The sequence below is a fragment of the Dielma fastidiosa genome, from assembly GCF_003475485.1.
Classification (GTDB): Bacteria; Bacillota_I; Bacilli_A; order Erysipelotrichales; family Erysipelotrichaceae; genus Dielma; species Dielma fastidiosa.
The window spans coordinates 288,357-329,933 of record NZ_QRQL01000004.1 but is presented as its reverse complement, the minus strand read 5'-3'; the positions used below and the strand labels follow the sequence as shown (position 1 = coordinate 329,933).

Genomic DNA, 41,577 nt, shown 5'->3' with positions numbered 1-41,577 from the left:
AAAAAAAAGACCCAATGAAGGGTCGATCACCTGGCAGCTAGTTATCTTCACGGGAGCAAGTCCAGCTATTGTCACCGTTAAAGTGCTTAACTTCTGTGTTCGGGATGGGTACAGGTGTGTCCACTTTGCCATCGCCACCAGATCTCTGAGGTCATTCCCTCAAAACCAAATAACAGTTGACTTCCATTCTCTTTCTTCCTAGTTGTGTGATTAAGTCCTCGTACCATTAGTATCAGTCAACTCCATGTATTTCTACACTTCCATCTCTGACCTATCTACCTTGTCGTCTTCAAGGGGTCTTACTACTTGCGTATGGGAAATCTCATCTTGGAGTCGGTTTCGTGCTTAGATGCCTTCAGCGCTTATCCGTTCCCTACTTAGCTACCCAGCTATGCATCTGGCGATACAACTGGTGCACCAGCGGTAGGTCCATCCCGGTCCTCTCGTACTAAGGACAGATCTCCTCAAATTTCCTACGCCCACAACAGATAGGGACCGAACTGTCTCACGACGTTCTGAACCCAGCTCGCGTACCGCTTTAATGGGCGGACAGCCCAACCCTTGGAACCGAATTCAGCTCCAGGATGCGATGAGCCGACATCGAGGTGCCAAACCTCGCCGTCGATGTGAACTCTTGGGCGAGATCAGCCTGTTATCCCCAGGGTAGCTTTTATCCGTTGAGCGACGGCCCTTCCATTCGGCACCGCCGGATCACTAATCCCGACTTTCGTCCCTGCTCGACTTGTTGGTCTCGCAGTCAAGCACCCTTCTGCATTTGCACTCGTCGATTGATTTCCAACCAATCTGAGGGTACCTTTGGGCGCCTCCGTTACTCTTTAGGAGGCGACCGCCCCAGTCAAACTGCCCACCTGACACTCTCCCTCTTCCGGATCACGGAAGCAGGTTAGAACTTCAATCAAACAAGGGTGGTATCCCAACGTCGACTCCTCCTACACTGGCGTGCAGGTCTCTTTGTCTCCCACCTATCCTGTACATGTTTGATCAAAATTCAATATCAGGCTACAGTAAAGCTCCATGGGGTCTTTCCGTCTAGTTGCGGGTACCCGGCATCTTCACCGGGACTAAGATTTCACCGAGTCTGCTGCCGAGACAGCGCCCAAATCGTTACTCCTTTCGTGCGGGTCAGAACTTACCTGACAAGGAATTTCGCTACCTTAGGACCGTTATAGTTACGGCCGCCGTTCACTGGGGCTTCAATTCAATGCTTCTCCCTTTCGGAATGACACATCCTCTTAACCTTCCAGCACCGGGCAGGAGTCACCCCCTATACTTCGTCTTGCGACTTTGCAGAGAGCTGTGTTTTAGTTAAACAGTCGCTTGGGCCTCTTCACTGCGGCTCTTTCGAGCACCCCTTCTTGCGAACGTACGGGGTCATTTTGCCGAGTTCCTTGGCAACAGTTCTCTCGCTCACCTCAGGCTTCTCGCCTTGCCCACCTGTGTCGGTTTTGGTACGGGCCGCGATGAGATTAGCACTAGAAGCTTTTCTTGGAAGCTGGTATCATGAACTTCGCTACTCGCCGAAGCTTTCACTCCCCTTCACGCCTTTGCATTGATACGCGGATTTGCCTGCGTATCTGCTCCTGCGCTTGGACCACAATCCATTAAGTGGATCCACTAACCTTCTCCGTCACTCCTTCATTCTCACGCGGGTACAGGAATATCTGCCTGTTTTCCATCGACTACGCCTTTCGGCCTCGCCTTAGGTCCCGACTTACCCAGGGCGGACGAACCTTCCCCTGGAATCCTTGGGCTATCGGTGTGCAGGATTCTCACCTGCATCTCGCTACTCACACCGGCATTCTCACTTCCATGCTCTCCACCGCTTCTTCCGATACGGCTTCTACGTTCATGGAACGCTCCCCTACCACTTACGTTTAATCGTAAATCCGCAGCTTCGGTAGTATGCTTAGCCCCGGTACATTTTCGGCGCAGAGTCACTCGACTAGTGAGCTGTTACGCACTCTTTGAAGGATGGCTGCTTCTGAGCCAACCTCCTAGTTGTCTGTGCATCTCCACATCCTTTTCCACTTAGCATACATTTTGGGACCTTAACTGGCGGTCTGGGCTGTTTCCCTTTTGACCATGGACCTTATCACCCACAGTCTGACTGCCGGATAGTACCACATGGCATTCGGAGTTTGATTGCATTCAGTACCCCTGGATGGGGCCATCATGCATTCAGTGCTCTACCTCCACATGGCTTCCTCCGACGCTAGCCCTAAAGCTATTTCGGGGAGAACCAGCTATATCCAGGTTCGATTGGAATTTCTCCCCTAGCCACAATTCATCCGCCAACTTTTCAACGGGGGTCGGTTCGGTCCTCCATCAAGTATCACCTTGACTTCAACCTGATCATGGCTAGATCACCTGGTTTCGGGTCTACCGCATCGTACTCTCGCCCTTTTCAGACTCGCTTTCGCTTCGGCTCCGTATCTTCTACTTAACCTCGCACGATATGGTAACTCGCCGGTTCATTCTACAAAAGGCACGCCATCACCCTTTAACGGGCTCTGACTTCTTGTAGGCATACGGTTTCAGGTTCTATTTCACTCCCCTCCCGGGGTTCTTTTCACCTTTCCCTCACGGTACTGGTTCACTATCGCTCACATACTCGTATTTAGGCTTGCCGGATGGTCCCGGCGGATTCCGACAGGGTTTCACGTGCCCCGCCGTACTCAGGATCCCTCTAGAGCTTCTTCGATTTTCGTTTACAGGGCTTGCACCTTCTTCGGCCGGCCTTTCAATGCCGTTCTCCTAATCGTCAAAGTCTCATCTCGAGGTCCTACAACCCCAGAACAAGTTCTGGTTTGGCCTCTTCCGCGTTCGCTCGCCGCTACTGACGGAATCACTTTTGTTTTCTTTTCCTCCAGGTACTAAGATGTTTCAATTCCCTGGGTTTCTCTCTCATGAGCTATTGATTCACTCATGGATGATAACGCATTACCGTTATCGGATTTCTCCATTCGGATACCCACGGATCGTTGCGTTCTTACCGCTCCCCGTGGCGTTTCGCCGTTTGATGCGTCCTTCTTCAGCTGTATGTGGCTAGGCATTCACCGTACGCCCTTCTCTACTTAATCACTTTAAGTATTGCGTTTTTTTTAGATGTTCTCTCATCGTTGTGTTTTTCGCGTCCAATTGCTTGGATCTATCTTTTTCTGAGTTACTGTTTGTTTAACATTTTTTCTCGATTTATCTTTTGCTTTTCTATTCAGAAAGATCATGTTTTTATCTCTTATGTCTTCTGTTATTTGGTTTTCAAAGAACGAACTGCTTCTGGACTGTGCTTCTCGCACCTTCCAAAACTGAACAGGAAATATCTTTTCTACTTCTTTCTCCTTAGAAAGGAGGTGATCCATCCCCACGTTCCCGTAGGGATACCTTGTTACGACTTAACCCCAGTCATCGATCCTACCTTCGACGGCTCCCTCCATTACTGGTTAGGCCACCGGCTTCGGGTATTATCAACTCCCATGGTTTGACGGGCGGTGTGTACAAGGCCCGAGAACGTATTCACCGCGGCATGCTGATCCGCGATTACTAGCGATTCCGACTTCATGAAGTCGAGTTGCAGACTTCAATCCGAACTGAGACGTCCTTTATGAGATTCGCTTACAGTCACCTGCTCGCTGCTCTTTGTAGACGCCATTGTAGTACGTGTGTAGCCCAGGCCATAAGGGGCATGATGATTTGACGTCATCCCCACCTTCCTCCGGTTTGTCACCGGCAGTCTCTCTAGAGTCCCCATCTTACTGTTGGTAACTAGAAACAAGGGTTGCGCTCGTTGCGGGACTTAACCCAACATCTCACGACACGAGCTGACGACAACCATGCACCACCTGTGTGTACCATTACTATCTCCCTATCTCTAGGGCCTTTGATACCATGTCAAGGCCTGGTAAGGTTCTTCGCGTTGCGTCGAATTAAACCACATACTCCACCGCTTGTGCGGGCCCCCGTCAATTCCTTTGAGTTTCACACTTGCGTGCATACTCCCCAGGCGGAGAACTTATTGCGTTAACTGCAGCACTGAGTTTCCCCAACACTTAGTTCTCATCGTTTACGGCGTGGACTACTAGGGTATCTAATCCTATTTGCTCCCCACGCTTTCGTGCTTCAGCGTCAGTTACAGGCCAGACAACCGCCTTCGCCACTGGTGTTCCTCCATATATCTACGCATTTTACCGCTACACATGGAATTCCATTGTCCTCTCCTGCACTCCAGCCAGACAGTTTCCAAGGCTTACCGTGGTTGAGCCACGGGCTTTTACCTCAGACTTATCTCGCCGCCTACGCACCCTTTACGCCCAATAATTCCGGATAACGCTTGCCACCTACGTATTACCGCGGCTGCTGGCACGTAGTTAGCCGTGGCTTTCTGGTAAGGTACCGTCACTCATAGAGCATTCCCTCTCTATGCCGTTCTTCCCTTACAACAGAGCTTTACAACCCGAAGGCCGTCTTCACTCACGCGGCATTGCTCGGTCAGGGTTTCCCCCATTGCCGAAAATTCCCTACTGCTGCCTCCCGTAGGAGTTTGGGCCGTGTCTCAGTCCCAATGTGGCCGTTCGCCCTCTCAGGCCGGCTATGCATCATCGCCTTGGTGGGCCGTTACCTCACCAACTAGCTAATGCACCGCAGATCCATCTGTTTGCGTTGTGTCCCAACTTTAACAGAGAAGAGATGCCTCCTCTCTGCCTATCCGGTATTAGCAGTCGTTTCCAACTGTTATCCCAGTCATACAGGCAGGTTATCTACGTGTTACTCACCCGTTCGCCACTAAGTTCCAATAGCAAGCTATCTTCACTTCGTTCGACTTGCATGTATTAGGCATGCCGCCAGCGTTCATCCTGAGCCAGGATCAAACTCTCCATTTGATTGACTCTTTATGTTTGAACCGCTTGCGCGTGTTCTGTATTTCTTCCGTGAATTACTTCAAATTTCTTTGACGTTTCCTGTTCAGTTTTCAAAGATCGAGCTGCTTTGCACTCGTGAGTGCTTATCTATCTTACCACCCAGCAACTTTTCTGTCAACACTTTTTTTAAGAACTTTTTTCTTGTGTGACCCGCTTCCTGAGTGCCTGTATATAATACCAAAACCATCCCCCCATGTCAACATTATTTTTTACTTTTTTTAAAACTTTTTTGCTTATTATTCATGCCTTTTTCATGTGAATATTTAATCATAAAATTGTAAGCGGTTCATGTCCTGATTTCATCATCTTATGCTTAAATGCTCCTTTGATTTTACATGATCTGTGCCCTTTCAAGGATCGCTTACACAATCATTTGCTTGACAAAAGCAGCTGATAAGAAAAGGCAGCCCTCAATATTGAAGCACTGCCCTTAATTATTACATATCAGGATTCATAGTTGCCTGATTCAATTCATTATTGGTTAATTGCGCTAATGTCTTCACTTTCTCAAAATCCAAATTTGCGGCCTCACTAAACCTCATGCCGTATTCTTGATCCGCTAAGTAGCAATGCGCCGCATGACGATACTTAATATTCTTAGTAACCGGTTCAATATTACGGGCCGTATTATCAATCAGTATCCGGCGCTTTTCTTCACTCATTAACCGATATAATTAAAAAAGATGAAACAGCATGATTTCATCTTTTTAGTAATAAATACAATTGTAATGCAGCGGCAGATGCAGTTCCGTATAAATTCTTGGTGCTTCATAAACTAATTCAGAATCAATTAGGATTGCCGGCACATCAGCTTTAACTCCCTGACCATGCATATCATACCCATATATATGATAGATTGGTATCGCATCATACTGATAATCCTGATAAGCATAGGTTAATTCAACGGCTCTGATATCCATTGGCAAATTTAATTCAGGATCTATAACCTGAAGCTGCACAACAGCTTCATATGGATCAAGCAGCAAACCATTGCCGACATATTCACCATTCAGACAACTGATCGTAAAGCCTGTCAATCCTTTCTCATCAAATTCAACATCGATACGCTGGAAAGCCTGCGCAAGTAACTGATCAGTCATAGAAGACATTCTTTCATTATATATATAGCCATGATATACATTTTGAAGCTTGCCATCAAAAAGTCGGGTTTTCGTATCAACCTGGATGATTGGTTTTTCAAAATTCACAAGAACGTTTAGATATTGATTATAGAAAAACTCAGCTGCCGCCTTGATCCCCTGCTCACTATACTCATACACAAAGCCTTCATCATAAGGTACATTTAATTCCACTGCAATGCTGCCGTTTTGTTTAATCAAAAGATTTCCCTCTTTGAAAACAGCCAGCAATTCACTTTGGGTACTCATTAATTCAGTTTCATGAGCAATTATAAAATCTTCTGCATGGTAATCAAGCGGTTCATAATAGTCATAACTGATTATTTCCACATTTAAAGCGGCTGCCATTAAATCGGCTTTTATCCGCATCTGATCTTCATTCAGCGCAGTCTTATGATATACTGGCAAACTTGTCAGTGAATTGAAGTTATTAAGATTAAATTTGCTGTTTAAGGCTCTTTCAATATCAGCTTGACTCAGCAGGCGATCATCACTCATGCCAGGCTCATCATACAACGTATACCCTGCAGAAAAATAACTGTATTCTAAATTATCTTCAACACCCGGAATCGGGTTTACCAATGCATTCTTAGGTGCTTCCACTTCTAATTTCCATTCCGGCTCAGCCGCAGTACAAGCACTAAGCAGAAATGCCAGCAATACTACACAAATTCCTCTCATAAGAACTCCTTCTTTAATCATTATCTTATATTTTACCACAGATTTAAGAAGTTGAAACGGAAAGTTAGCATCATCATTTCATGTGTCACTCTGATTCATGTTTCAGTTGTATATAGAAAGCCTAGATTACTGATATTGATAAAATATATAAGGATACATATGCGGATAACCAAATCCGACATTTTCAAAAATCTTCTCGCTATAAAAACAAAGATTCTTATTTTCATCAATATAATAGACTAAATCAGCCGCTGACAGATCCTCTGCATAACAGTTTTCCTGCTTATCATCGCAGACACCTAACCCTTTAGCTTGCAGCTGATTAAACAGGCTCGTCTCGATACTCTTTTCATCAAGCATATATAAATCCAGCACTTCTTGATCATCAAGCAGCTTACCGCTGTACAGATCAATATTAAAGGTATTGAACTTTTTTTCAATTTCCCCATTCTCTTTATAATATGCGGAAAGCACAATTACAGAAAGGAAATCGCTGTTTTCCCGATATAGTGAGCGCGAAACAAATATTGCCGGTTCACGATCACCAGCAAGATCATTGAGTGTACTTAATTGAATTTCAATACTCAATTCCGCTTCCATCCTCTGGTTTAAGTCACTTATTTCCTGAGTATCTATATTAATATAAGGTATGTCCACAAGCGCGCAACCATTTTGACATAATTGCTTAAATGTTTCGTTTTCCAACTCTGTTCCGCACATTTCCGATTGTAACGTAGTAACAGTGAAGACATACGGCCGGCTTTCATAAACCTTAGCGATTTTCTCAGCCGGTTCATTTTCCTTTGGCGTATCATTTTCCTTAATATCCGGTTTTGCTTCCTTAGGCTGACTCGAACAGCCAGCAAAAAGCAGCAGTGCCGATAAACATAATAATAATTTTTGCATATTTTCTCCCCCTCTTACTTATGCTTAATTAGCTCGCACATTGCGTAATATTTTTGCACAATATAAGCAGCGGCACATGCGAAACCAAAGACTGCCATCTGAAAAATGACAAGATCTAAAATTGATGTCCATTGATTCAAAGCCATGCCAACCATCACACACAAAAGCAATTCTCCCAAAATAATTTTCATGTGTTTAACGATAAAGTCACGCCATGTTATCTGCTTCGTATATAGTTTCTTGCACCAGATTGATTCATATAACAGATAGGCAATGGAAAAGCCATTGATATAAACCTGAAGCTGGCTTATTCCCGCCTGCGCCTTAGCAACAGCGTCATAGCTTTGAGCAGTCATAAAATCATTGACCGCAGCACTCCTGAAGAATGTTAAAACAGCACCAATTAAAATGATTACAAAAACATCGGCTTCCTTTCTTAAGATCGTTTTCATTCCCTATCTCCCCCTGCAATTCACTTACTTTATGATCCAGAAACAATCAGCGGTATTAACCAGTATTTCATCATCATTCACTTTGATAATCCTGCTTCTAGTTTCAGGTAATTCATCAAATTCTATCTTTGCGCTCATAAGCAGCCCATCATTGACAGCCAGCATTGCATATGAAGCAGGAGTGCTTTTCGTAACATCGGACTGATCTGAATGGGCAAGCATTTTACCCTCAGTCCATGAATCAACAGTATTATATCCATAAAAATAATCATCGTTTTTTATTTGTTTAAATTCACCGGTTTCGGTATCAAGCAGCATATTATCAACTATTTTGATGCTTGTATCGATGGCATAAAGCGTATTTTCATCAACAAAACAGCTGAATTCCACTTCCTTATCACTTTGAAATTGTTTTAACTCAGACGTAGTAACGTCATAAATATAAATAGCCTGACGATCGTCAGAGTATATATATTTTTCAGATTTCTTGTTGTCATCCTCATAAGTAACCAGCTGCATATCCGGGGTCTGCTTGATGATTACCGCCAGCTTACTGCCATAGCTAAAGATTTTTTCATAAGCATTATATACGCCCATGAAATCCTCTGTATCTGCATTTTCAGAGATTAAATCTACTCTTTTATCGCCGTCAAGCATAACGAAACGGGCATTATATGCACTATCATTTTCATAATCTTTCGTATAATCCTCAGTAGCATAGAATACTTTCTCACCTGCTTTAATCAGCTGCGGAGAATGCATCTTTGCATTATATGAAATATAATCAGTCGTCAAGCCATGATCAATTTCACGGCTGCCTTCTTCTGTTTCCATCATAACAGTGAAACGATTGTAATTATCAATTTCCGAAACTGGCTCAATTTTACTGTAAATAAGCGCATCCTCTGTATAAACAAATGAATTGATAACATAATTTCCTTCCAATTGCTTTAATACTTCAACTGTATGATCAGTCAAATCATATCTGCATAAGAAATTAACCGCATTCTCATTGTCTAAATGAACAGCACTGTAATACAATTCATTATTTTCAACATACTATGCCATCAAATAATCATGCTCGCCCATATTCAGCATTTCGGTATCCAACAGTTTTTTAGCTGTATACACAGGCAGTTCAGTTTTAACTGATATTGGCTCCACCTTAGCTGGCGGCAAATTTTCAAGCTTTTCTTTTGCACATGAGGTAAGCATTAGAAAACACAGGAAACATAATAATGATTTACCTATTTTCATCTTGATGCCCCCTTTCAATTTTATTAACCTTGGTATCTTTTTAAATTTATACCGAGCAGTGTTATTCCCATGTTTGTCATTTCAATGCAAATAAACAACGCGATACTATTTCCAGTCTGAATAAATTGAAACTTATAAATAAGGAAGGCAGTAACAATCAGCATAACCACGGCTATTAAACTGATAATGTATATCACAGCCTTGGGCAGCAGCAAACTCATTTCACTATATTTCTTCATCGGTTTAAACATAACCAGATAGAAGATACAGCAAAGCACATATATTATAATGATTGAATATCTGGAGATAAGTTCCCTATATTCAGGAAATAACGAGCTTAAAAAACTTAGTTCCATGTCAAAAACTGGATAGCCATAGATACCCAATTGACCTAAAACTATATTTATTAAAGTAAGAACACCAAAAAGTATAAACGCATCATTCAATGCACCGACTAGTTTTATTTTCATGATTCTCCTCTTTAAAAATGAGTCTGATCAGACTTCTATTTTGACTTTTTTCTCAAAAATCGAATGATTTCATAAGCTGCTCTAAGCGCAACTACGCAGATAAGTAATAGTATTAATTCTCCCATGCCAATACGTCCGTTAAACATAATTATTCCTCCCTTTGAGTTAGTACCCACATTTCTTTAGATAATTTTATTATACAGTAATAAAGTAAAATATTCTACTAAAAGGGCTGTAAGGATGTTATGTAAAAAAACTGTAAGAAAAAGCATAATCACCAATTGTTATTAATCTAAATAAAACTTTTAATATTCCATATCTATTGATCAATGCTAATTTTAATCTGCATTTATACTTTTCTAGTCAAAACAAAAGCAGCTCTGAACTGTTGCCCTGCAAAATATTTCCGTCATTCATGTTTTAAGTGGTGAAGACTTCAATAGAAACGAAGATGAATTCTTTGCTTAAAAAAATTCCTATATAACTGCCTTAGAAGGCTAGTTCTAAAGTATAAGGCATCTCCCAAACAAAACAGCTTATGAAAGCCACTCACATGTTTGCTATCATAAGCTGTAATTTAACTTAATATATCCTTAATCTAACTATGGCAGCATTCTTCCAATAGCTTTAGTATAAATGTGATACCAATCTTCTCGGCTTAATTCGATTGAACAGCCAGCTGCCATTTCTTTAAGGTGCTTTGTTTTAGTTGTGCCAAATATGGGCTGCATATTGGCCGGATGACGTAAGATCCAAGCAATTACGATTGCTGATTTGCTGACGTTGAATTGATCAGCATATTCCTGAAGACAATCATTAAATGCGGCATAATTAGGGTTATCCAAGAATGTTCCTTCTGCCCAAGATGCCTGCATGATCGACCATGCCTGAATCGTAATATCTTCCATCCGGCAATACTCAAGGATACTGCCATCATGATCAAGAGACTGCTCCTCTTTCATGTTAGCAAATATACCGTTGGTAACCATTCCACAATGAATTGGACTGAATTGCAGCTGATTAAACATCAGTTTTTGATCTAAATGCTTCTGCAGCATCTGAATCTGCATACTATTCATATTAGAAACACCAAAGTATTTTACTTTACCACTTTGCTGAAGCTCGTTGAAAGCCTCTGCCACTTCATCAAATTCCATCAAAGTATCAGGGCGATGCAGCAGCAGCACATCCAGATATCCGCATTGCAATCTTTCAATGCTTTGATTTACTGAATGAATAATATGTTCCTTACTGAAATCATAATAACCAACTTTACCTTTACGAATAGCGCATTTACTTTGAATAATCATTTTTTCTCTGTATTCTGGGTGCAGCTTTAATACTTCACCAAACAGCACTTCAGACTTGCCGCCGCCGTAAATATCTGCATGATCAAAGAAATTTATGCCTTCTTCTAATGCACATTGTATCAATTCATCAAGTTCACTCACACTCATTTCAGAGATACGCATACATCCGAAAACTAGTTGTGATACTTCTAAATCATTATTAAGTTTTAAATATTTCATAAGTTATTTACCTCGCTGAATTTATTGTATCACGAATTGATTGAGAAAGATGATTTATTATGAAATCTAATTGAAATACTCATTTTTCACTTTGATTTAAAATTGTCTCTAATTTTCTAAACGCGAATATGCCTAATCCATAGAAAACAAGCAATACAAGAATGGTTTTAAATATTTCAGCTGAACTATTCAGTTCTGAATTTTTAATGAGCAGCAAGAGACAAAATATAAATCCACAAGATAATAGTTCTGGCAAGAGATTAGATTTTGTACCTGTTACTTTAGTAAAATTCTTATTTAATTTAAAAAATAAATATTCAGCTAATATACAAGCTGCCACCAGTATAACAACACATACAACCAATCCAGTGCCACTATTTAATTTTAGTATTCCTCTAAATAACACTAAGTAAATCGGTAATGTGAAAAAAATAATCTCAAGAAGATGAAGCTGTTTTCTACTCATCACCAAAACCTCCCTTATTTAAATATATTACGCTCTTCGATTAATTGAAATGTAGCACTTTAGATCATTTTAATTCAATCAATTCTATTACCGATATATTGAAACAGCCGCACCCGTATAATATTCCTGCTTACCATCATTCAATTTACTTTCATCAAACGAATACTCTACAATTGAAAATTCTGGAATTATTGTCGGTTCACCTTTGGTATGAAATGCAGCACCATCTTCACAGAATGATCCATCTAAAATAACAACTATATCATTACTATGAACCTCAATCAACAAAGTTCTATTTAAATAGTTTTGCTTAGTTTCATCATACCAATCATTCATATTTCATTTTTAGATTTCTCTATTTCAATCCACTTTTCTATCTTAATATATTTAAGATAGTCAGTTTCTTTACTTTCAAAAGATACTTTTAAGCTTTCTATACTTTCATCATCTATTTTAGATAATTCTTCAATCATGGTATCATAAGATACAATTTCAAATTTCTCATCTCTTATATAATATTGTTATATCAACAATAATCAGCACTAAACAAAGTGGTAATGTAAAGAATAAAACTTCAAATAATACCTATTAATAAAGCTTTATACATTTCAGCTTTACAATATTAAGCGTTTTATGTTGTTTTTCCACGCTTAATCAGCAGTATAGCAATCTTAACAACTAAAAATTCATGCGATAATTTCTATTCACTGTGATTCTTATTCTTTATTTGTATTATACCTATTATTCTTACTTATGTCTATCTTGCTATTACATTAAACGGATTGATGTGAATAGGTTGCGTTCTATTATCAGCATCACCCACTGATAATCGGCGTTCAAACACAACTTTCTCTATAACAAAAAAAGCCTTCTTAGGCTATTTTTCAACTTTAATCAACGAGTATTTTCTATTATTCCTATTCACAAATATAGAGCTTCTGATCTTTAATTAACAAGATAACATCTGCCAAATCTTCCACATCATCAATATGGTGACTAGTAAATATTAAAATTTTATCTGGCTGTCTGATGAATTTATTTAATATATCCTTAACAACTTTTACCGAATTTTCATCTAATGCATTAAATGGCTCATCCAAAATAAGGATATCCGGATTTTCCATTAAAGCCTGCGCAAGTCTTAGTTTCTGCTTCATGCCTAAAGAATAGGTTTTATATTTCTTATTCAAAGCTTGATCAATCCCAAGCTGTCGGCATAAATTATGTATATCTTCATCGGTACATATATTCTTTATTTCGGCCAATGCTTTTAAATTTTCATAACCTGTCATTGTTTTGACAAATTCAGGAGCATTGATCGATACACCCGCATTGGGTATAAAATCATATTTTACCCCCAGCTTTTCACCATTAATATGTACAGTCCCCTGATCAGGTAAACTAAACCCGCAGATTATCTTCAACAGCACACTTTTGCCGCAGCCATTGATACCGGTTATTGCATAACTGGTGTTTTCCTTGAAGTCAAAATTGATATTGTCAAATATGAGATTATCCTTATACTTCTTTTCAATATTACGAAGATTAATCATTTTGTTCACCTCTGAATTTTAATGTAATGATGCTGCTTATCACCAAAACAACGATTAAGTTACCAATTTGAATACCGTTTCCAATCATCGACTGTGGAAAATGTATGATTAAATTAAAATCACCCATACACTCAATCAGCGCAATCGTTGATAGACCTATTAACAAATAATAAGAAATAAAATTAACTTTACATTTATATTGTATGATGACGATCAATTCCACAAACACCAATAAGAAATATACGAGACGGACTATGATCAGCAGCAGCAAGACAGCATCACTAGCTGAAGGAAAGCTGCCGATAAAACACCAAGTCCAAAATAAGATACTGACATATAAATCAATGGCAATTTGAATGCTGCTTCTTATTGTTGATTTTTGTATATGAAGCATAAAGCTTTTCATTGATCCATAACGAATCATATGAAGCGATCCCAGCTCATTAAATACTAAGCTGAATTGTTCTAGGAACAAAATCACTGAAAGAATAATTACCAACAACAAACATGCAATCAAAACAACATTGATTGTACTGTAATGATACTCCTGCAACACCTTGGGAAAGAGGAAGAATAGTTTTAAGCTGTCCACATAAGGAAGATTTTTAAACTGCATGCCAATATAACCAAAGGAAATCGCAGGCAGCATGAATAACAACAGATATTTTTTCCACATATCAATCGCCCATTTCCTTGAATCTAAGGGAAGAACACCAATAAACCAATAAATATACTAAAATAAGTACCGATGTCATTTGGAAGTCATTAAGTTCTCTCATATATAAGGGATAAGCCATAAAAAGATACGGCCGTAAAGTATCTGAGTACATGGCAAACAACGTTTGCAGAATGAATAGAATAATCAGTGTTATTTCATAAATCGTTCGCTTACCGATATAAGTGCTGTAAATATAGAAACAATTAAACAAAACAAACAACATACCACACCAATATAAATAATACAGCAGCATATCAAAGTCTAATTTTACTGACAAGATTTCATGTAAGAAGTACATTGTGATAAACAAGTATGCTAAGTAAATCACCGTCAGACCCAATTGTTCAACAAATCGTTTTTTGAAGTAATGCGTGAAATTTTTATATCTCACAATCTCTGTTTTATTAAATTCATATGTAGAAAACAATAAAGCAAAATAGAATGGCTGAATCACAAAATTCATCCACAAAGTCAGAAATAAATTCTCTGTATAATACAATGAATAATAATAACAAAGGGCAAAATTTAAAACGAATGAGCCGCCTATAATCAGGCACCAATTTGTGAGTGGTATCCTAAGTAAGACTTTTTTCTTTCCCATAACACAGTCTCGCTAGTATTAATATCATTGAAATAATAAATGGTATGATTAAAGCCAGAGGAAGCATTAACGTATTCAAATCATTAAATGATGACGCCGCCATAATAAAGCTTGGTGCTAAGTAATACTTTAGATTACCTATAGGTAGCAGCATCATAAGAGCGCTAAAACCTAAATAATAAAGTGTTGGTATAAAAATCACCATAAATTTTTTATTGGTCCATAATGAAATTCCTAAACTGAATAGTCCATATACAAAAGGTACTAGTATATATTTAGGTATACCTTCCATAAAATAAAACAAATACCGATGGTCTCGATATAGCCCATTCCCCAAAATATCTCTAAACATTTCTCGATAACCAGAAATCTCAACGTCGACTTTACTTGAAATTCTAAAAAACACAACGCCCACAACGTAATAAATTATATACCCTGCAAAACAAGTAGCTGCCGCAATTAAAGCATATTTAAGTATGGTTTTGATATAGAATTTAAAAGATGATTTATATCTTATAGCAAGTTGATCGAAAAAGCCGCGTTTCTCATCTATAAATTGTAATACCGGAAGTGATGAAAAAATTGGTAATAAGAACTGCATCGGCAATGCTCCCCAAATCATCATATAATCATAGTTAAACTCAGAATTCATGTATTCCCATTTATCCGGCCATCCTTCAGTAGGAACAAAGAAAAATAAATTTTGGAAGTATCCGAATGTAGTGCCGTAGTAAAGAAACATTACCAAAAACATACTGATGGCAGTTATAACTGTTATTTTATTAAAACACCTTTTCTTAGTAAGTAACTTCATATTCAATCTCCCTTTGTTTTAATAAAGCATACAGGAGGGGTTAACCTCCTGTAATGCGAGTAAAATAATTTTATACCTGCCAACTACCTTTTACAAAAGTACTAGGATCAATAGGATATTCTCTTGCACCTGATAATGTGTAGTATTTTCCTGTTACTGTACCAGAACTAAACGAGAAATTATCATGATGTTTCACACAAATACTCTGAGATGATCCATTTCCAGCAACTTTAAACCAAAGCTTAAATATTTTTGGAGTTTTATCGTCTTCTTCCCAGTTAATAATGGAATATCCACCAGCTTCTTCACATTTCACACCGCTTGAAAGCACTCCATAATTATAAGAAACACTTCCTTCGAAAAGATTTGAAGTTGCAGTTGACCCTGATTGTCTAGCAGCATTGACTTGCATACCACTAACAGCTAAAAAGGCAAACCCTGTAATCATAATTTTTGTAAGTAATTTTTTCATATTCTCTCCTTTCTACTTTAATTTAAATAGTAGATTCTTCAACAAACACTTGCAAGATTTGTTACCAAGATTAAATCATACTAATCAAAATTTATCAAATTTCTTGTATCGACACAAATTAATGATTTTTTGTTAAATTTACTTTCATTTCAAGATATTTTATTTTTTCTAATTCATTTCCACTACGATTCAATAAATCTAAAACAATGTCAATATAGAAATTAATTCTCTCAAAATCCTCACCTTTTTTAAAATCATCTACAATTTTCATAGCTAAATTCATTAATTTTGCAGAAGGAACACTCTCTCTACACTTCACTAGTAAAGTAAACAACTCATAAAAATCGCAAAAATTTACATCACTTTGTAAATGCTTATTATCACTAATCCATTGATCTGCTTCATCATAATTCTTCAATTTATAATTACACCAAATACCATAAAGCACTGTAAAACCATGCTTGGGTTCAAGTACTTTCGCTTCTTCAAGATATTCAAGTCCTCGCTTATAATCTTTTGCCAATATCATTGCCCAACACATATTACAATATACTCTTGCATTAAGTTCTTCGGGACAATCAATCATTTCTAATGATCTAATGGCAATATTAAACTGTGAAATAGCATCTTCATATTGTTGATTTGTTTTTAGTAAAAGTCCGCATTCTACGAAGCAAAAAGACACCCTTCTAAGCGATCCAAACTCCGAAAATATTCTGCGAGCCTTTTCAATAAAAAGCATTGCCTTAATTAAATTGCCACATTTTTTATAGGCTATACTTGAATGTAAATATAGCATACCCATATTCTTTCTGTTTATTGTCATAGTTTCTGCTTTTTCAAAACAAGTTATTGCTTCTTCGTATTGATTAAACTTCCGATACATAAGCCCCTTGTATTGATATAAAAGCGATTCACACTCATAGTTACCTTCAAAATACTCAAAAAGCTCATTTTCAATTGCTCTTGCTCTTTTGAATTCATTTTTCAATATGTATATTATGTATTCAATTAACTGAGCCTTTCCAAATGAAAAGTTTATAAACTTCATTTTTCCTTTTTCAATTTTATCTTCAAAAAAATTGTTATTATCGTCATAGTAAAATAATGAATCTAAAAAATCACTAAATATAATATCTATTTCTTTAGATGTTTCTATATATTGTTCAATATTTACATCTAAAACCTTTTCAATTTTGGAAATTATATCAATCGTGGGTACTTCTTTTCCACCTTCAAATTTACCCAATCGGCTGTAAGAGATACCAGTTTTCATCCCTAAATCTCTAAGTGTTAAACCACGATAGTTCCTAATCAAACGCAATTCTTTTCCTATATTTTGTTCCATATATCTTCTAAACAATGAAATAGCCAATAGATACTATTGGCTAATCAGGCATATTTCTATCACTATACCGCGTAATCTGATAACACTCATGTTTACAATTGATGCCATTCTCTCCACATTCTTCGGTATGCACATGAGTGCAGCCAAAGGTGCATAGACCAAACATCAATAGTGCAGACATTGCCATTGATATTATTTTTTTCATTGCTTTTCCTCCCCTCTATTCGCATTATAACTGATATTAAAACATTCGTCTACTACTGTTGTTTCGATACATATAAGTCAAAATATGCAATATTATCCCAAAACGTGAAAAAGAGCAGATTGCTCCACTCTTTTCATTATACCGTTAATTGTTTTTATTCCTCAGCATCAACGACGCTCAAGCTTTCATCAGCAAGCATTTCCTGAATGACATCTTCATTCACTTTTTCTGCTGCTGAGAAGTTCATAACTTCACTTTCATCTTCGTCGCTGCTTCTTGAAATACGTTCAGCTCTTAATTCTGCCGCTAATTCTTCAATCTGACGTGATGTTTCACGATCAGCGTTGCAGCCTGTTCCGGCAGGAATCAGCTTACCGATAATTACGTTTTCTTTCAGACCCATCAAGTAGTCTTTCTTACCCTTGATTGCAGCTTCCGTCAGAACCTTTGTTGTTTCCTGGAATGATGCTGCTGACAAGAATGAGTCAGTTTCTACTGATGCTTTTGAAATACCCAGCAATACTGGTGAGAATACTGCCGGCTGTTTGCCAGACAATAATGCGTTGCGGTTGATTTTTGTCATTTCCGGTAATGAGATTTGAACACCTGGGTTCAGGTTTGTACCATCGCCTTCTACAACAACAACTTTTCTCAGCATCTGACGAATCATAACCTCAATATGCTTATCTGAAATATCAATACCCTGACTTGCGTATACCTTTTTAACTTCCTTCAGGATGTATTTTTCTACTTCCTGAACACCGGCAATACGCAGCAGTTCTTTAGGATCGATTGGGCCTTCAGTGATCTTATCACCGGCTTCAATCATACTGCCCTCTTTCAGCCAAGAACGAATTGCCTGAGTCGGAGCCAGTTTGTGTTCCTTACTTTCCTTATCATTGGTAATAATTACTTCAACGCCATTGCTGTTTTCCAACTGATGGATTGATGTAATTTCACCGCTGATCTGAGCTAATACAGCTGCACCCTTTGGACAACGTGCTTCGAATAATTCCTCTACACGCGGCAAACCTTGAGTGATATCACCGCCGCCGGCAGATGCTACACCACCGGTATGGAAGGTTCTCATTGTCAGCTGTGTACCTGGTTCACCAATTGACTGCGCTGCCATGATACCGATAGACTCACCAACTTCAACAACCTTACCAGTTGCCATGTTGCGTCCATAGCACTTCTTGCAGACACCGTAAATTGATTTACATGTAAATGCGGAGCGAATATACATACCTTCAACACCCGCATCAACGATACGCTGTGCAATAATTTCATCCATGTATTCATCAGAATCAATAATTACTTCGTTAGTTTTAGGATCGACAACCTGCTGTTTTGAATAACGGCCGATCAAACGATCACGCAGATCCAGAACCACAGTTCCTGTCTTACGGTCAATAATAGTTTCTACCCAGAATCCCTTATCCGTACCACAGTCTTCCTGTTTAACGACAACATCCTGAGCAACATCAACCAGACGACGGGTCAGATAACCAGATTCAGCTGTCTTCAAGGCTGTATCGGTAAGACCTTTACGCACACCATGAGTTGAAATAAAGAATTCAGATACGTTCAGACCTTCACGGAAGCAGCTATAAATAGGAACCTCGATGATTGAAGGCTGATAGCCTTTTGCTGATTTAGACTGAGAAGGTTTACTCATCAATCCACGCATACCGGCCAGCTGTGTAAAGTTTGATTTATTACCACGGGCACCAGAAGTAGCCATCATGTTAATTGTATTCTTACGATCCAGGTTATCCATCAGTTCATCACCGATCTGATTTTTAATGCTGTCCCACAATTTATTTAAGTGAGCTTCCCATTCCTGCATCGTCAGCTTACCTTTACGGCGCAGACGCATTAATTCTTCCGCTTTCTGCTTACCGTATTCAATCTTATCATCCTTGTTTTCTACAACCTGAATGTCAGATAAGGCTACGGTAATACCGGCTACGGTTGAATATTTGAATCCCATGTTCTTGATTTCATCAAGAATTTCAGAAGTTTTCTCAGTGCTGTAACGAGCAAATACCTGAGCGATAACTAATCCTAACTGTTTCTTCTTCACTTCCGGAATAATTGGCTGTGAAGCGATAATCGCTTTAATATCTGAACCTGGTTCGATAAAGAAACGATCCGGTGTAGCGATGAAGTTTTCATCCGATACTTCATTCAGATATGGGAAGTCAGCTGGGAACATGTTATTGAAAATAACTTTACCCACGGTTGTCATCAGATATTTTTTATTCTGTGCTTCTGTAAATGAAGATTTCTTTAATGATTTAGCAGCAATCGCAATACGTGTATGCAGATGCACGATTTTGTTGTCATAGGCCATTAAGATTTCATTAACATCTTTAAATACATGACCTTCATTTTCCGCATAACGATCCCACAGTTCAGCTTCCTTCGGACAGCCGACGCTTCTGTAACGCTCAGCTTCCTGACGGAATTCCTCAGCAGTTTCTTCCATTGTTAAGTAGAAGTTACCGAGAACCATGTCCTGTGACGGCGTAACGATTGGCTTACCATCTTTAGGACCCAGGATGTTGTTTGAACCAAGCATTAAGACTAATGCTTCAGCTCTTGCTTCTTCACTCAAAGGTACATGGACAGCCATTTGGTCACCGTCAAAGTCGGCGTTGAATGCTGTTGTAACCAATGGATGCAGACGGATTGCGCGTCCTTCAACAAGTTTCGGTTTAAATGATTGGATACCCAAACGGTGCAGTGTAGGCGCACGGTTTAATAATACCGGATAGCCGTCGATAACATCTTCTACGATATCCCAAACACGCGGATCAAGACGATCGATCAGCTTTTCAGCGGTCTTTGGATTGCTTGCGATTTCACGGTTTACGATTTCGTTGATTACGAATGGTTTAAATAATTGAATTGCCATTTCACGTGGAATACCGCACTGATACATTTTCAGATCCGGTCCTACCGCGATAACTGAACGGCCTGAGAAGTCAACACGTTTACCTAACAGGTTCTGACGGAAACGGCCTTGTTTACCTTTCAGCGAGTGGCTCAGTGATTTCAGCGCACGGCCGCCGGCACCGCTGATTGGCTTAGAACGGCGTCCATTATCGATCAGCGCATCGACAGCTTCCTGAAGCATACGCTTTTCGTTTTGTACGATGATTGCCGGTGTGCCAAGTTCAAGCAGTTTCTTTAAACGATTATTTCTTGTGATAACACGGCGATATAAATCGTTCAAGTCGCTGGTTGCGAAACGGCCGCCATCCAATTGCAGCATTGGACGCAGATCAGGCGGAATAACTGGCAGCATTGTCAGTACCATCCACTCCGGCTTATTGTCTGAATTACGGAATGCTTCAATAGTATCCAATCGCTTGATCAGTTTCTTACGTTTTTCACCTTGCGCATTCTTTAATTCAGCTTCTACATTATTGAATTCTTTTTCAAGATCAACTTCTTTTAATAATGTCTCAACAGCTTCAGCACCAGTCTGAGCAGTAAATGAACCTGGGCCGTAAATTGCCACATTTTCACGATATTCCTTCTCAGAAAGCACTTGCTTATACATCAGCTTTGTATCCTTAGGGTCAGTAACGATCCAAGATACGAAATAAACTACTTCTTCCAATTGCTTTGGCGTCACATCAAGTAATAAAGCCATACGAGATGGAATACCGCGCAAGTACCAGATATGAGCAACCGGTGCCGCCAGTTCAATGTGTCCCATACGTTCACGGCGAACTGATGATTTAGTGATTTCAACACCACATCGATCGCAGACAACACCCTTATATCTTACCTTTTTGTACTTTCCGCAATAACATTCCCAGTCCTTGCTCGGACCGAAAATACGTTCGCAGAATAAGCCATCTCTTTCCGGTTTTTGTGAACGATAGTTAATCGTTTCCGGTTTCTTTACTTCACCATGAGACCATTCCAAAATTCGCTGCGGCGAGGCAAGCTGAATCTGGATTGAGGCAAAATTGTTTACACTCATCGTTTACGCCTCCTTCTTATTCCATGTCACTGTCGTCATCCAACAGTGCATCCACTTCATCTTCAATTTCTTCATCAGATTCTAATTCTTCATCTAACTCATCATCAACGATTTCATCAACAAGCTCTTCTTCCGGTTTAACTTCCTCAAATGGTGTAATCGGCGGAATTACCGCTGTTGCTTCCTCACCGTCAGTCTTAGAAATATCGACCTCGTTGCCGAACTCATCAAGCATCTTCACATCAAGCGCTAATGCCTGCAGCTCATGTTTCAATACACGGAAGGATTCAGGAATACCCGGTTCAGGAATATCCTTGCCCTTAATGATTGCTTCATAAGTCTTTGTACGGCCGACGATATCATCAGATTTAACCGTTAAGATTTCTTGTAATGTGTGAGCGGCACCATAAGCTTCCAGTGCCCAAACTTCCATCTCACCAAAACGCTGACCACCATTTTGAGCTTTACCTCCCAATGGCTGCTGAGTAACTAAACTATATGGACCAGTAGCACGCGCATGCAGCTTATCGTCAACCATGTGCGCCAGCTTGATCATGTACATTACACCTACTGAGATACGTTCATCGAAGGCATCGCCGGTACGTCCATCATAAAGTACCTGCTTACCATCCTTTGTCATTTCAGCCTCAGCCATGATTGAAGCTAATTCATCGTTATTGATACCATCGAATACCGGTGTCGCAAACTTAACGCCCAGCTTCTTGGCAGCGTAACCCAAGTGAATCTCCAATACTTGTCCGATGTTCATACGAGATGGTACACCGAATGGATTCAACATGATATCAACTGGTGTTCCATCAGGCATATACGGCATATCCTCCACTGGCAGGATCTTAGAAATAACACCCTTATTACCGTGACGGCCAGCCATCTTATCACCTTCAGAAATCTTACGTTTCTGAACGATGTAAACTTTAATTGTTTCATTTACGCCAGGCGGCAGTTCATGACCTTCACTGCGCTTGAATACACGCACTGAATGAACGATACCGGCACCGCCATGCGGAACCTTTAATGAATTGTCACGAACTTCACGTGATTTTTCACCGAAGATCGCCAGCAGCAGTTTTTCTTCAGGAGAGATTTCACTCTGACCTTTAGGTGTAACCTTACCAACTAAGATATCGCCTTCCATAACCTCAGCACCGACCATGATGATACCTCTTGAGTCCAAGTTACGGCATGCGTTTTCGCTGACGTTTGGAATATCACGGGTAATTTCTTCAGGTCCCAGCTTTGTTTCACGGCAGTCAATATCATATTCCTCGATATGAATTGAAGTATAGACATCATCACGAACAAGACGTTCTGACATGATGATGGCATCCTCATAGTTATAACCATTCCATGACATGTAGGCAATTGTTACGTTTTGACCTAATGCCAATTCACCTTTTTCCATCGAAGGACCGTCAACAAGGATATCACCCTTTTCAACGCGTTCACCCTTCTTCACGATAGGAATTTGGTTGATACTTGTTCCGGCATTGGAACGAGCAAATTTACGCAGCTTATATTCGCGGCGGTCACCATTATCCTGAGCAACCACAACACGGGTAGAATCTACATATTCAACGATACCGTCACCCTTGCAGACAACGCCGCTGCCTGAATCCTTGGCTACACGGTATTCAATACCAGTACCAACAAATGGCGCGTGCGGAGAAATCAAAGGTACAGCCTGACGCTGCATGTTGGCACCCATCAGGGCACGGGAAGCATCATCGTTTTCTAAGAATGGGATACAAGCGGTAGCTACTGAAATAATCTGTTTCGGAGAAACGTCGGCAAGCTCAACGCGTTCACGTTTAGCCAGAATTGTTTCACCGCGGTAACGGGCTACGACTTGTTCATTGATTAAGTGACCGCCGACAACCTCATTGGCCTGAGCGATAACATAATCGGCTTCTTCATCCGCTGATAAATAAACCGCATCCTCAAGAACTGAACCATCCGGCATAACTCTGCGGTATGGTGTCTGGATGAAACCATATTCATTAATACGAGCATAAGAAGTTAAGTTCGTAATCAAACCGATGTTTGGTCCTTCTGGTGTCTCGATTGGACAGATACGGCCATAGTGTGAGGAGTGAACGTCACGAACCTCAAAGCCGGCACGGTCTCTTGTCAAACCGCCAGGACCTAACGCAGAAATACGGCGTTTATTGGTCAATTCAGCAAGCGGATTCTGCTGATCCATGAATTGTGACAGCTGAGAAGAAGAGAAGAACTCTTTAATAGCTGCCGTCAATGGACGGATATTGGTTAATTTTTTCGGTGTTAAGGTTTCAATTTCCGCAATTGACATACGTTCCTTAACCACTCTTTCCATACGGCTTAAACCAATACGGAACTGATTTTGAATCAATTCACCGACAGAACGGATACGGCGGTTACCCAGCATATCAATATCATCAGTTTCACCGACACCTTCCATAACATTCAACATATAGTCATAGAAAGCATACATATCGGAAATAGTAATTGTGTGTTTATTGGCAAATGGGTCATTACCGATGATCTTAATCACTGCATCATCTTCATCACGCACTAAGATTTCCTGTACGGCAGCACCAACCAGCCATACTGCAACCTGTTCGCCATTTCTTACACGGCCTTTCAATTCATCATTCTTATCGGCTGACATTGTCGTTGATTCCATGCGCGGCAGATAACCGTCAGCAAAGCTCAGACCATCTTCAGCAAATAATTCATTGCCGTTTTCATCAGTAACTCTTGCAAGCACATATAAACGCTGGCCATAGTTCAATACAGCATTCATATTTTCCTGTGTCAGCATTACTTTCTTCGCAATGACACCGCCCTGAATATTTACTTTTTCACAGCTTGCCATTAAGTCCTTTAATACGCATTCAGTAATGACATCACCTGTGTAATATGTAACATCATCAAGTTCAACATCCTTCGCAAGTACACGGCCTAACAAGCCTGTACCAACAGATGTCTCAATCGCAACCACATCATCATGAGAGAATAATGGGTTGAATGGGAAGGCGTTAACATAATAACCCTTTTTCAATTCAGCCTTTAACGCTTCACGCTCATCACGGTTAATCATCGTACCGCTTGGCATAAATACTGTACCGTCAGCACCAACGATATCCTGAGCCAGACGGTGATGCTCAATACGGTTGATCGCATTCAGCTTTTTACCTAATTTATAACGGCCGGCTTTCGTTAAGTCATAACGGCGGCGGTCAAAGAATTTCGCATTCATTAAAGTAATTGATCCATCTAATGTAGGGATTTCATCTGAACGCTGGTTTTCATAGATTGAAAGCAATGCTTCCTGAGTAGTTTTAACCTTATCAGCCAGCAATGTATTTTCAATATCTTCATATTTACCGAAGAATGCAGAATATAACGTTAAGTATAAATTCATGAATTCACGGTTTTCAGTATCCTGCGGAAGATCATCGACCAAAGTTCTGCCGATAGCTTTCAGGAAAGTTTCCATCTGTTTTGTATCATAAGGATCATCACTGCGGTCCATATCCAAAGCCATACCAATCGCTTTAAACAGAATCGTAGAAGTCATCTTACGCTTACGGTCAATACTAACCGTTAATGAACGGCCATTCACCGGTTTCTTCATTTCAGTGAAGAACTCCAGCCAAGTACCGCGGCTTGGAATTAATTCACTGCTGAATGTTTCCTTACCTGTCTTATCTTCAAATCCACTGGCAAAATACGCTCCAGGAGAACGCACAATTTGCGAAACGATAACACGTTCCGCGCCATTAATAATAAATGTTCCTGTTTCTGTCATTAATGGGAAATCACCAAGGAACACATCCTCCCATTTATTCAAGACTTCACCTGTTGAGTTATCAGTAATTTCCAGTTCCATCTTCGCCTTTAAAGGCGCGGCAAAATTGCATTCGCGGAACTGTGATTCCTCTGCGTTGTATTTCGGCGTTCCGAATTCGTAATCAATGAAGTTAAGCTTAATGTTTCCTCCATAGTTGGTTATCGGGTAAATCTCATTAAATACTTCAGCAATGCCCTCTTTTATAAACCAATTAAAAGAGTCAGTCTGGATTTCTACCAGATTTGGTAGTTCAAGATTTCCGCTAACCTTAGAATAGTTTCTGCGTTCAGCTTTTTTCCCTGAAGGTACGATTCGATAAGTCTTCTGTTCTTCCATGTACGCCATCCTTTCTCCGAGCAAAGTGTCAAAACAGGGCACTTTGACCCATTTTAAATTTTTAGTATTATGCAATTTAGTATAATATCAAATTATTGTCAAATTGTCAATCTATTTCGTTGATTTGAGGACAAAATATCCTCGATCCTTATGAATGATGTCACAGTTACCAAATACGGATGCGATCTCTTTCTGAGCGCTTAAGGCGCCATGCTGCTTGCGGATCACCACATACAGATGCCCGCCGGCTGCCAGATGTTCGTATGCTTCATCAAATATTTTATAAATTACTGCCTTACCGGCACGTATCGGCGGATTTGTGATAATATCCGTAAAATTATCTTCCGATACTTTCTCATAGATATCACTCTGACGGATATCCACCTCGGTTTCATTCTTCTCGGCATTGATGGCAGCTAATTCAAGGGCCCGGGGATTAACATCAATCATCGTCACCTTTGATGCCGGATTCATTTTCTTCAGCACAACTCCCAAAGTCCCATAGCCGCAGCCAACGTCAAGCAGATTATTCCCTAATTTTTCCTTTTCAAGCACTTCTAAGAAAATCATTGATCCATAATCGACATATTCCTTAGAAAACACACCATTATCAGTTATAAATGAAAACTTAAAGCACGAAAACCGGAAAGTTATTTCCTTCCGGTTTTGAGCTAATTGACGATTATCTGTAAAATAATGATTCATAGTATCGCCGTCCTTTTTAGGTGACAAAAAGCCTTTACGGCTTTTTGTATTAAAAATTCTGAATGAAGACTACTATTTAATTTCTACAGTTGCGCCAGCTTCAACTAATTTAGCCTTGATAGCTTCAGCTTCTTCTGGTTTGATGTTTTCTTTGATTGCAGATGGAGTCTTATCAACTAAGCCCTTAGCTTCTACTAAGCCTAAGCCAGTGATTTCACGTACTGCTTTGATAACAGCAACTTTAGTAGCACCAACATCAGTTAATGTAACAGTAACTTCAGTAGGTCCTGTAGGAGCAGCAGTGTCAGCAGCAGCAGCAACAGCAACTGGAGCAGCAGCAGTAACACCGAATTCTTCTTCGATTGCTTTGATTAAGTCGTTTAATTCAAGAATTGTCATCTCTTTAAGAGAAGCAATAACATCTTCTGTATTTAATTTTGCCATGATTTATTTCCTCCTGTAATTTGAATTTATTCAGCTGATTCAGCTGTTTCACCTTTTTGATCTGCAACTGCTTTAACAGCGCATGCGAAGCTGCGTACTGGAGACTGTAAGCATCCAAGTAACATAGAGATCATACCTTCGCGGTTTGGCAGTTTTGATAATGCAGTGATCGTTTCCTGATCAACCACTTTACCTTCAACAGCACCAGCTTTAATCACTAACTTGTCGTGTTTTTTAGCAAATTTTGCAAGTACACGTGCCGGAGCAACAGCATCTTTACCAAATGCAATTGCGTTAGGTCCGGTCAGGGTTTCAGTTAATTCTGCATAACCAACTTCTTCAGCGGCGCGCTGTGCAAGTGAATTCTTGTAAACTTTGAATTCTACTTCTTCTGCACGCAGTTCGCGGCGAAGTTCAGTAACTTCTTTAACTGTCAACCCACGATATTCGACAACGACTGCAGATTGCGATTCGCGCATTTTCTCGGCGATCTCAGCAACGACTGCCTTCTTGCCATCGATAATCGTTTGGTTCATAGTTTTGCACCTCCTAATTTATCTATCACAATATATCCGCATAATAAAATGCTCACACCGAAAGACAGCATGAGCATGAAAGAGTAATGTTTCTTTCTACCTCGGCAACGTGATTAAGCCATAGGCCGTTGCTGTCTGTGGTATATATTGATAACAGTTTTATTCTAATCTATAACTTTTTGTTTGTCAACAAAAACTAGGCAACTTTGATGCCAGGACCCATTGTTGATGAAAGTGTAGCGCCTTTTAAGTAGATGCCTTTAACAGCAGCCGGACGGGCACGCATGATTACATCATTGATAGCCTGGAAGTTTTCAGCAAGCTTAGCTTCATCAAATGAAACTTTACCGATCAGAACATTGATATTTCCTTCTTTGTCTACACGGTATTCAATCTTACCTTTTTTAACATCTTCAACTGCTTTCGCAATATCCATTGTTACAGTGCCAGTCTTAGGATTTGGCATTAAGCCCTTAGGACCTAACACACGGCCTAATTTACCTAATTCACCCATCATTGCAGGGATAGCGATTAATACGTCAAATTCGAACCAGCCTTTGCCGATCTTTTCGATCAGTTCTTTGCCGCCTACGAAATCTGCGCCAGCATCGATAGCTTCCTGTTCCTTAGGTCCGTTAGCGATAACACAAACTTTTTGTGTACGGCCTGTACCATGAGGAAGTACCATTGCGCCACGGATCTGCTGATCAGCATGACGAGGGTCTACATTCAATCTGAATGATGCCTCTACTGATGCATCGAATTTTTCATAGCTAGTTTTCTTAACTAAAGCTACAGCTTCTTCGATTGTGTATACTTTGCTGCGGTCAACTAATTTAGCAGCTTCTGAATATTTCTTTCCTACTTTTGCCATTTTATGTTACCTCAGCCTTTCTATTCCATACCTTCAACTTTAATACCCATGTTACGAGCTGTACCAGCGATGATTTTCATAGCTGATTCTACGTCATTGGCATTAAGGTCTGGCATTTTGTATTCTGCGATTTCACGAACCTGATCAGCAGTAATCGTACCAACGATTTGTTTCTGATTAGTTCCGGCTTTTTTAACGCCAGCAGCTTTTTTGATCATGATAGCAGCTGGTGTAGTCTTTAATACGAAGTCAAAACTCTTATCTTCGTATGCAGTGATTACGACTGGTACTAAGTCACCAGCACGTTCTCTTGTAGCATCATTGAATGCTGAACAGAACTGCGGCATGTTGATACCTGCTGATGCAAGCGCCGGTCCTGGTTTAGCTCCCCCTGCAGGGAATTGTAATTTGCAGATTTTTGCAACTTTCTTACTCACAAGACACACCTCCTATATTTTGTTTGTCTTATGCTGTGGTTTTATGAACGGTTGCTCGCTCTCCCACGCATGAATAAAAACGCACATTGCGTGCATTTAATAGTTTATCGTATAAAGCCGATAAAATCAATACTTTTTTGAAACTTTTAGGAATTCATTTCCTTTAAGCGGTCAGTGCATGCCTTCATACCTGCCAAAACCGCATCCCGGAAGCCTTTTTCTTCTAATTTAGCAACCGCTTCAATCGTTGTGCCGCCTGGTGAGCAGACCATGTCTTTTAACTGTTCCGGATGAATGCCGCTTTCAAGCACCATCTTTGCCGAGCCTAAGACTGCCTGAGCAGCAAAGGTTAAGGCCATGGATCTTGACATACCGTCACGCACCGCGCCATCGCACAACGCGTTAATCAGCATAAAAATATAAGCCGGTGATGATCCGCTGACCGCCGGTACTGCATCCATTAGATGTTCAGGGATTATTTCCGCCTTGCCAAAGCTTGTGAAGATTGCCATCGTTTCTTCAATATCCTTTTGGGTACAGTTCTTATTCGGGGTAACCGCGCTCATTCCTTCGCCCACTGAAGCCGGGGTATTAGGCATCGTGCGGATGATCTTTGTTTCCGCACTGCTCAGCTTCTCCATATTCGCCAGACTCTGACCGGCAGCCACAGAGATCAATACCTTATCCTCGCTAAGCGCCTCCTTGATCTGCGCAAACACTTCATCAAACAGATAAGGCTTAACCGCCAAGATGATTAAATCTGCGTTTTCAACAACCTCACGATTGCTGTTTACCGCGCAGACATGAAGCTTTGCCGCCAGTTCCTCTCGCTTAGCTGGAGTAGCCGTATGGATAAAAATGTGCTCTGGGGCCAGCAAACCACCCTTTAATATGCCATTTAAAATAGCGCCGCCCATATTTCCGCAGCCAATAAAACCAATATTTCTCATATGTTCATCTCCTGATTTCTGCTTCCATCATATCACACCTAAAGAAAAAAGAGGACTAAGTCCTCTTAAAATTCGATTTTTTCAAGATCGCCGTAACTGATTTCCGTTGGTGTTTCACGGCCAAACAGAATAGTCAGCACAGTAGCTACCTGCGTTTCATCATTTAATGATTCAACACTACCCTCAACGCCCTGGAAAGCTCCTGTTAAGATCTTCACACGGTCGCCGACAGCAAAATCGATCTGTACTTTTGTCTCACGAATTCCTAAACGACGGAGAATAGACTCCATTTCATCCTCAGCAACCGGGAAAGGCTTCGCACCGCCCCCAGATGATCCGATAAATCCAGTTACACCTGGTGTATTACGCACAACATACCAAGCTTCATCTGTCATTTCCATTTCAACGAATAAGTAACCAGGGAATAGATTATAAGTCTTTTCTACCTTTTTACCATTCTTGAATTCAATTTCTTTTTCTTCAGCTACAATGATCTGAAACAGATAATCCTGCAGATTCATTGTATCAATACGTCTTTGAAGATTTTCTTTTACTTTATTTTCATGTCCGGCATATGTATTAACTACATACCATTCGCGCTTAATATCTTCCATGATACACCTACATTCCAATAAATCTTATAAAAGACACTGCGATGAATTCACAAAGAACAAAGAACAATGCGAATGAAGCTGTGAATAACAGTACGATTCCTGACTTCTTCGCAAGCTCACCGAGCTTCGGCCAGCGCACGCGCTGCAATTCCTGTATAATTCCTGAGATACTAAACCACTTCATAAATTGCCCTCCTATTTTGTTTCCTTGTGAATCGTATGCTGTCCGCATTTAGGACAGTATTTCTTCAATTCGATTCGTTCCGTATGCGTTTTTTTATTTTTAGTCGTCGTATAATTACGAGAAAGACAAACAGTACATGTCAAGATAACCTTATCTTTCATGTGTTTCACCTCTTTCGTATGCCTATTAACTTTATCACAATCACTTTTGATAGTCAATTATTCCAGCTAAAATCTTTTTTATCTTATGCAGGATATAACCGACATGTTTAACCGTATGACCGCTTTTTTCAGCAATTTCACGATAAGTACAGCCAGCCTTGCGCAGCAGCCAGATCTGACGTTCATCTTCACTGAGCTGCGCTTCTACTTCTTTTACCTTATTCTGTGCTTCTTTTAATTCAAAACTCCATTTAGGATCAAACTCAGCCTGATTATTTTGTACCAGGGAAATCAGGTAACAGCCCTCATCCTCGCTTAAATCTAAATCCAAGGAAGTACATGTCGCAAACATATAGTTAGCCTGCGAACGCGTCTTCCGCAAGTATGAACGCACACATGTAGTAATGCATAAGGATGCGTAATAAGAAAAAGGCACTCCGGTTTCATCATGATACTGATTTACCGCTTCAATCAGCGACAGCATACATTTTGATTTAAGATCATGAAATTCATCACTGCGAAGATGCTTACCGCCGCCGCTGGATACCGTTTTGCGTATAATCCTCTCAATCCGCTGTTCATAAAGCTTAATCAGCAGCTTCTGCGCTTCCTCATCCTGTTCACTCATCAAATACAAAAGCTCATAATCATTCATTGTTTCCATTCCCTGCCCACCTCATTTTTAATTACTAAAGCGGATGGCGATGACTGTAAATCTCATAAAGCAGGATTGAGCAGGCAACTGACGCATTCAGCGATGTAACACTGCCTGCCATCGGCAAAGCAATGCAGTAATCACAATTTTTCCGCACCAAATTGGAGATGCCAAAGCCCTCTGAGCCAATGACTAACAGCAGCGGCACATCATACTGTCCCTCGCGATAATCTTTAGCCTCATGCGCATCAGCACCAACTGCCCAAAACCCCTTCTCTTTTAAATCCTTGATTGTCTGAACCAGATTCGTTACTACAGCAACCTTCACCGTATCGATAGCACCGGTAGATACCTTAGCAACCGTCGGCGTAAGCTGTACACTGCGATGCTTGCCGATAATCACGCCGTCAGCACCGACACAGTCACACGTTCTAAGAATGGCTCCCAGATTGTGCGGATCTTCCAGACCGTCCAGCATGACTAATAACGGGGTTTTGCCTGCTGGTACAGCCTTTAAAATCTCATCAACTGAATAAGTTTTATATTCATCAATGCTTGCCGCGATTCCCTGATGATGATCAGTTTTAAGCAATGCTTCAAGCTTCTTCTTATTCAGCACGCGCACCGGAATCTTTTTCTGTTTCAGTAAGTCTTCAAAAGAACGATCCTTCATCCCTTCCTGAATCAATACCTCATAAATCTTTTTATCGTCATTCAGCAGCTGCTTCACGACATTCTTCCCGTATACATATTGTGCCATATTATTGCGCTCCTAACATAACAATTTCGTTCCAAAGCTGTTCCATTCTCAACAATTCACCGCTTAGCTGATAATAACCCCAGATAGCCTCAAGCCCGGTAGCCAGCCGATACGTAGCTACATCGGCATTTTTGGCAATGGAAGCGGTCTGCGCGTTGCGGCCGCGGCGGATGATTGCTAATTCTTCTTCGGTAAAGAAGCCTTTATCAATCAGCGTCATCAGATAATAAGCCTGTGCCTTGGCACTGACCCATTTCGCTGTCATACGCTGCAGTTCATTAGGTTTCTGCAGACCTCTTGATACAAGCAGCTCACGCACCTTCAGCGTCATCACCGCATCGCCGATAAATGCCAGGGTCGTACCATTGTAAGGAACGATTTCCATTACAGCAGACCTCTTTCCATTAAGACAGCACGGTATTGATCAGCAGCTTCGAAATTCTTTTCCGCCTTAGCTTGGTTCCAGTTTGCGAAAACATCCTTATCATCATCACTTAAAACAATGCGGTCAAGCTTAATACCTAACACATAAAGCATCTTTTCAATCGTAATCACCAAAGCAGCCACACGGCCATAATCAATCTCTCGTGTACGCACCGCCGCATTCAGCTGCTTATTCGTATCAAACAAAGCTTTAAAGGCATTAGGCGTATTCAAATCATCACTCATCGCGTCAAGAAATGCCTGCCAGAGTGTTTCATCCGGATTACCGGTCAATTCAATACCCGCAAGCCCTAACTTAACATAAGCCTGTTTCAGTGATGTCTTGATTTTCTCTAATTCTGTCTGTGCTGTTTCAACCGCCTGATCATTCAGATTTAACGGTGCACGGTAATGCGCTGACAGCATCAGCCATCTTACGACATTGCCGCCCAGCTTTTCCACGATATCTTTAACCCAGATTACATTACCCAAGGATTTAGACATTTTTTCACCGTCGATGTTGACCATGCCATTATGCAGCCAGTAATTCGCGATATGCGTACCATAAGCCGCTTCAGACTGAGCAATCTCATTTTCATGATGCGGGAATTTGAGATCCATGCCGCCGCCGTGAATATCGATTTGATGCTGATGGAATTCATTGTTAATCATAACCACACATTCACTGTGCCAGCCCGGACGTCCCTTAGACCAAGGTGAATCCCATTTAATTCCCTCCTCAGTCTTTTTCCACAAGGTAAAATCAAGCGGGTTTTCCTTTAACGCGTTTTCATCGATACGCGCGCCTACCATCAAATCCTCGATCTGCTGATTGCTGAGCTGGCCATAATCATCAATTTTATTAACTCTGAAATAAACATCACCATCAATCTCATACGCAAAGCCTTTATCTACCAGAAGTTTTATGAAATCAATAATTTCATCCATTGTCTCCGTAACCTTTGGCGTCACATCCGGCAGATCTGCATTCAAAGACTGACGATCCGCATTATAAGCATTGATGAAATGCTCAGTGATCGTTTTCTCATCAACATTCATTTCAATTGCCTTTTTAATGATTTTATCATCAACATCGGTAAAATTAGAAACAAATTTAACCTTGTAACCCAATGCTTCAAAAGTCTTTTTTAATGTATCAAATACAATGATCGGCCGGGCATTGCCAATATGCGGATAGTTATAAACCGTTGGTCCGCAGACATACATGCTCACTTCATTTTCATTCATCGGTTTAAATGCTTCTACTTTATTATGCAGACTATTAAATAATTTCATGTTTCTCTCTCCTTTAACAAATAAAAAAGCGCCCCTGTATAGAGACGCTTCAACACGCGGTTCCACTCTAATTGAAATAAATTCCACTCTGACCGTTAACGCCGGCAACGTTTCCTTCTACATATCGAAAGAACCCTAAGAGGTGCATTCAGCAAGTCGCTCATTCAGCGTTTCCACCCTTCCGCTGTCTCTGTAAATCAGCTCTACTGCTTACTATTCCCCTATTACTGGTTTGTTTAATATAGTATAACAACTATCATCAGAATTTTCAAATCATTTCTCTTGATAAGAAGTAATACTCAACATTCAGTTTTTCAATAGCCGTAACAATATCAACCAGCTCTACATGATTCTTGTAGGTAATTGAGCATTTCTTGCGCTGCAGATCCGTATCGATTGCCACAACGCCATCAATTTCCTTCAAGCTCTGACATAACTCATCAGAATTTTTCTGATTATTCAGCAGCGGTATATAGTATTTAATAACTTTTGTCATAAATTTTCCTCCAAACCTTATATGGACAAAACATGTCCATAGTAGTCTACCCAACTTTTAGGGTAGGTGTTCATTTTATTATATGAATTTAAAAAAATAAAGGAAAATTTTAACATTTTTAGTAATTAATTAATGTTTTTAGAGCAATTTACATAAAAAAGCCCTTACTTAGCCATTATTTTGTGAAGTTCACCCGATGTTTTGACTAAATATTACGGGTGCTGAACAGTTAACATAATTAAATAAAAGCGGGTAAGTGCTTCCTTGTATGTATTTTATTTGTGATTGAATTAATAAAGCAAAAATTTTACATAAAAAGGATGACCGTTTCCAGTCACCCTTGAATATTCAGTGAATTAAGCTAATTCAGAGAAGTATTTGATAGTTCTAACCATTTGGCTAGTGTATGAATTTTCATTATCGTACCAAGAAACAACCTGAACCTGAGTAGTTCCGTTTTCCATCTTGTGTACCATTGTTTGAGTTGCATCGAATAATGAACCGTATTTGATACCGATAACATCAGAAGAAACGATTTCGTCTTCATTGTAACCGAATGATTCATTAGCAGCAGCCTTCATAGCAGCATTTACTTGATCAACAGTTACTTCACCGTCAACAACAGCTACTAAGATAGTAGTTGAACCTGTAGGAACAGGAACACGCTGTGCAGAACCGATCAGTTTACCGTTCAATTCAGGAATTACTAAACCGATAGCTTTAGCAGCACCTGTTGAGTTAGGAACGATGTTAACTGCAGCAGCACGAGAACGTCTTAAATCGCCTTTTCTTTGAGGTCCGTCTAATGTCATTTGGTCACCAGTGTATGCGTGAACAGTAGTCATGATACCACTCTGAATAGGTGCTAAGTCATTTAATGCTTTAGCCATAGGAGCTAAGCAGTTAGTAGTACAAGAAGCTGCAGAAATTACTGTATCTTCTGGTTTTAAGATGTTGTGGTTTACATTGTAAACAACTGTAGGCAGATCGTTTCCTGCTGGAGCAGAGATAACAACTTTACGAGCACCTGCAGCGATATGAGCAGAAGCTTTTTCTTTTGAAGTATAGAAACCAGTACATTCAAGTACAACGTCTACACCTAATTTACCCCAAGGTAAGTTCTTAGCATCAGCTTCCTTGTAGATTTCGATAGTTTTTCCGTCAACTGTGATTGATGATTCACCAGCTGTAACTTTGTCAGCTAAACCATATGTGCCTTGTGCTGAATCATATTTTAATAAGTGAGCAAGCATCTTAGGGCTAGTCAAATCGTTGATAGCTACAACTTCGTAACCTTCAGCACCGAACATTTGTCTGAATGCTAAACGACCGATACGTCCAAATCCATTAATAGCAACTTTTACTGTCATTTTAAAAGTCCTCCTTTTATAACAATATTATTATACGATATTTTATAGAAATGTCAATTGTGAACTCTTTCACTTTAGCCTTTTTGTATTAAACATGCACCTATGTGCATACTCTATAAAGATTGGAGGGATTTAATGAGTTTTATACCCACAGTTATTGAGCGTTCAGCGAATGTTGAACGGGTCTATGACTTATACTCCTGTTTATTAAAGGAACGCATTATTTTATGTGTCGGTGAAGTAAATGATGAGATGGCAGCCTCAATCACTGCCCAGCTTTTATATCTGTCATCACTGAATAATGATGATATTTTAATGTATATCAATTCACCCGGCGGCAGCATTTCCAGCGGCTTGGCAATCTATGATGTCATGAACCACATCAGCTGCGATGTGTCGACGATCGGCATGGGCTGCTGCGCGAGCATGGCTTCGATCTTACTGGCTGCCGGCACAAAAGGCAAACGGCTGATCCTGAGCAACTGCGAAGTAATGATCCACCAGCCAATCGGCAATTCGCAGGGACAAGCCAGTGATATGGAGATTGCGACCCGTCATATCCTAAAGGTACAGCGTAATATCTATAATATCTTAGCCCAGCGCTGCGGCAAGCCCTATGACATGATTAAACATGACTGCGACCGTGATTGTTACTTAAGTGCCGAAGATGCTTTAGCCTATGGTATTGTGGATAAAATCGTATAGTAATATAGAAAGAAAAAGGACATCTGTGCGACCAGATGTCTTTTTCTTATGTTTAGATAGAAATTAATAATTTATGAGAGTTTTATTTACTCTTATGCGTGCCAAGGAACTGGAATCAACGCTGTGTAGTCGCCAGACCAGATACCAACAGCACATCCAACGATACCGATAACCAGTAACAGAAGGATACATTGGATAGGTTTCCAGCCTTTTTTAGATAACAGATACCAGCACATGCAAGTTAAACCAAATGGCAGCATGCAAGGCAGGATTGTATCTAATTTTTCTTGCAGACTAATTACAGATTCACCATTAGGGATATTGATACCGAATTGAGTACCGCCGCCGAAGTTAGCAATTAAAGCACCAACAACGAATACACCAAGAATAGAAGCTGAACGAGTCAGTTCTTTAGCATTCTTAGTCATGATACCAATAGCACTAGTACCTAAATCATATGCCCAATACATCAACCAGAAACGGATAGCCATTTCTACGCCGAATGCGATAATGAAGAATAAGATTGGTCCAAAGATATTGCCATCCATAGCCATAGGAGCTGTGATACCGGCAACGATAGGAATTAATGTAAACCAGAATAATGAGTCACCAATACCGCCTAAAGGTCCCATTGCAGCAACACGTACTGAACGGATTGTAGCGATATCAGCTTTTTGTTGTTCTAATGAAAGAACGATACCCATAACAAATGTTACGAAGAATGGGTGAGTATTGAAGAATTCCATATTATGAGTCATTGAAGCTGCTAAATCTTCTTTGTTTGTATGGATCTTCTGAAGACCTGGTAACATTGACCATAACCATCCGCAAGCCTGCATTCTTTCATAGTTGAATGAAGCCTGTAATTGGCAAGACAACCAAACCATTTTATTTAAAGTTGCTTTGTCCAGCTTAGCAGCCGGAGTCAAATCCTTATATTGAGTTGCATTAGATGCCATCACTGAATCCTCCATTTCCGCTGCCTGCATTTTCTTTGATGCGAACATTAGTTGTGTAGTCAAAGATTGCAATAGCCACACCGATGAATGCTAATAATACTAAAGTTGCAGAAGATACGCTTGTAGTTCCAAGTACGATTGCACCTGCGAAACCAGCAAGCAGGAAGCCCCAAAGTTCGCCAGAAAGCATGATTTTCATCAGAATAGCGAAACCGACGAAACGCATCATACCACCAGCAACACTTAAGCCGCCCATGAACCAGCTGAACTGTGTACTGAATGCTTCAAGAGCTGGAGCAACAGCTGTACCACCAACGTAAGCAACTACTGAAATGATTGCGAATAATGCGCCTAACAGACCCATTGAGATAAAGTTAACTTGAACGATACCTGCAGGATTTGCTTCTTCAGCTGCTTTATCAGCTTTAGCCATAAGACCAGACATAACAGTAAATGTTAATGTAACTGCATAACCACCGAATACTGAGAATACGATTGCAGCTCCAAGAGCAGCATTGATATCCATGTTAGCACGAACAGCAAAGATCATACCAACGATACCACCGATGATTGCGTTAGGTGGCTGAGCGCCGCCTACTGGCATGTTACCAACCATCATTAATTCATAAGTTCCGCCTAAAACTAAGCCAGTGTTCAAGTCACCTAAGATTGCACCGATTAAAGTACAGTTGATAATAGGTCTTGAAATGATCTCAGTTAAAGAGAACTGGTCAATAGCCATAATGAATGTCAATACAGCTAAAAGGATGACCTGAATAATATTAATCTCCATGTATTATTTCTCCCTTTCACTTTTTCAAGTTTATTTAAATAACTTATTGAGGTCTTCAGGTGCTGTATCTGGAACACGTCTGATTTCCAGTTCAACGCCTAAATCCTGCAATTTTTTGAATGCAGCAACGTCAGCATCATCAACAGCAACAGATGTAGCAACTTGGCGTTTGCCATCTGCCATATGCATGTTTCCGATGTTAACCTTCTTGATTGGCACACCGCCTTCAACAAGTCTTAATACATCCTGTGGATTTTCACAGATAATGAAAATTTTCTGAGCAGGGCTGGCCTTGTCAATGATCGCGCAAGTTTTTTCAATAGTGAAATATCTTGTTTGAGCATAACTAGGAGCAGCCATGTTCATCAGGCTTTGTCTCAGTTCGTCTTTAGCAACGTTATCATTAGCAACTAATAATAAGTTAACGCCGAGAACACCTGACCACATAGTAGCGACTTGCCCGTGAATTAAACGGTTGTCAATTCTAGTGAGTACGATATTTGGCATTCTACTCTCTCCTTTCTATCTTAAACATGAAGTTGATATGCTTAGACCTTGATGAGGGGGCTAAGCAAGTAAACCCTTTCACTTCGCTTCAATTCTATGTCAGTTCAAGCATTTTTTCTTTACACTTTTTATTGAATCCTTTGTACTTTTTAACAATTTAAAAACTTATTTTTACATTTTTTTATACTCATTTTAATTTTTTTATAAAAATTGCTGTATCACATGAATTTCACACAATTAAACAGGCAAGCGTTGAAAAGTTCACATTTTCTTACAGAAAACGGCGATGTAAGCGCTTTAAACGTCTGATTCTGCGAAGCCGATAATTTTGTTTTATTTATGGCCGACAAAATTTACATGATTTTTTTATCAATTTATTGATTTTGAAGATTGCATTATATTCAAAAAAACACCAAAATATTCCAAAATTATTACTTTTGCCAATTTCTACAAATTTATTACTAAAATGTGCAAATTATTGAGTCTTCGTATTCCCTTCGTTTTTCAAATTTGCTATACTAATCATAAGGGGGATTCTCACATGTTTAATAAAACTACCAGTTATATTTTCAATCGCTACGGCGAGATCATCAATGATCTGTCAAGACGTCAGACGATTAAGATGCAGCATCAGAATTTTAAATTAAAGAATAAGTCTATTACGAACTTCAACGTTTACAATGATGATGTGATTTTGAAAGTAACCTCCGGTATTGTAATGCTGGTCGTAACGCTTGATCCTGATTCAGCTGAAATGGAGAAATTCGTCATTCACCGAATGATTAAAATCAAACGCGGTGTCTTTTTCAATCTGATCAGCATCACGGCTTCTGCGAAAGTTGAAATGGTCTGTGAATTCGGCACCAAGAAACGAACAGTTGATTATACCTTCTCAACAGCGCCGATCGAATATGAAAGAGTGATTCCAACTGTTGAAATACCAGAAATTTACGCTTACTATTATCAGGTCCGCAATGCCAACTATCTGTTCCCCGGTGAAAGCCATACGTTCTGGGAGCTGACATTCATTGATAACGGCACCTTAAATACAACTATCGACAATGAGGATTATCAGCTGCGCAACTTTGATTTAATCTTATACGCGCCGAATCAGTTTCATACTCAGTCCACCGGCATGCATGAATCATGCTCCTATTTAACGATTCTGTTTGAGATGAATATCAGCGATCCATCACTGATCAGCAACCGCATCTTCAGTTCCCACCGCGATATTCACAATGCTCTCAATAATTTCATTAAAGTCAGCGGCAATGAGTTATACTTTGACAATGATTTAATGATCTGTTATCTGAAAGAACTGATTATTAAACTGCTTCAATATGATTTCCTGCAGACTACGCCGATTGCTTCAACGCCGATGCAGCAGCGGTTTGAAAATGAGATACTGAATGAAATTATCATTTATATCAACGAAAATATCTATCAGTCTTTAACCATTGAGGAGATCTGCCACAAATTCTCAATCAGCCGTTCTTCTTTGCAGACCTTGTTTAAAAACAATCTCAATGTAGCTCCAAAGCAATATATCAGTGATCTGAAGCTGAATAAGAGCAAGCTGCTGATTAAGGAATCAATGTATACAATATCGGAAATAAGCAGTATGCTTGGCTTTGCAAGTATCCACTATTTCTCAAGAAAATTTAAACAGCAGTTTGGTCTTACACCGACTGACTACGCGAAAACTATCTATAACTAAAAACACCTCAGCCGAGGTGTTTCTATTTATTATTTACCTTTTTCTCTCTATTACCTTAAACTATCGGTGTGATCATGAACCTTGAAACAGTAATTACCACATCCTTGGCAATCTCTATTTTACATGTTTCCTGACCGGCAGATATGATTTTAGCCTGAATGCCGTTGAATGAACAAGGCTTACCCGGCTTAATCAAAGCATCCATCTGAATTAATGCCTCGCGTCTTTTCTTCATCATATTGCGGCTGTATAGGAAATAAGCCAGTATCAGAACCGCAGTCAAGACGATGAAGGTCAGGGCTGACCACCCAATCACTTCCCAATTCATGCTGATTAAATACCTTCTTCTGCTTCGTTTTGTTCAACTGGTTTGAATTCATATTTAACAACTTGATCCTTACCAGTATTTACTGCCATATCAGCTAATGATTCTAATTCATTAACAAATTGACGAGCCATTGAAATTTCCACAAGCATCGGCAGATTTGTACCGCCAATTACTTTTACGTTGCCGCGTGCAGCACCGCATACAACCGCTGTCTTGAACGGAGAACCGCCAGCCAGATCAGAAAGAACTAAAATACCTTCACAATCCTTCAATTCATCCATTGCCTTATTCAATTCTCTTTCCAAATCATCTACAGAGAATTCCTGAACAAAGTCAACATATTTATAATTCTGCTGTTCGCCGCCGATTAAGTTCAATGAACTTGTTAATCCTGAACCAAAATGTCCGTGTCCTGTTACAATAATTCCGATCATAGTATTTTCCTCTCCTACTTTCTAGTATATGGATACAATGTTACACCCTTAACAACACGATTTACTTCACCGCTTGGGCATGGGTTGTCTGGTGTGATACCGAATGAAAGTGATTTGTATAATGCAATTAACTGAGCTGCCAAGATATATTCAAATGCAAGATACATATTGTCAGCATCTGTTTCATTATCAAATGAATAGAAATAGTCAACCAGAGCCGCAACCTCATCATCTTTTCTTGAAGAAACAGCCATGATTTTATTGCCTTTGCGCTGTCCGCTCATTTCTTTGATTAAGTCAACTTCATACTGACGAGTATAAGCATTATCACTCAAATAAACAACAGTTAATGTCGTATCATCAACAATTGATTTAGGTCCATGTCTGAAGCCCATCGGCGTATCATACATTGTAACAACTTTACCGGCAGTCAGTTCAAGCATCTTTAATGCTGATTCCTGTGCTGTGCCCTTTAATACGTTGCTGCCAAGA

41 protein-coding genes, 3 rRNA genes and 2 other annotated features (1 of these 46 cut by a window edge) are annotated in these 41,577 nt (G+C 39.9%); of the genes, 2 read left to right on the top strand and 42 right to left on the bottom strand.

The features are described 5' to 3' along the window. Positions 1-28: 28 nt before the first annotated feature. The 36 genes from rrf to gap all read right to left on the bottom strand — a co-directional run bounded on the left by rrf (position 29) and on the right by gap (position 35,642). A 5S ribosomal RNA gene (gene rrf, locus DWZ33_RS11115) occupies positions 29-142 on the bottom strand. 64 nt (positions 143-206) lie between these two features. After that, positions 207-3,101: ribosomal RNA gene (locus DWZ33_RS11110) — 23S ribosomal RNA — on the bottom strand. Between the two features lie 263 nt (positions 3,102-3,364). Beyond that, positions 3,365-4,898: ribosomal RNA gene (locus DWZ33_RS11105) — 16S ribosomal RNA — on the bottom strand. The 16S, 23S and 5S rRNA genes sit together here, the layout of an rRNA operon. Positions 4,899-5,374: 476 nt before the next feature. Beyond that, positions 5,375-5,599 carry a catalase-related domain-containing protein gene (locus DWZ33_RS11100; protein ID WP_118454855.1) on the bottom strand — a complete coding sequence of 75 codons (225 nt, stop codon included), beginning with the start codon at positions 5,597-5,599 and terminating at the stop codon, positions 5,375-5,377. 45 nt (positions 5,600-5,644) lie between these two features. Next, positions 5,645-6,757 carry a hypothetical protein gene (locus DWZ33_RS11095; RefSeq protein ID WP_118454854.1) on the bottom strand — a complete coding sequence of 371 codons (1,113 nt, stop codon included), beginning with the start codon at positions 6,755-6,757 and terminating at the stop codon, positions 5,645-5,647. Positions 6,758-6,883: 126 nt separating this feature from the next. Next, the gene (locus DWZ33_RS11090; protein ID WP_118454853.1) at positions 6,884-7,663 is read right to left on the bottom strand and encodes a hypothetical protein; all 780 of its coding nucleotides are present in this window, start codon (positions 7,661-7,663) and stop codon (positions 6,884-6,886) included. 14 nt (positions 7,664-7,677) lie between these two features. Beyond that, positions 7,678-8,115, bottom strand: a complete 438-nt coding sequence (locus DWZ33_RS11085) for a hypothetical protein (protein ID WP_118454852.1) — start codon at positions 8,113-8,115, stop codon at positions 7,678-7,680. Positions 8,116-8,139: 24 nt separating this feature from the next. Continuing rightward, positions 8,140-9,093, bottom strand: coding sequence for a hypothetical protein (locus tag DWZ33_RS11080; RefSeq protein ID WP_147352887.1), 954 nt, complete (start codon positions 9,091-9,093; stop codon positions 8,140-8,142). A gap of 81 nt (positions 9,094-9,174) precedes the next feature. Further along, positions 9,175-9,372, bottom strand: a complete 198-nt coding sequence (locus tag DWZ33_RS11075) for a hypothetical protein (protein WP_118454850.1) — start codon at positions 9,370-9,372, stop codon at positions 9,175-9,177. Between the two features lie 23 nt (positions 9,373-9,395). Continuing rightward, positions 9,396-9,842, bottom strand: a complete 447-nt coding sequence (locus tag DWZ33_RS11070; RefSeq protein ID WP_118454849.1) for a hypothetical protein — start codon at positions 9,840-9,842, stop codon at positions 9,396-9,398. Between the two features lie 602 nt (positions 9,843-10,444). Next, entirely contained in the window at positions 10,445-11,371 is a 927-nt protein-coding gene (locus DWZ33_RS11065; protein WP_118454848.1) for an aldo/keto reductase, read from the bottom strand. Positions 11,372-11,450: 79 nt separating this feature from the next. Next, entirely contained in the window at positions 11,451-11,837 is a 387-nt protein-coding gene (locus DWZ33_RS11060; RefSeq protein ID WP_118454847.1) for a hypothetical protein, read from the bottom strand. 87 nt (positions 11,838-11,924) lie between these two features. Next, positions 11,925-12,173 (bottom strand): hypothetical protein, encoded by a 249-nt coding sequence (locus DWZ33_RS11055; RefSeq protein WP_118454846.1) that lies wholly within the window; start codon positions 12,171-12,173, stop codon positions 11,925-11,927. Between the two features lie 581 nt (positions 12,174-12,754). Continuing rightward, on the bottom strand, positions 12,755-13,390 hold the full coding sequence (locus DWZ33_RS11050) for an ABC transporter ATP-binding protein (RefSeq protein WP_118454845.1): 636 nt from the start codon (positions 13,388-13,390) through the stop codon (positions 12,755-12,757). After that, a complete protein-coding gene (locus DWZ33_RS11045) occupies positions 13,383-14,066 on the bottom strand; it encodes a hypothetical protein (RefSeq protein WP_118454844.1) in 684 nt (227 codons plus the stop codon). The genes DWZ33_RS11050 and DWZ33_RS11045 overlap by 8 nt, the downstream gene beginning before the upstream one ends. Positions 14,067-14,683: 617 nt before the next feature. Then, positions 14,684-15,523 carry a hypothetical protein gene (locus tag DWZ33_RS11035; protein ID WP_118454842.1) on the bottom strand — a complete coding sequence of 280 codons (840 nt, stop codon included), beginning with the start codon at positions 15,521-15,523 and terminating at the stop codon, positions 14,684-14,686. A 70-nt stretch (positions 15,524-15,593) separates the two neighbouring features. Beyond that, positions 15,594-15,995: a hypothetical protein gene (locus tag DWZ33_RS11030; protein WP_118454841.1), complete on the bottom strand. Its 402-nt coding sequence runs from the start codon at positions 15,993-15,995 to the stop codon at positions 15,594-15,596. Positions 15,996-16,113: 118 nt separating this feature from the next. Continuing rightward, the gene (locus DWZ33_RS11025; RefSeq protein WP_118454840.1) at positions 16,114-17,343 is read right to left on the bottom strand and encodes a helix-turn-helix domain-containing protein; all 1,230 of its coding nucleotides are present in this window, start codon (positions 17,341-17,343) and stop codon (positions 16,114-16,116) included. Between the two features lie 40 nt (positions 17,344-17,383). Beyond that, on the bottom strand, positions 17,384-17,548 hold the full coding sequence (locus tag DWZ33_RS17995) for a hypothetical protein (protein ID WP_182425662.1): 165 nt from the start codon (positions 17,546-17,548) through the stop codon (positions 17,384-17,386). Between the two features lie 154 nt (positions 17,549-17,702). Beyond that, positions 17,703-21,548, bottom strand: a complete 3,846-nt coding sequence (rpoC, locus tag DWZ33_RS11020; protein ID WP_118454839.1) for a DNA-directed RNA polymerase subunit beta' — start codon at positions 21,546-21,548, stop codon at positions 17,703-17,705. Between the two features lie 16 nt (positions 21,549-21,564). Further along, entirely contained in the window at positions 21,565-25,737 is a 4,173-nt protein-coding gene (gene rpoB / locus DWZ33_RS11015; RefSeq protein WP_022938599.1) for a DNA-directed RNA polymerase subunit beta, read from the bottom strand. Between the two features lie 111 nt (positions 25,738-25,848). Beyond that, on the bottom strand, positions 25,849-26,442 hold the full coding sequence (locus DWZ33_RS11010) for a class I SAM-dependent methyltransferase (RefSeq protein ID WP_118454838.1): 594 nt from the start codon (positions 26,440-26,442) through the stop codon (positions 25,849-25,851). A 72-nt stretch (positions 26,443-26,514) separates the two neighbouring features. Beyond that, positions 26,515-26,886 (bottom strand): 50S ribosomal protein L7/L12, encoded by a 372-nt coding sequence (rplL, locus tag DWZ33_RS11005; protein ID WP_022938601.1) that lies wholly within the window; start codon positions 26,884-26,886, stop codon positions 26,515-26,517. A gap of 26 nt (positions 26,887-26,912) precedes the next feature. Further along, complete coding sequence (rplJ, locus tag DWZ33_RS11000; protein WP_022938602.1) at positions 26,913-27,422, bottom strand: 50S ribosomal protein L10; 510 nt, start codon at positions 27,420-27,422, stop codon at positions 26,913-26,915. 35 nt (positions 27,423-27,457) lie between these two features. Next, positions 27,458-27,581, bottom strand: a sequence feature (ribosomal protein L10 leader region). Between the two features lie 37 nt (positions 27,582-27,618). Beyond that, on the bottom strand, positions 27,619-28,296 hold the full coding sequence (gene rplA / locus DWZ33_RS10995; RefSeq protein WP_022938603.1) for a 50S ribosomal protein L1: 678 nt from the start codon (positions 28,294-28,296) through the stop codon (positions 27,619-27,621). Positions 28,297-28,316: 20 nt separating this feature from the next. Continuing rightward, a complete protein-coding gene (gene rplK, locus DWZ33_RS10990) occupies positions 28,317-28,733 on the bottom strand; it encodes a 50S ribosomal protein L11 (protein ID WP_022938604.1) in 417 nt (138 codons plus the stop codon). A gap of 146 nt (positions 28,734-28,879) precedes the next feature. Then, on the bottom strand, positions 28,880-29,683 hold the full coding sequence (gene proC / locus DWZ33_RS10985; protein WP_118454837.1) for a pyrroline-5-carboxylate reductase: 804 nt from the start codon (positions 29,681-29,683) through the stop codon (positions 28,880-28,882). 65 nt (positions 29,684-29,748) lie between these two features. Then, on the bottom strand, positions 29,749-30,297 hold the full coding sequence (gene nusG, locus DWZ33_RS10980) for a transcription termination/antitermination protein NusG (RefSeq protein ID WP_022938606.1): 549 nt from the start codon (positions 30,295-30,297) through the stop codon (positions 29,749-29,751). Between the two features lie 7 nt (positions 30,298-30,304). Next, positions 30,305-30,481 (bottom strand): preprotein translocase subunit SecE, encoded by a 177-nt coding sequence (secE, locus tag DWZ33_RS10975; RefSeq protein WP_022938607.1) that lies wholly within the window; start codon positions 30,479-30,481, stop codon positions 30,305-30,307. Positions 30,482-30,492: 11 nt separating this feature from the next. Then, complete coding sequence (rpmG, locus tag DWZ33_RS10970; protein WP_022938608.1) at positions 30,493-30,642, bottom strand: 50S ribosomal protein L33; 150 nt, start codon at positions 30,640-30,642, stop codon at positions 30,493-30,495. A 40-nt stretch (positions 30,643-30,682) separates the two neighbouring features. After that, entirely contained in the window at positions 30,683-31,306 is a 624-nt protein-coding gene (locus DWZ33_RS10965) for a sigma-70 family RNA polymerase sigma factor (protein ID WP_022938609.1), read from the bottom strand. 25 nt (positions 31,307-31,331) lie between these two features. Next, entirely contained in the window at positions 31,332-32,057 is a 726-nt protein-coding gene (rlmB, locus tag DWZ33_RS10960; RefSeq protein ID WP_118454836.1) for a 23S rRNA (guanosine(2251)-2'-O)-methyltransferase RlmB, read from the bottom strand. Position 32,058: 1 nt separating this feature from the next. Then, positions 32,059-32,442, bottom strand: coding sequence for a Mini-ribonuclease 3 (locus tag DWZ33_RS10955; RefSeq protein WP_022938611.1), 384 nt, complete (start codon positions 32,440-32,442; stop codon positions 32,059-32,061). Continuing rightward, positions 32,442-33,776: a cysteine--tRNA ligase gene (cysS, locus tag DWZ33_RS10950; RefSeq protein ID WP_118454835.1), complete on the bottom strand. Its 1,335-nt coding sequence runs from the start codon at positions 33,774-33,776 to the stop codon at positions 32,442-32,444. Before cysS ends, DWZ33_RS10955 begins: the two co-directional genes overlap by 1 nt. Before the next feature lie 37 nt (positions 33,777-33,813). Then, positions 33,814-34,013 (bottom strand) — a binding site (T-box leader). Positions 34,014-34,044: 31 nt separating this feature from the next. After that, positions 34,045-34,272: a heavy-metal-associated domain-containing protein gene (locus tag DWZ33_RS10945; protein ID WP_022938613.1), complete on the bottom strand. Its 228-nt coding sequence runs from the start codon at positions 34,270-34,272 to the stop codon at positions 34,045-34,047. A gap of 356 nt (positions 34,273-34,628) precedes the next feature. Then, positions 34,629-35,642, bottom strand: a complete 1,014-nt coding sequence (gene gap / locus DWZ33_RS10940; protein WP_022938614.1) for a type I glyceraldehyde-3-phosphate dehydrogenase — start codon at positions 35,640-35,642, stop codon at positions 34,629-34,631. Positions 35,643-35,777: 135 nt separating this feature from the next. Here gap and DWZ33_RS10935 point away from each other — a divergent pair, with 135 nt between their 5' ends. Continuing rightward, positions 35,778-36,347 (top strand): ATP-dependent Clp protease proteolytic subunit, encoded by a 570-nt coding sequence (locus DWZ33_RS10935; protein WP_022938615.1) that lies wholly within the window; start codon positions 35,778-35,780, stop codon positions 36,345-36,347. Between the two features lie 92 nt (positions 36,348-36,439). On the opposite strand, the gene DWZ33_RS10930 is transcribed toward DWZ33_RS10935, so the two are convergent. The 3 genes from DWZ33_RS10930 to agaB are packed head-to-tail and all read right to left on the bottom strand — an operon-like array spanning position 36,440 to position 38,606. Further along, positions 36,440-37,306 carry a PTS system mannose/fructose/sorbose family transporter subunit IID gene (locus DWZ33_RS10930; protein WP_118454834.1) on the bottom strand — a complete coding sequence of 289 codons (867 nt, stop codon included), beginning with the start codon at positions 37,304-37,306 and terminating at the stop codon, positions 36,440-36,442. Then, positions 37,296-38,099 carry a PTS mannose/fructose/sorbose/N-acetylgalactosamine transporter subunit IIC gene (locus tag DWZ33_RS10925; RefSeq protein ID WP_022938617.1) on the bottom strand — a complete coding sequence of 268 codons (804 nt, stop codon included), beginning with the start codon at positions 38,097-38,099 and terminating at the stop codon, positions 37,296-37,298. The genes DWZ33_RS10930 and DWZ33_RS10925 overlap by 11 nt, the downstream gene beginning before the upstream one ends. Before the next feature lie 30 nt (positions 38,100-38,129). Continuing rightward, positions 38,130-38,606: a PTS galactosamine transporter subunit IIB gene (gene agaB, locus DWZ33_RS10920; protein WP_022938618.1), complete on the bottom strand. Its 477-nt coding sequence runs from the start codon at positions 38,604-38,606 to the stop codon at positions 38,130-38,132. Positions 38,607-39,147: 541 nt separating this feature from the next. Here agaB and DWZ33_RS10915 point away from each other — a divergent pair. Beyond that, complete coding sequence (locus tag DWZ33_RS10915; protein ID WP_022938619.1) at positions 39,148-40,323, top strand: helix-turn-helix transcriptional regulator; 1,176 nt, start codon at positions 39,148-39,150, stop codon at positions 40,321-40,323. 55 nt (positions 40,324-40,378) lie between these two features. On the opposite strand, the gene DWZ33_RS10910 is transcribed toward DWZ33_RS10915, so the two are convergent. The 3 genes in view from DWZ33_RS10910 to DWZ33_RS10900 are tightly spaced (at most 14 nt apart) and all read right to left on the bottom strand, a layout consistent with a single transcriptional unit that may run on beyond the window. Continuing rightward, positions 40,379-40,651, bottom strand: a complete 273-nt coding sequence (locus tag DWZ33_RS10910) for a preprotein translocase subunit YajC (RefSeq protein ID WP_022938620.1) — start codon at positions 40,649-40,651, stop codon at positions 40,379-40,381. A 5-nt stretch (positions 40,652-40,656) separates the two neighbouring features. Further along, positions 40,657-41,085: a PTS galactosamine/N-acetylgalactosamine transporter subunit IIA gene (gene agaF, locus DWZ33_RS10905; protein ID WP_022938621.1), complete on the bottom strand. Its 429-nt coding sequence runs from the start codon at positions 41,083-41,085 to the stop codon at positions 40,657-40,659. A 14-nt stretch (positions 41,086-41,099) separates the two neighbouring features. Continuing rightward, on the bottom strand, positions 41,100-41,577 hold the end of the coding sequence (locus DWZ33_RS10900; protein WP_022938622.1) for an SIS domain-containing protein. It continues 698 nt past the right edge of the window; the window shows 478 of its 1,176 coding nt (coding positions 699-1,176); its start codon lies beyond the right edge, outside the window; its stop codon occupies positions 41,100-41,102.

Excerpts from the sequence above, each read along its gene's own strand:
- DWZ33_RS11100 (WP_118454855.1), bottom strand. The coding sequence starts at position 5,599 with ATGAGTGAAGAAAAGCGCCGGATACTGATTGATAATACGGCCCGTAAT.
- DWZ33_RS11095 (WP_118454854.1), bottom strand. The coding sequence starts at position 6,757 with ATGAGAGGAATTTGTGTAGTATTGCTGGCATTTCTGCTTAGTGCTTGT.
- DWZ33_RS11090 (WP_118454853.1), bottom strand. The coding sequence starts at position 7,663 with ATGCAAAAATTATTATTATGTTTATCGGCACTGCTGCTTTTTGCTGGC.
- DWZ33_RS11085 (WP_118454852.1), bottom strand. The coding sequence starts at position 8,115 with ATGAAAACGATCTTAAGAAAGGAAGCCGATGTTTTTGTAATCATTTTA.
- DWZ33_RS11075 (WP_118454850.1), bottom strand. The coding sequence starts at position 9,372 with ATGAAAATAGGTAAATCATTATTATGTTTCCTGTGTTTTCTAATGCTT.
- DWZ33_RS11070 (WP_118454849.1), bottom strand. The coding sequence starts at position 9,842 with ATGAAAATAAAACTAGTCGGTGCATTGAATGATGCGTTTATACTTTTT.
- DWZ33_RS11065 (WP_118454848.1), bottom strand. The coding sequence starts at position 11,371 with ATGAAATATTTAAAACTTAATAATGATTTAGAAGTATCACAACTAGTT.
- DWZ33_RS11060 (WP_118454847.1), bottom strand. The coding sequence starts at position 11,837 with ATGAGTAGAAAACAGCTTCATCTTCTTGAGATTATTTTTTTCACATTA.
- DWZ33_RS11055 (WP_118454846.1), bottom strand. The coding sequence starts at position 12,173 with ATGAATGATTGGTATGATGAAACTAAGCAAAACTATTTAAATAGAACT.
- DWZ33_RS11050 (WP_118454845.1), bottom strand. The coding sequence starts at position 13,390 with ATGATTAATCTTCGTAATATTGAAAAGAAGTATAAGGATAATCTCATA.
- DWZ33_RS11045 (WP_118454844.1), bottom strand. The coding sequence starts at position 14,066 with ATGTGGAAAAAATATCTGTTGTTATTCATGCTGCCTGCGATTTCCTTT.
- DWZ33_RS11035 (WP_118454842.1), bottom strand. The coding sequence starts at position 15,523 with ATGAAGTTACTTACTAAGAAAAGGTGTTTTAATAAAATAACAGTTATA.
- DWZ33_RS11030 (WP_118454841.1), bottom strand. The coding sequence starts at position 15,995 with ATGAAAAAATTACTTACAAAAATTATGATTACAGGGTTTGCCTTTTTA.
- DWZ33_RS11025 (WP_118454840.1), bottom strand. The coding sequence starts at position 17,343 with ATGGAACAAAATATAGGAAAAGAATTGCGTTTGATTAGGAACTATCGT.
- DWZ33_RS17995 (WP_182425662.1), bottom strand. The coding sequence starts at position 17,548 with ATGAAAAAAATAATATCAATGGCAATGTCTGCACTATTGATGTTTGGT.
- rpoC (WP_118454839.1), bottom strand. The coding sequence starts at position 21,548 with ATGAGTGTAAACAATTTTGCCTCAATCCAGATTCAGCTTGCCTCGCCG.
- rpoB (WP_022938599.1), bottom strand. The coding sequence starts at position 25,737 with ATGGAAGAACAGAAGACTTATCGAATCGTACCTTCAGGGAAAAAAGCT.
- DWZ33_RS11010 (WP_118454838.1), bottom strand. The coding sequence starts at position 26,442 with ATGAATCATTATTTTACAGATAATCGTCAATTAGCTCAAAACCGGAAG.
- rplL (WP_022938601.1), bottom strand. The coding sequence starts at position 26,886 with ATGGCAAAATTAAATACAGAAGATGTTATTGCTTCTCTTAAAGAGATG.
- rplJ (WP_022938602.1), bottom strand. The coding sequence starts at position 27,422 with ATGAACCAAACGATTATCGATGGCAAGAAGGCAGTCGTTGCTGAGATC.
- rplA (WP_022938603.1), bottom strand. The coding sequence starts at position 28,296 with ATGGCAAAAGTAGGAAAGAAATATTCAGAAGCTGCTAAATTAGTTGAC.
- proC (WP_118454837.1), bottom strand. The coding sequence starts at position 29,683 with ATGAGAAATATTGGTTTTATTGGCTGCGGAAATATGGGCGGCGCTATT.
- nusG (WP_022938606.1), bottom strand. The coding sequence starts at position 30,297 with ATGGAAGATATTAAGCGCGAATGGTATGTAGTTAATACATATGCCGGA.
- secE (WP_022938607.1), bottom strand. The coding sequence starts at position 30,481 with ATGAAGTGGTTTAGTATCTCAGGAATTATACAGGAATTGCAGCGCGTG.
- rpmG (WP_022938608.1), bottom strand. The coding sequence starts at position 30,642 with ATGAAAGATAAGGTTATCTTGACATGTACTGTTTGTCTTTCTCGTAAT.
- DWZ33_RS10965 (WP_022938609.1), bottom strand. The coding sequence starts at position 31,306 with ATGGAAACAATGAATGATTATGAGCTTTTGTATTTGATGAGTGAACAG.
- rlmB (WP_118454836.1), bottom strand. The coding sequence starts at position 32,057 with ATGGCACAATATGTATACGGGAAGAATGTCGTGAAGCAGCTGCTGAAT.
- DWZ33_RS10955 (WP_022938611.1), bottom strand. The coding sequence starts at position 32,442 with ATGGAAATCGTTCCTTACAATGGTACGACCCTGGCATTTATCGGCGAT.
- cysS (WP_118454835.1), bottom strand. The coding sequence starts at position 33,776 with ATGAAATTATTTAATAGTCTGCATAATAAAGTAGAAGCATTTAAACCG.
- DWZ33_RS10945 (WP_022938613.1), bottom strand. The coding sequence starts at position 34,272 with ATGACAAAAGTTATTAAATACTATATACCGCTGCTGAATAATCAGAAA.
- gap (WP_022938614.1), bottom strand. The coding sequence starts at position 35,642 with ATGACAGTAAAAGTTGCTATTAATGGATTTGGACGTATCGGTCGTTTA.
- DWZ33_RS10935 (WP_022938615.1), top strand. The coding sequence starts at position 35,778 with ATGAGTTTTATACCCACAGTTATTGAGCGTTCAGCGAATGTTGAACGG.
- DWZ33_RS10930 (WP_118454834.1), bottom strand. The coding sequence starts at position 37,306 with ATGGCATCTAATGCAACTCAATATAAGGATTTGACTCCGGCTGCTAAG.
- DWZ33_RS10925 (WP_022938617.1), bottom strand. The coding sequence starts at position 38,099 with ATGGAGATTAATATTATTCAGGTCATCCTTTTAGCTGTATTGACATTC.
- agaB (WP_022938618.1), bottom strand. The coding sequence starts at position 38,606 with ATGCCAAATATCGTACTCACTAGAATTGACAACCGTTTAATTCACGGG.
- DWZ33_RS10915 (WP_022938619.1), top strand. The coding sequence starts at position 39,148 with ATGTTTAATAAAACTACCAGTTATATTTTCAATCGCTACGGCGAGATC.
- DWZ33_RS10910 (WP_022938620.1), bottom strand. The coding sequence starts at position 40,651 with ATGAATTGGGAAGTGATTGGGTGGTCAGCCCTGACCTTCATCGTCTTG.
- agaF (WP_022938621.1), bottom strand. The coding sequence starts at position 41,085 with ATGATCGGAATTATTGTAACAGGACACGGACATTTTGGTTCAGGATTA.